Here is a 57671-nt window from a genome sequence, read left to right as displayed (position 1 = left end):
AGATAAACTAATCGGTTTCTCGCAGAAGATATGCTTTCCTTTTGCACAAGCTTCTTTAATGATATCTACATGCGTATCTGTAGGCGAACATATTACTACTACATCTACCTCAGGATCATTAATAATATCCATATGGTCCTTAGTTTTATTTTCTATTCCTGCTTTTTTGATCCAATCTTCCATCTTGTCGCAATATAAGTCTGAAATCCACTTAATCTTTACATCTTTATGTGTTCTTAAATAGTTTATATGTAATTGGCCAATTCTACCTGCTCCAATTACGCCGAATGTTAGTGTCATATCTTTCTTCCTCCTATGCTAATCCAAGTGGTGAGAATAATACGTATGTGCCAATAACTACAAATATGATAATACCACCTACTAAATATCTATATTTCCATGGTGTGATATCTACTTTTGCGTAATTTACACTGAAATCAAACTCATCAGATGGTTTCCATTTATTGAATAACATCACTATAAGTAAATCTACAAAGAAAAGTACACTTAATACATATAAGAAATGTATTTCTGTAATCAAAATTTTTGAAAGCGCATACAATAAAATGTGTAAAATAAACATCACTTTAGCACCAAGCTGTGATGTACGTTTAACAAAAAATCCTACAAGTACAAGTACCAAAAGTGGCATATTATAAATACCATTAAACTCTTGTACAACTGCATATAAACCTTGTGGGAACAATGAAATCATTGGTGCAATTATTACAACAATTACACCTACTAGTACTGTAACCAACCTTCCAATTCTTGATACTTGTTTATTGTTTGCTTCTTTATTGATAATTGATTTATAAAAGTCTAGTGAGAACAATGTTGCTGTACTATTTAAAGATCCAACAAATGAACTTAGAATAGCACCAAAAATAACTGCTCCAAATAAACCATATGCCCATTCCGGTAATACTTCATTAACAAGCATTGGATAAGCATTATCAGGATTTGTAACTTTATCTCCTAACATATTGAATGCCAACACACCTGGAAATACTAAGAATAAAGCACCAAAAATTTTAAATGTACCAACATACATAGCACCTTTTTGTGCTTCTTTTAAACTTTTACCAGCAAGTGCTTTTTGAACAATCATTTGGTTAGTACACCAGAAGAATAAATTGTTGAAGAACATACCAAAGAATAACGTTGGCCATGGTACTATTTTAGAATCAATTGCACCTAGTGAATTAAGCTTTTCTGGCGTGTTCTGAACGACTTTATCAAATCCATGTAAGAAGCTTCCATCTCCGAAAATAATGAGTCCTAATGTTGGTATAGCAAGTCCACCTACAATTAAACCGACACCATAGATAGAATCACTATGTGCACTTAAAGATAACCCGCCTATGAACAAATATATAATTCCTACAAGACCTATGACTGTTGATATTAAAATAACTGCAGTCATATCACTTATATTTAACATTTCACTTACGTTGAAAATTTTATTAAATACAAGTGCACCAGAATATAATACAACTGGTAAGAATGAAACTACATAAGTAAATATGAATAATAAAGATACGAGTCGTTTCGTGAATGTATCAAATCTCATTTCAATAAAATCTGATATTGTATCAACACCATACCTAAAATATCTAGGTAAAAATACAAGTGCTAGTATAACAATGGCTACTGATGATGTTACTTCCCATGCCATAACTTCCATACCCGCAACGAAACTTTGACCATTTTGACCAACTATTTGTTCTGTAGATAAATTGGTCATGATAATTGTAGAAGCAATTGTAAAACCTGTTAAACTTCTACCACCCATAAAGAAACCGTCAGAATTTTGAGTATCAATCTTTCTACTCCGTAAGTAAGCATATACACCTACACATATAACAACTAAAATAAACGAAATTGCTGCAAACATACTCATGATAATTCTCTCCCTTTAGGAGTCCTTAACTCCTATACCATTTTGTTTAAAATTTTATTGATATTGTGCTATATATTCTTTTGCTTTTTTAGCATATATAAATGGATTTGCAATCGCTGGATCTTGTTCAGCTTCAACCACAATCCATCCGCTGTAATCAGATTTATAAATTAAATCTAAGATAGGTTTAAAATCTATTACACCGTCTCCAGGTACTGTGAACATACCTTTTTTCACACCATCCAAGAAGCAACTACATTCTTTATCTACAGCTTCTTTAACATCTTGTCTAACATCTTTAAAGTGAATATGTTTTATCCTATCTTCATGTCTTTCAAATATGTCTATCGGGTTTTCACCAGAAAGGACAAGGTGTCCTGTATCAAATAAGAGAGAAACATTATCTTTGTTTGTTCTTTCCATTAATTCATCTATTTCTTTTGTCGTTTGTACACCTGTACCCATATGATGGTGGTATACGATTTCCATATCTTTTTCGTGTGCTAATTGCCCTAACTTCTCTAAACCATCTACTAATAATTGCCATTCTTGTTCTGTAAATATAGGTTTTTCTTTAAATAATGCTTTAGTTAAATCCCCTTGAATACTATTGCCTTGTTCTGAAACAACAATAACTTTTGCGCCTAATGCATGTAAAAAATCTCTATGTTTTATAAACGCTTCTTCTGTTACTTCATATGGTTCCGAAGTTAAATATAAACTCAACCATGCACTTGCGACAGATAGTCCTCTTGGTTCCAAATATGATTTCAAAACTTCAGGATCTTTCGGGTACTTGTTACCAATTTCTGTACCTTCATACCCAGAGAGTGCCATTTCACTAATACATTGTTCAAATGAATTTTCACGTCCTAGTTCGGGCATATCATCATTTGTCCAAGCTATCGGTGCACATGCGTATCGAATACTTCTAGTCATTTACTTCACCTCATAACGTAATGATTGTTTTCTTCTCATAAGATTCTTGCATTGCAATTGCAACTTCTGTACTTTTTAATCCATCAATACCTGTTATTGATGAAGGAACATTATTATTGATAGATTCTATAAATGCATTAATTTCATTAATAAATGCTAATTTAAAGCGTTCAGGAAAATGACCTGAAGTTGGTCTAACGACACCGTTTTTGTCATAAACTGTAACTAAGTTTTTCTCAGGTGCATTTCCGATTCTTATCATACCTTCAGTTCCTATAATTTCTGTTTCAACATGATATCCATGTTGTGCATTTCTTCCGGCTAATAAGTATGCGATTGTGCCATCTTCTAATTCTGCCAGACATGCACCTGTTTCCAATTCTTCACATTCGGTTAATTCAGGTGCTGCTATGTTATTACCTAGTGAATAAACAGTTTTAAATTCTGAACCTGTAAACCAACGTACAAGATCAATATCATGAATCGACATATCTAAAAATATGCCACCACTTGCACTGTTCTTCGCAAATTGTATAAAGCTATCTAACCCTGCACTAGGATCAATTCCATAACATCTCATTGCTGTAATTTTGCCTAATTCACCATTTTGAACAACGTCTTTAGCAAATTGATAAGAATCATCAAATCTACGCATAAAACCTAACTGAAACACTTTGTCTGAGTGACTATTTATTTTTTCAACAACTTGTTTGATATTATCTAACTCAAGTCCAATAGGTTTTTCTGAAAAGACATGCAAACCTTTATCTAATGCTTGTGAAATTTGAACTGCATGAAATCCACTCGGTGAAACAATTACAACTGCCTCAAGCTCGTCGTTTTCTATCATCTCTGAATAGGATGTATAACAATTTTTTACTCCTAATTCTTCTTTGGCATATGCTAATTCTTGCTCAACAACACTTGCAACAGCGAATAATTCTGCACCCTTTACATGGTTAACAATGTTTTCTGCATGCACTTTTCCTAATCTACCTAGACCAACTTGACCAATTTTTATTTTTGCCATGTTATGAATCTCCTCTTTAATATTGTTTTGCTTTTTTCAAAGCTTGAACCTTTTCTTGATAGGATGTATTTATATTTGGTTTTTCACTATGTTCGGATACACCAACATTCCAGAATGATTCATATCCGTCAGTCATCGTTTTAGGTAAAGTCTTTATTTCTATTAATGTTGATTTTGTTTCTTTTTTAGCATCTTTAATTGCATCTTCTAACGCTTGAAGACTATTAACTTTGTATGAAACTGCACCATATCCTTCTGCAATTTTCTTATAATCTACATTCATGACTTCACCGTTATAATCATTAAATTCAGTACAGAAACTTTCACTACCATTACCCATCTGTAAATTGTTGATACAACCAAATCCACTGTTATCAAATAATACAATGTTGATTTTATAGTTATATTGCAATGCTGTTACTAATTCAGCATGTAACATTAAGAAACTTCCATCACCAACTAATGCATATACTTCTTTTTGGGGATTTGCTATTTTTGTACCAAGTGCAGCTGCAATTTCGTACCCCATAGTAGAATAACCATATTCCATATTGTAAGTATTAAATATATCGGTCTCCCACAATCTTTCTAAGTCTCCTGGTAAAGATCCAGCAGCGGCAACGATTATTGCATCATTATCAATTGTTTCATTAACTTTAATAACCGCATTTGTTTGTGGTAATTCCGTTTGTAATGCTTCAACGTATTGATTAAGTTTTTCTTTACTAAAATGACCTGATATTTCAGCTTCAAAATTATTTTTATTAATATCTACATGAGATAATCTTTCTCTTTCTTCTGACCATTTATTTTTTAAATCCTTTACTTCATCTAATGTATTAAATTGACATTCACTTAATGCTTTATCCAATAAACTAATTGATATTTTTGCGTCTCCAACTACTTGTATCGCATCTAATTTATAAGCATCGACTCTATTAACATTAATGTTTATAAATTTCGCATTTTCAAAGTTAGCTACTGTCTTTGAGCTAGTTGTAAAGTCTGAATACCTTGTACCAATACCAATAATGACATCAGCTTCTTTTGCATATAAATTAGCTGCTAAATTTCCTGTAACGCCTAGACCACCAAGATTTAGTGGGTGAGAGGCTTCTATTGTAGATTTACCTGCTTGAGTTTCTGCAATAGGAATATTCGTTTTTTCTATAAATGATTTTATAGAATCTTGAGCTTCCGAATACTTAGCACCACCACCAACAATTAATAGTGGTTTTTTTGCTGTCTTCAATAGTTCGACTGCTAAATCTATTGATCTGTTCGAAGGTTGTTGCCTATCAACATAATGTACACGCTTTTCAAAAAATGTTTCTGGAAAATCATATGACTCTCCTTGAACATCTTGACTCAATGCTAATGTCACAGGACCCGCTGTTTGAGGATTTGTCATGACCTCAAATGCACGAATTAAGGCTGACATGATTTGCTCAGGTCTTGTTATGCGATCAAAATATCTCGAAATTGGTTTTAACGCATCATTTGTAGTAATACCAATACTTTGAGGATTTTCAATCTGTTGTAATACTGGATCTGGTTGACGAGTCGCAAATGTATCTCCTGGTAGTAATAATACTGGTATATGATTTGCTGCCGCTGTACCTGCAGCCGTTACAAGGTTAGCAGCACCTGGACCGACAGATGTTGTCACTGCAAATACTTTTTTTCGTAAACTTTGTTTGCTAAAGCCAATCGCTGTATGCGCCATACCTTGTTCATTTTTACCTTGTATTATTTTTAATTCATTCTGATAATTTGATAGACCTTCTCCTAAACCAAGCACATTACCATGACCAAAAATATTCATGACACCTTCAACAAATCTTGTCTCTTTTCCATCAATAGAAATATATTGTTTAGTCAAAAATCTAACAATTGCTTCCCCAGTTGTTAACTTCACTGTATTAACCATGTTTAATACCACCTTAAGATTGTTCTTTAATTAAATTTTCTATTTTATCAACTGTAGGCATCGCTTCAGATGAACTATGACTACTTACAACAATCGCTGCTGAAGCTGCACCATATTTCAATGCTTCTTCAACTGACTTACCTTTAACTAATGCATAAATAAATGCAGCTGCATATGAATCGCCAGCACCAAATGTTTTAACGACATTAGCTTTAAATGCTTTACCTTCATAAGTATTGCCTTCTTTATCAAATGCATTTGATCCTTGTACACCATGTTTAATAACAACTAAATGTGGATTCGATTTAAATAATAGGTCACTAATTTCTTTGTCTGATAATGCTTTATATCTTTCGACCATATCAAATTCATCACGTGTACCAATTACGACATCTGCTTGGTCAGCAACTAGCTCATAATAAATAGAAGTTTCTTCTTCATCTGTCCAACTATACGGTCTATAATCTAACTCAAAGATTACTTGTACATTATGTTTTTTTGCCAGTAACAGTGCTTTTAATACTGACTCTCTTGAAGGAGATTTAGCTAATGCCGTTCCAGAAATAAGCAAATATTCTGAATTTTTAACATATGATTCATCTACATGTTCAGGCGCTAAATATAAATCTGCTACTTCTTCTCTATACATTAATATGCTTGATTCACTCGGACTTTTAATTTCTGTAAACGTTAAGCCGATTTTATGTCCATCTTCATCTACATGTATTTGAGACGTATCAACGCCTACTTCTTCAAAGTAATTCGTAATAAATCTTCCATGTTGATCATCTGATACATTAGCAATCATACCCACATCTAATCCTAACTTTGCCGTACCAATCATGATATTTGCTGGTGAGCCACCAACATATTTGCGAAATGATTCTGTTTCTTCCATTGGTCTATTAATTTCTATTGAGTTCAAATCTATTGCAGCACGACCTATTGCTATAATTTGTTTTTTATTAGACATTCACGTACACTCCTATTCTCTATCAATAATCCATTCATGATCTGGTTGATTATAAAATTTCCAAACTTTTTTAGGTCCTGCCATAACATTTAAGTAATAACCATCGTAACCATCAGGTACAGCTACTGGATGATAGCCTTTAGGCACTACAACAACATCACTGTTCTCTACTGTCATCGTTTCATCTAATGAAAGGTCGTCTGTAAACACACGTTGAAAGACGAAACCTTTACTCGGATTCATTTCATGATAGTAAGTTTCTTCAAGTAATGATTCATTTGGTAAGTTATCAACGTCATGTTTATGTGGTGGATAGCTCGACCAATTACCTTGATCTGTATACACTTCAACTACAAGTAATTTTTCACTCGCTGTATGTGTATCAGGTAAAATATTATGAACATGTCGTTTATTTGAATATTTACCTCTATCTTCTACTGAGTTCTCAGATGCTGGGATTAATTGTGTTGCTCTTTCTTCATCTGCTGGCGAATAACAAAGCACAACTCTTGAATCTTTATTCGCTTTAATTGTCACTTCATGATTTTTAGAAATATAGATACTGTCTGTTGGTATTTTTTCAAATACAGATTCTCTTGTTCCTAAATCTTCATAAGAACTTTCTCCATCTGACACATCGATGTTGCCAGTTAAAGCGACAATACATAGTTCAAAATCACCCGTTGATTCTGTGTAAGTACCTTGTGATTTTATGTCTAACACTTTAAATCCGATATAAGCTAAATCAATATCTTCAGGTTTTAAATCGTGTATCACTTGTACATCATCACTTAATGGATGATGTACAGGTTTATTTAATAATCGAGCCATCTCTATTTTTCACTCCTTAAAATTGTGGATTACCATGTCTAGCAGTTACGACCTTACGGTGTGTATAGAAATCAATACTATCTTTACCATTCGCATGTAATGAACCATAGAATGATGATTTCCATCCAGAGAATGGGAAGATTGCCATTGGTGCTGGTACACCTAAATTAATACCTAACATACCTGCATCAATATACTCTCTGAAGTATCTAATGGATGATGCACTATCTGTAAATAAACATGCACCGTTCGCAAATTCAGATTGATTCGCTAATTGAATGCCTTCTTTTAAATCTTTGACTTTAACAAGTGATAACACTGGTGCGAATATTTCATCTTGCCATAATTTCATATCAGTTGTAACATCTTCAAAAATAGACGGTTTTACGAAGAAACCATCTTTGTTGTTGTCTTCTCTACCATCTAATACAAGTTTGGCACCTTCTTCGACACCTTGTTCAACGTAATTTAATGTACGTTCAACATTTTCTTCTCTAATAACTGGACCTAAGAATACATTATCTTCTAGGCCATTTCCGATAACGATATCTTTAGAAGCTTGTACAAGCTTTTCTTTAAATTCGTCATAAACGCCTTCCTGAACAGCTACTACTGCTGCTGCCATACAACGTTCACCTGCTGATCCAAATGCTGCACCAATTACATCTTTAACGGCACTATCAATATTTGCATCATTTAAAATGATTGTATGGTTTTTAGCACCTGTTAAACATTGCGCACGTTTTAAGTTTTCAGTTGCTTTTTTATAAACATATTCACCTACTGGTTTAGAACCAACGAATGATACAGCTTTAATATGTTCATTTTCACAAATACCATTTACAACATCATGTGCACCATGTACAACATTGAATACACCTTTAGGGAAACCTGCTTCTTCAATTAACTCTGCAAGTTTATTAACAAGTAATGGTGTCTTTTCAGAAGGTTTAATCACAAATGTATTACCTAATGAGATTGCCATTGGGAACATCCAACAAGGCACCATCATTGGGAAGTTGAATGGTGTAATACCACCTACAACACCTACTGGATATCTATAACTTGTTCCTTCTATATTTGTTGCGATACTTGAAAGTGAGTCACCCATCATTAACGATGGTGTCCCTGCAGCGAATTCAACATTCTCAATACCTCTTTGTACTTCACCTAAAGCTTCTGTCGTATTCTTACCATTTTCTTTTGTAATAATTTCAGCTAATACTTCTCTATTGTCTGTTAATAATTGTTGAAGTTTGAATAAAAATCGAGCACGTTTAGGTACAGCAACTTCTTTCCATTCTTGAAACGCTTCATGTGCAATTTTTGCTGCTTCATCTAATTCTTCTCTAGTTGAAACAGGTACTTTAGCAATCACTTCTTTAGTAGCTGGATTGTATACATCTATTGTTTCCTTACTTTTTGATTCTTGCCACTGTCCGTTGACGTAATTCTTTAAGATTTCTACCATTGAAATATCCTCCAGTTATAAATTTTAAAGTAACCGCTTTCATAATCATGTAAAAAAATGAGCATATATTGATTAACTATTGGTTACTTGTTGAAATAATATTATAATAACGAGTAAAATATGTCAACTTTTGAGTAACTTATATTTTTTATAGTTGTTATATAAGTAAATTTTGGGTATATTGTAAGAAATGGGGGAATCGTATATGAAATCTAAACGAATTTATGAAATAGAATCTTTCATAAAAAAAAACAAAACGGCTTCAATTGATGAATTGAAAGATATATTTAATGTATCTGTAAATACAATAAGGCGTGATATCAATCTTTTAGTAGATATGAATGTAGTTAAAAAAGTTTATGGTGGGATTGAAGTTATCGAAGATGAATATAAAGCAGTTGATTACCAAAAAAGGAATGTGGAGAATTATCAATCAAAAAAGCATATTGGAAAATTAGCTGCTGCACATATCGAAACTAACGACATTATTTATATTGATACAGGAACAACAACAATACATCTATTAGATTATGTCGACAAAAAATTATCATTTACAATTATTACTAACAGTCTTGATATCATGAATAAAGCTTCACAATTTGAAAATGTAACTTTATTTATAATTGGCGAGAAATACAAACCACGTACTCGATCATTTATAGGTATAGATTCTAATATTTTATTGAATAAATTTAATATCAATAAATGCTTTATGGCAGCTACTGGTGTCAATATTCCAAATGGTCTAACTAACTCAGAGATGGAAGAAAACTTAATCAAACAACTTATAACAAAAAAAGCACGGCAAACATATGTGTTAGCTGATAATAGTAAGATAGGACATTCAACATTACTAACATACTGCAATCTAAGTGACGTAGACAAAATAATTACTAATAAAATACTCCCACAAGAAATACAACAATTCTGCGATGAAAATGATATTAGGGTATTATTTTAGTTAATAAATTTAACATGCGTTGATTCGTGCGCTAACGATCTTGTTTGTGAGTCTTGAGCGTTAGCGCTACTTTTATGCATGACAAAAAGACATGATACTGCTATTTTCTAGCGGTATCACGTCTTTTTAATTAATATATTATGATGTCAGTGCTATTTCATTATAGAATTCGTCTATATTTATGGATTGTCCGTGGTTCAGTCTTGATTCTTCTGCAGCGAATGCCATTAAGTGACTGATTAAGGATTTACTTGCTATGGATTTAGATACATTTTGGTCTGAGCTATTAATGGCATCTATAAAGTCTCTCAAAATACCTTCGTCTCCTCCACCATGTCCACTGCTCACTTCTGGGAATTTAACGATTTTTTCTTCTCTTGTTAAAAAGTCAAAAATGCTTATTTCATTTGTTTCCATATTCCCTCTTATTTCACCTTTAGTTCCCATTATTTGAACAATTCTTGTTTGCTCTCTTGTAAATGCGCTCATACTAAATGTTGCTGTTGCGCCATTTTCAAATTCCATATTCACAACTTGGTGATCGACAACATCATTATCTGATTGGAAGACGCATTTTCCATAATCCGTATGATTTAATCTTTCTATTATCGCTTCGTTAGAATTTTCTTCTGTAAATTTCATCGCCCATCCTCTACCGATACCTAAATAATATCGTCCAGCATGAAATGGACATTCATTTTCTACAGGGCATCCGTCTAAACATCTTAATGGTGCGCCTTTTGGTTTGTTTGCTTCATTAAAGTACATCAATGAACCAAAGGAATTAATTCTTTTACAATCTTGATCCATGATATAACTAATAATATCCATGTCATGACATGATTTAGCTAATATCATTGGACTTGACTGTTCTTTACTTTTCCAATTACCTCTTACAAAGCTATGCGACATATGCATATATTCTACATTTTCATTAAGTTGAATAGACGCAATCTGACCAATATCTCCGTTTTGAACAATAGATTTTATCCTGCTCCAGAAAGGTGTATATCTTAATACATGACAAATCGTTAAGGTTCTATCCATTTCTTTCGCTTTTTCTACCATTTTAATACACTCTTCAGGACTAGGAGACATCGGTTTTTCAAGCAACACATGATATCCTAAATCTAATGCTTTCATAGTCGGTTCAAAATGCGCTTTATCTTGTGTACATATGATTGCTATATCAGCTTCTGGCTTCAAGTCCAATAATGCTTTCCAAGACGCATGTACATATTGTTCATCTAAACTATGATGACTTCTTACACGTTCTCTTCTTTCTTTAACAGGTTCCGCTACCCCAATTAATTTAATTTTATGGGGTAAAGATTTGATCAAATTCGCATAAACTCTTCCCCCTCGGTCACCTGCACCTAACAAAATCGCTTTTTTTATACCCATTGAATCGTCCCCCTTTATCATTCAATAGTTTCATATTACTACTATAAAAGTAAAAAATCACACATTTACCATTATTTTTTGTTCATATTTGTTCAAAAATGTTATTATTATAAATAAAATTAAAGATAAAAAACAGTAGGCGTTCAAATTATAAAATGAATGTCTACTGTTTAACTATTAATTTATTCAATTAATGACCTTGATTTTGTTGCATTTGCATGAGTTCATCTGCTGTAAATTGTACGTCTGTTCCAATAATAATTTGGATGTTTTTATCACTAATCACTTTGTTTCCTAATGCGCCAGATTGTTTGATTTTATCTTGATCAACAACACTTGTATCTTTTAAAGTTAGACGCAGTCTTGTTGCACAGTGATCGATAACTTCTATATTATCATTACCACCAATTGCTTCATATATAAGCTTTGTCTTATTAGATACTTTCGTACCACTATTATTTGTTGAAGTACCCGCTTCATCTTCTTCAAGACTAGGATCTTGCTTTGCCGCTTCTTCCATTAAACCATCTCTACCTGGTGTCTTAAGGTTAAATGTACGAATTGCAAAATCAAATACGACAAAGTATACGACACCCATAATTAAACCAAGTACGAGTAACATTAATGGTTTATTAGCAATTGGAATACTTAAACTTAATAAATAATCTATTAATCCTGCACTAAATGTAAATCCTGCAGTCCAATGGAATGTTGCTGCAATAAATAATGAAATACCTGTTAATAACGCGTGAATACCAAATAACATCGGTGCTGCTATTAAGAATGAGAATTCTAATGGTTCTGTGATTCCTGTTACAAAGGAAGCAATCGCTGCTGTAACCATTAAAGAACCTACTACTTTTCTATTACGCTTTTCAGCATTTTTCCAAATCGCTAATGCTGCAGCTGGTAATCCAAACATCATAATTGGGAATAATCCTGCTTGGTAACGACCAGTTATACCCGCTTCACCTTTACTAGACCAGAAGTTTGCAATATCATTAATACCTGCAATATCAAACCAGAATACTTGGTTTAATGCGTGATGCAATCCAAATGGTAATAATAAACGGTTAAAGAATCCATATAACCCTGCCCCAAGAGGTCCAAGTTTAGAAATCATTTCACCAAATGACACTAAGCCGTTATATACTGGCGGCCAAATAAACATTAGTGCTATAGAAATGACTAACATTGCCGCTGCTGATAATATCGGCACAAGACGTTTACCACTAAAGAAAGCAAACGCTGTTGGTAATTTCGTATCTTTAAATCTATTGTAAATTGCTGCTGTAACTAAACCACAAATAATCCCAATAAATACATTACTAATACCCGTAAATGCGATATCAACTTTATCCTCAGCAATATGCAATACTTTCGCCATTGCTTCTGGCTTTAGTACTTGTGTAACCACTAAAAATGATACAAGTCCACTAAGTGCTGCTGCACCATTTTTATCTTTAGACATACCGAATGCTAACCCTACAGCAAATAGTATTGGTAAATTATTAATAACTGCTAAACCACCATTTGCTAAAAAGTTCGCAACGCTATTTCCTTCCCCGTTAATTGCACCTGAATCAATAAAAGATGCGATACCTAAAAGTAACCCAGCTACCGGTAAAATCGAAATAGGTAGCATTAGAGACTGAGCAAATTTTTGCATATAAGCCTTCATATTTTTCTCCCCTTATATATTTGTTGGAAACGTAATCTCTATTACATATTTACCACAAAAAACATTTGATGTATATAACGAATTAATATTTCAAAAACTTAAAATAATCAATTAATTATTTTAAATTAAAAATAATACACATCCCCTCTATATATTTTTCAACCTATTAAAAATTAAGAGCCTGCAACAATTTTCATGTTTCAGACTCTTTCTTACTTACTTATTCACTTTTTTAACAACTGATGACTTCAATCCTATTTGTCCAAAGCCAGGTATTTTACAATCAATGTCGTGACCATCTTCTGGGTCCACTAATTTGATACCTTTAACTTTAGTACCTTGTTTAATAGAATTAGATGATCCTTTTACTTTTAAATCTTTAATGACCGTTACAGTATCTCCATCATTTAATTCAACACCATTTACATCTTTAATAACTGTGTTTTCTTCCTTTGATGCATCTTCGTCGTTTATAGACCATTCATGATTACACATTGGACAAATATAAAATTGTCCATCCTCGTAAGTATATTCTGAATCACATTTAGGGCAATTTGGTAATGTTGCTTCCATCTTTCAACCTCCGAAACTTTATCATAACCTCTATAATTTATCACATTTTCATAAATACTGGTATTGGATTTTTCATAAATTTAAGGTTTCATGATGATATATGACGTAATCTCTTTCACTTTAGCGTCTTTTTTATGATTTTCAAATTCATACATTTCAGCAAAATGAATTTCTTCACCAGAATTCAATATAATTGTGCCATGTGTAGAACCTTCTTTACCATGCGTAAGCATTGATTTAATTTCAAGGCTAGATACTTTTTGCAAGTGCTCATTAATTTCATCTAAAAATGCTTTTCTACCCTTTAATTCAAAAGAACCTGGTACTTTCCATACTAAATCATCTGTTAGCCATTCATTGAGATACTTTTCATCTCCAACGAGTGAAGCAATGACAATATCTCGGATAATTCTTCTTTTTGGTGCATTATCACATTTTAAATCTCCCAGAACTGTGAATTTCACATTCTTTAAATCATCATCTAATTGACTAAATGCTAACCCTTGTTCTAATAATGCTTCTTTCAAAATACCTAAAGCTTTTGGCCCCATACCATGAAGTTTCGCCAAATTATGTTCATCTAATTGAGCAACCTGTTCTAACGTCGTAACATTGATCTTGTTCAAAGCATTTGTTGCTGGTTTTCCTATTTTCGGCAAATTTGTCATCCGAACACAGCTCCCTTTATGAAATGTCTTTTCGTTTAAATCCTATAAAACCAATCATGATAAGCAGGACAGATATTATGATTAATATACTTATACCCGAATAATCCATATCTTCAACAGGTATTTCAGGAATATGATGAAATGGCGTTATATCTTTTAACCATTCTTTAATATTTAACAATTGTCTTAAGTAAACGACGAAAAACGTATAAGTTAAATACAGATAAACGATAAAATGCCCTTTATTAAACCATCCTAAAAGTACAACGCCAAGTGCTACGAAAGATATAATGGCTGGTATATGCACAATCCCCGCCTTTATAATTGTCCAAAAACTAAAAGGATCATCTAACACAGATGCTTGGGCAATATACAAACCGAATGCAGCTATAAAAATCATAAAGATAGCATTAAATAATGAAACAACTAAATAGCTACTCAACAACTTAATTCTTGAAATAGGTCGAGACATTATAAGTTCTATTCGATGAGTATCTAATTCGTTTTTTACTTTGTATAAACTTAATAGTGCAGGTATTGTTGATACTATAGCCATTATAATCATTAAAGTCGGTAAGAATGCTTCTATATAATGATCACCTTTCCCAGCTACCATTTGCTGTAACATTTCGTTATCTTTAATAAAATCATCTAACTCACCAAATATTGATCCATATGAAGCGCCAAATACAAACATCCCTATTGCCCAGGAAATAAGCCCTACTTTATACAATTTAAGTTGTAAACCTAGTGGAGATAACCATATTTTATGTGCTGTTCTTTTACCTGGTTTAGAAGGCAGTAAGCCAGACTCTATATCCCTTCTAAAATAAAGTATCATCGCTATCATTAAGAAAATAATAGCCGTTATTAAAGTTATGACGATTGGCCACCAATTATTTTCAGAATAAGCAAACGTTCTTGTAATCCACCCTAGAGGTGAAACCATAGAAATATCTTCATTTATGACGTCACCAACAGCTCTCACTAAATAGCTTAAGAGCAATACTGTAATGCTATAGCCAGTAACACTACTACTTGTTTCAGTTAACTGTGAAAATATAGCTGTCATCATACCAAATAGAATACCAATTGATCCTAATGAAACTGCATAAACAATTGAACCTTGCCAATCCACACTATTAATATTCATTAAAGGTAATATAATCATAATCAAAATGGTTATCATGACATTCACAATTATCATCTCAATAAGTGCGCTTATGAGTGGCGATACTTTTCCAACTGGCAATGCTCGAATCATTTCAATACAACCTGCAGATTCATCTCCTCTAGTACTCTTTGAAACAAGTAAAATACTCATTATTGCAACGAGAATACTTGTAAATAGCAACATCTCGTGCGTAAATAACACGCCAACTGATACATGTTCAAATTGTCCTGGTCCTAACATTGCTTCCATTGCAGGATTTTTAGAAGTTTCAACAATTGGTTGCATATCTGATTGGTGTGGATACATACTTTTAAATGTTGGTGGTATGATAACTGTTAAAACTACGATACCTAATATCCAAAACAGCATTTTCCATTTATGTGTATTAAGGTAAAATAACGTTAATTGTCCAACACCTTTAAAGAGATTATTCATATTACTCACCTCTTTCAATATTCACACCATAATGTCTCATAAATAAATCTTCTAAAGTAGGTGGCATACTTTCTAATTTCAACAACTCAAACCGACTTAAATATTTAATAATATTAGAAACTTTCTCTGAATCCACTTGAAAATGATATGTCTCTCCTTCTTTAGAAATATCGTGTACACCATCTTGCTCGTCTAAATCTGTTAGAACTTCTTTAGACTGAACGACGAAATGCATTCTCGTAAGATGTCTCAAATCATCCAACGTTCCCATTTCTACGATTTCACCTTTTCTAATAATGCCGACTCTGTCACATAATTTTTCTACTTCACTTAATATATGACTCGATAATAGAACACTTTTGCCCTCTTTTTTCTTTTCTAATACACATGCTTGGAATACTTGTTCCATTAAAGGATCCAATCCAGATGTCGGTTCATCTAATATAAGAAGTTGTGCATCTGTTGTAAATGCAGCGATAAGTGCAACCTTCTGTCTATTACCTTTAGAATATGAACCACACTTTTTAGTAGGATCTAAATCAAATTTTTTAATTAGTTCATCTCTTTTTTCATCATTTCGAGTCCCACTTAATTTCAAGAATAAATCTATCACTTCTCCACCTGTTAAGTTTGGCCACAAATTAACATCACCTGGAACATAGGCAACTTGTTTATGAATTTGAACCGCATCTTTCCAAGCATCTTTATCAAATGCCTCAATAGTACCGGAATCTGGTTTAAGCATGCCTAAAATTGCTTTAATGGTCGTAGATTTCCCAGAACCATTTGGACCGATAAACCCAAATATTTCTCCTTCTTCAACAGTGAAATTCACACCGTTTAAAGCTTTAAATTTACCAAACGTCTTCGTAACATTATTTACTTTTAACAATGTCATATTAATCACGATCCTTATAGAAGATTTTACGCATTTCCTTTATATACAAATCGAATTCATCATAAAAGCTTTGATAATCATTCTGCTCAATCATTTGATGCGTTATTCGTGTCTTCATAGATTCTGCTAAACCGTCAATCGAATACTTTATAATATTGATAGACATTTCAACATTTAAATTATCTTTAAAAAGATCCTTATCTAAATCTTCAAATAGTGCATTTTGAACTTTACTTTGTAATTGTTTAATATGTTGATCTTGTTCTTCAGATATATAATGATGTTCAGATTCCTCCAGAACAATTTTCGTTAAAAACTTCGACATATGAGGATGAATCGTCATTAAATTAGATTTAATCTTCGCTTGTTTAACTAACCTATTAAAAATATCTTTCTCAGAAGTATCAATTTGTTTAAAATAATATTCCTCAATGAAATCTAATGAATAATCCACAAGAAATTTAAATAATCCTTTTTTATTTTTAAAGTAATAAAAAAGCATCCCTTTACCAATACCAGCATTTTCAACAATACGATTCGTAGAACTTTGTTGATATCCATAATTAGAGAACTCCATCAGCCCTGAATTGATTATTTTTTGACGCTTTTCTTCATCTAAATTATAAAATGCATCATTCATCATATACACCTTCCGAAACATATTAGACCAGTTCGGTCGACTACATCATAACGCTATCGACCATATTGATCAATTATTGTTACTAAATAGAAAAGCCACCAATTCGCAAAATACGAATTGGTGGCTTATTTACTACTTACAGCACTATGTACTGACCCCTTTGTTTGCATATAAAAATAAATCAAATTCAAATTAAAGACCTAAAGCTGTAATCAAATCTACGATTGGTTGTAAAATACTTGTTAACATAAGAAATCTCCTCCTTTGTTTAAGTTATTCTTATTCTATATCAAATAATTATGAGTACAAAAAATAAGTAAAGTTACATTACAAGGTATGTAATGTAACTTTACTCTTATATTTAAGGGAAAAATATTTTTTTAAAAGAATCTTTAGAATCTGCCTCTAATAGTTTTAATACTTTAGAATAATCATTTATTATTTCAGAAAGATTTTGATACACTTTTTCTAAATTAATCGTAGTATTCTTTTTCAATCCTAAACAAAAAATAATTTGTGCTTCTTTATCTTCCCAAGCAATTGGTTTATCCACCGTTATTATATAAATAAAAGTTTGTTTAGCTAAAGGCATTAGTGGATGTGGAATGGCCACCAGATTACCATAAGCTGTAGAAGCATGATATTCTCTTTCTTTTACACTATCGATAAAATTATTGTGAATTAAATTCTTATTTTTAAGTTGTTTACCTAAGTATTCCAACAACTCATCTTTACTGTTTATTTTTTTATTTAATTCAATAATTTCTATTAGTTCTTCTGAGTGTCGAGAATCTTTTAAATCTATATAACGTTGAATTTTGTCTGAGTCTTGCTGTGACATAATAGGGTTAACATAAAGTATTGGTAAACTGACATCATCATTTATTGGTACTGTTGAAATTATTAAATCTGAATGTTCAAGTTGAGCTCTATGAATATTGTATAATTCTATAATTTCAGTAATTTGAATTTGATTACCAAAATTTTGGATTAACTTATATTTAATTAATTGAGAACTCGTTAATCCGGAGTTACAAACTAGTATAACCTTTAACTTTTCTTTTTCATTTTCAATTCTATTGAGAGCCATTTCAAAGTGCAATGCTAAATAACCAACTTCACTTTCTGAAATTTGCACTTTCAAGTCTTTTTCAATCATTTTACTACCCACTAAAGCAATATCAAATGCGAAGGGATAATTTTTTTTGATTTCATTTAACATTGGATTTCTAATATTCATCTTGTATTTATATCTATTTATTGATGTACTCAAATGTAAATATAAATTTTTCTTAAGTGTATTATCCGTAATTAGGTCTAAATAAAAAATAAGTTTTATATGATCTAACATATGTGTAATCATACTATCAATAACATTATTTTTTTGTATCATATTACCTTCATTCATAATTCCAGTAGTAACAAAATGGATATATAAATAATCTTTTTCTTTTATAGGCAATGTCAAATCAAATCTTTTTTCAACAAACAGTATAAGTTCATCAAAAAATTGACTCAATTCATTTGTTAATGGAAGATCATCAATTTGGAATTGCTGTTCAACCATCAGTTGATTTTTGATTCGAACTATCGCAATGTTAATGTGTGTTACAAGATTATCAAGTTTAACTTCAGGTATCTCAATTTGGTATTTTCTAAGTAACTTCACAAGATATGACTTTACACTGGAAATATCATCTTCAGTAAATCCAATGTTTAAGTGCTGATTATTCAATAGAAACTCTGCTATTGCATATCTTATCTGAAATTCTTTGCCAATTAACTTCATTCCATAATTTGGTCTACTGACTACTTCTATTTCATAACGAGCTAAAACTCTCTTCATTTCAATCATGTCATTCTTTAAAGTTCCCACACTGACAAACAAGCTTTCACTCAGAGATTCTAATTTTGTATAATGATTATCAAGAAGTAATTTTTTCATGATAAATCTAATTCTGCTATCTTGATTATTGAAATTTAAGTTTTCATCTTTTAAAAAACGCTCATTTAAAAAATAATTAAACTTACCCTCATCAGTAATATTTAATTGATAGCCTTTCGATTTTTTTATAAAGATTACGAACCCATTTTCTTTACTCGTTTCATTGATAACCTTTATGTTTTCTCGAATAGTTTTTGACGAACATCCTAAAAGTTTGGCTATTGATATACTATTCATATATTCATGCTGATGTTGATACAATATCTTTACTATATTGAGGTGTCTGGTTTCCATCACGCTCTCTCCTAGTAGTTCTGTATATATTTCAGATTAATCTGTAAAACCATTACTTGAAGAAACTTCTTTAAACCATCTTCCACTTTCTTTAATTGTTCTTTCCATTGTTTCAAGGTCAATAGATACAAATCCATATCTATTTTTATATGCATTCATCCAAGACCAATTATCCATAAAAGTCCACATATGATATCCTCTACAATTTGCACCTTCTACTATAGCTTTATTCAACCATATTAAATGTGATTTCACAAAATCTATTCTATAGGTATCATTTATTTTACCATTTTCGATAAATCTCGATTCATTTTCTACACCCATACCATTTTCTGAAATAAAACTTTCTATATTACTGTAATTATCCTTCAAATTAATCATAATATCATAAATCCCTTTAGGATAAATCTCCCAACCACGATATGGATTCATCTTTCTACCTGGCATTTCATAATTTTCAAAGTAATATTCCGGAAAGAATGGAGAATTAGGATTTGGTAAAGTTTCTCTAGCTTTTACACGTCTAGGTTGATAATAATTTACGCCTAATAAATCTACTGTATAATTTTTTATAATTTCAAGGTCATCTTGTATAAAAGTTGGTAATAGATCATGATGTTTTATAATATCTACTAATTGCTCTGGATAGTATCCTTTTGTTACAGGATCTAAAAAACTTCTATTAAAAAATAAATCTGCAATTTCTGCGGCTTTTACATCTGCTTCGTTTTTACTTCTTGGGTAAGATGGTGTTAAATTTAGGATAATCCCAATTTTCCCATCATACCCTGATTCCTTATATTCTTTAATTACTTTAGCATTAGCAAGGATAGTATTATACGCAACCTGAAATCCTCTTTTAGCATCTACAATATTTGGATAATGGAAATTATATAAATATCCTCCTTCAACTGGTACTATTGGTTCATTAAATGTAAACCAATACTTAACTCGATCGGCAAATAACTCAAAGCACTTTCTCGAGTAATCTACATATCGTTCTACAACTTCAAGTGATTCAAAACCACCTTGTTTTTGCTTTTCATATGGCATATCAAAGTGATATAAATTCACAAAAGGTTCAATATTATTTTCAATTAAGCTATCTATAACTTTATTATAAAATTGAACTGCATCTTCATTAATTTTATTACTACTTTGATTTATTAAACGGGTCCAAGATATAGATAATCTAAATGAATTATGTCCTGTTTCCTTCATTAACTTAATATCTTCTTCAAATTTATTATAAAAATCTGACGTTTTATTAGGACCAACATTTTCAAAAAATCGATTTGGTTCTTCATCAAACCATATATCCCAAATAGTTTGATCATTTATTGTTTTTGTACCTTCCGTTTGTGTTGCACTAGCTGCACTTCCCCACCAAAAGTCTTTTGGAAATTTATATTGAGTCATGATTTCATCTCCTTATATAGATCTATCATTTCATTCGCTAAATCCTTTACAGTAATTGCATTCATTAAATGATCTTGAGAATGTATTAATAACAAATTCAATTCACTTTCTGTTCCTTGCGCTTCATTTTGTAACAATTCAGTTTGAAATTTATGAGCCTTATTAATTTCTTGTTCCGCTTCTTTAATAAGATCTATTGCTTCTTCAAAATTTCTTTCTTTTGCACATTGTATAGCCTCCATTGCACATGAACGCCCATTTCCTCCATATAATATAATTTGAAAAGCTATCTCATTAATTGAGGTTGCCATTGTATATTCCTCCGTCCTTATACTATTTTTCTATTTCTTGTTTTAAATAGTTTTTATCTAATAATTTTAAAAATGGCCACCATATAATAAATGTAATAATTAGGTTTACAAGTTGTAATGCTGCACCTTGCCACGCATTACCAGTTGCTAAATATCCACTTATAAATATTGGAGTAGTCCAAGGTACGATAACGCCAGAAGGTTTCGGAACTATACCTGTATACATAGCTGAATAACTTACAATAGTTACAATCACTGGTGATATAATCCAAGGAATTATTACTAAAGGATTCATTATGATAGGTAAACCAAATAGAATCGGTTCATTCACATTAAAAATGGATGCTGGTGTTCCTAATTTAGCAATTTCTTTATTTTGTTTACTTCTACAAATTAAGTAAATTGCAATTACGACTGCTATCGTTCCACCTGTTCCTCCCATACCAACTAAGAATGTATCTATAAATTGCTTTGTAATGATATTAGGTAACTCAATTCCTTTTTGGAATGCCTCAAAATTTTCATTATTTAATGAATACCATATTGGATCAAATACAGTGTTCACAATAATCTGGCCGTGCAATCCGAAGAACCAAAATATCTGAATAAATAAAACCGCAATAATTGTTGCAGGAAGTCCTTTACCTAAGGCAGTTAAAGGTTCTTGAACAATTGTATAGATTAAATCTTGTAATGTATTAAAAGGTGTTAAGGCAATTAAGATTCTTATTACCAAAAATATAGTTAAAGTAAATGCTACTGGTAACAGTGCACTAAATGATTTAGATACTTGGTCAGGTACACCTTTAGGCATTTTTATTGTTATTTCCTTCTTTGTAAAATAGCTATACAACTCTGAAGTAATTATAGAAACAATAATTCCTAAAAACATACCTTTAGCACCTAATATTTCTGTAGGAATAACGCCTTCAGTTTTACCTACAACTTGAGGTGTTAAAATAAGTACTGCACTTAATGCAGTTACAGCACCATATATTCCTTCTAACCCATTTCGCTCAGTTAACTTATATCCTATTCCCAATATTACAAAAAGACCCATTATTGATAATGTCGCTGCTGATGCTGGTCCCACTGCATTTTGCCAAGCTGTATATTGACTTTCAGAAAGTAATTTATCTAAGAATGGAAAATTAGCAATTACAACAAATATAGAACCAAATATAATTAAAGGTAGTGCAATCATAAAGCCATCACGTAAAGAGGCTAAATACTTATTATTATTTAACTTATCTGCAATGGGCAGTAAAACATCTTCTAACTTATCCATAAAAGTGCTTTTCATTTTTATCACCTATTCCCCTAATAATTTTAATGCCTGCTTAAGAACGCCTTCTCCGTCAATTCTGCCATAACTTACAGAATCAATTGTTTCAATTGGTAATTCTAGACCTTTTTCTTCAGCTGCTTTCATAAATTTTTTCTTCATAAATCTCATTTGTGGTCCAATTAATAACACATCATACTCTTCTAAAGAATGAAATGCGTTATCACTAGACATTGCTTTGATATTCACTTTAATCCCATCCGCATCTGCTGCTTCTTCCATCTTATTTACTAATAAACTTGTAGACATTCCCGCTGAACATGCTAATAAAATATTTTTCATCTTGATTTCCCCTTTCGAATATATTTTCATTATATTTTGGTTGCGCTTACATATCGATATAATCATTTTCCTCTACTAGTGGAACAGAAACATTTATTTATATTAATATGCAAAATACAAATAATCGTAGTATAATGCTTTTTATATTGTTTTATAAATCTTATTGTTTACATACGTTTTATTGTGTTTAAGGAGAGCGAATTAAAAATGGAAAATCATGAGTTACAAAGAAGTATGTCTAACCGGCATATTCAGTTAATTGCTATTGGTGGCGCGATTGGTACCGGTCTTTTTCTTGGGGCTGGTAAGAGTATTTCACTAGCGGGTCCATCTATTTTATTAGTTTATATTATTATTGGTTTTTTCTTATTTATTATGATGAGAGCTTTAGGGGAATTATTACTTTCAAATAGTAACTACAATTCTTTCATTGATATTGCTGAACATTATTTAGGTCCTTTATTCGGGTTTTTAACTGGATGGACGTATTGGTTTTGTTGGGTTGCAACGGGAATAGCGGATATTACGGCTGTGGCTAAGTATATTCAGTTTTGGTATCCTGATGTTCCTGCATATGTTTCTGCAATTGCGACTGTTGTTATACTCTTAGGTTTAAATCTTATGACTGTAAAATTATTTGGTGAGGTCGAATTTTGGTTCGCACTTATTAAAATTATCGCCATTATATTATTAATTGTCATTGGTTTATGGATGATATTTAATGGCTTTAAATCTAGCACTGGTATTCAATCTGGATTTCATAATTTATATAGCCATAATGGTTTCTTCCCAAATGGTACTATGGGCTTCTTACTGGCATTCCAAATGGCGGTATTTAGCTTTGTAGGAATTGAACTTGTAGGTGTAACAGCTCGTGAAACGAAAGATCCTGAAAAGAATTTACCTAAAGCGGTTAATTCTATCGGTATTCGTATTTTAATTTTCTATGTATTAAGTTTATTAATCATTATGAGTATTACACCATGGAATAAAATTGATCCTGCTGAAAGTCCTTTTGTTAATTTATTTGTATTAGCTGGTATTCCAGCTGCTGCAGGTATTGTTAACTTTGTTGTGTTAACTTCAGCTGCAAGTGCTGCAAACAGTGGATTATTCAGTAATAGTCGTATGGTTTATGGTTTAGGTCAAACGGGTCATGCGCCTGAAGGGTTAAGCAAGACAAATAAACGTGGTGTACCTTATCCAGCATTGATATTCTCAGGTGTTGTATTATTCTTCGCTGCGATATTAAATTATTTTATACCAGATGACGTATTTACACTCGTTACGACATTAGCTACGATATTCTTTATTTTTATTTGGTCTATCATTTTAATTTGTTATATCAAATTTAGAAGAGAAGACAAATCTTTACACGAAAAATCTAAATTCAAAAATCCATTCGGTGTGATTGGATCATATCTTGCATTAATATTCTTTGTATTTGTATTAGTTATTTTGTTCTTTGCAAATGATACACGTACAGCATTAATGTACTCACCTTTATGGATTATACTATTGCTTGTAGTTTATTATTTGAATCAACGCAAGCAATCTACTTCAAATGAATAAATCTTATAAACAGTAAACATCGTCATATGACGTGTTTACTGTTTTTTATTGAACAAATGTTATATACCATCGAATAATATTTAAATTCTTGTTATATATTGAATGCAATTAATAGTGTAATATTTATCTATATATTCTAAATTTTTAGAAAATACTATTAACTTCTTGATTTAGATATGCTAAAGTTTGACTATTAACTTTAAAAAGGAGGGAATACTAATGGTTAGTGAACCGCTTATTTCAGCAACAATACTATTCGCATTAATCGTTCTCGGGGAAATTATATCTTATCTTACAAAGGCTCGTGTACCAATGTTATTAACGGCAATGGTCAGTTATTTGCTTTTATCATGGGCAGGCGTCTTACCTGAAAAGATATTAGATAATGCCATTTTACCTTCGCTAGGCGCGCTTATTATTGCACCAGTTATCATGCATATGGGTACAATGATGCCGCTTCATATACTTAAATCACAATGGAAAGCAGTTGTTATATCAATATTAGGTATATTGGGTTCTACAACCTTAATACTAGTCTTCGTTACACTCCTATTTGATTTCCGTACTGCCGCTTCAGGTGTTGGACCTATTGCTGGAGGTATCGTCGCGCTGCTAATTACAGTCGAAAAGCTTCAAGATTTAGGATTAGCAAATCTCATTGTTTTACCAGCTATCGTGCAGGCTCTTCAAGGTGTTATCGGTATGCCATTAAGTTCTATTCTTATGAAGCGCTATTCAAAATATTACTTAGCGAATAGACATACAGACAAAAATGTCGCTAATATTTCTAACAAAAATGAACCTAAGAAAGAAACGATATTTAATAAGAATCCGTTACTTCAAAACAATGTTATCAGACTCTTTATTATGTTCTTCTTAGCAAGTATTGCCTTCATGATTGGTGAAGTAACAGGCATTCATTTTACACTAGTCAGTTTATTATTTGGTGTTATCGGTTTAAAAATTGGATTGTTTGAACAAAAAGAACTGGAACGTAATCAATCATTCACAATTATGATGGTTATTATCATTTTAATCGTTATCGGTTCTATGGGCGGCATTAAACCACATGATTTATGGGAATACCTACCTGCTATTTTATCTATTCTTGTTATAGGTACAATTGGTATTTTAATTGGTGGATTTATCGGTGCTAAATTAATTGGTTGGAAACCAACTAAAGCACTGCCAGTTGCTTTAACCGCATTGTATGGTTTCCCAGGTGATTTTATTTTATGTGAAGAAGTCAGTCGATCTGTTACTGATAATGAGGAAGACAGAGAAGATGTATTTAATGAGTTATTGAGCCCAATGATTATTGGTGGGTTTACAACAGTTACAGTTGCATCCGTTATTTTAACATCTATATTAATGAACTTTATTAAGTAATTGAGGAGGACATAGATATGATTATAAAAAACATCAATTTAATAGACGGTACTGGAAAAGACATTCAACGAGGTGTTGATATAAAAGTTGAAAATAATGTCATTTCTGAAATTGGTACTCATTTAAATGGAGATAATATAATAGAAGGAAATGGTCAATATCTATTACCAGGCATGATTGATAGTCATGTTCATGTTATGTTGGAAATGGAACCTTTAGAGAGAAGATTAGCGACACCTTTTTCATATAACTTCTACAAAGCAATTGATCATTTAAAACGAACAGTTGATGCAGGTGTTACAACCGTTCGAGATGCTTTAGGAGCAGATTTAGGTTTAAAAGAAGCTGTGAATGATGGTTTAATACTCGGACCGCGTTTACAGATAAGTGTCAACGCATTAACCATTACAGGTGGTCATGGGGACAGTTATACTAAATCCGGTATACAACTCCCTATTTTGCAAGATGGCTATCCTGGTTTACCGAGTGGTATATGTGATGGTGTGAATGAAGTACGTAAAAAAGCACGCGAAATGTTAAGAGCTGGTGCTGATGTATTAAAAGTACATGCAACGGGTGGTGTAACAAGTGCAACTGACCATCCAGATTATACGCAATTCTCATTAGAAGAATTAAAAGTCATTGTAGAAGAAGCGCAATTTAGAAATAATCGAAAAGTTATGGCGCATGCTCAAGGGTTGCAAGGTGTTAAACAATGTATAGAAGCAGGCATTCACTCAATTGAGCATGGTATATATTTAGATGATGAAGCAGTTCAATTAATGAAAGAAAAAGAAATGTATCTCGTACCTACATTACTCGCACCTCTTTCTGTTATAGAATTCGCTGAAGAATTAGGTATGAGTGAAAATTCTATTAAGAAATCTAAACAAGTTATGCAAGACCATATTGATAGCTTTAAGAAAGCACATCATGCTGGTGTGAAAATAGCAATGGGTACAGATGCAGGTGTATTCAAACATGGAACCAATTTAAGAGAATTAGAGCTTATGGTTGAACATGGCATGACAGAAATGGAAGCCATTGTTTCGTCTACTAAGACAGCTGCTGAATGTTTAGGTTATGACGAATACTTAGGTACAATTGAAGTAGGCAAGAAAGCAGACTTCATTATACTAGATCAAAATCCTTTAGAAGACATCAAAGTATTAAAAGATCCAAATAACATTAAAGTCGTTTCCATAGACGGTCAAATTGTCAAAGACATTAGATAATATCATAGTATTTAAAAATGTATTCTAGAAATAGATACATATGAGAACCCCCTAAAAGTGGTCACTTTTAGGGGGTTCATTTATTATATATTACCGATTGATAAATATTTAGTTTCTAAATAAGGTTCAATACCTTCGATGCCGCCTTCACGGCCATATCCACTTTCTTTAAATCCTCCAAATGGCGCATGCGCTGCTGATGGCGCACCATCATTCCAACCTATCACACCGAAATCAAGCTTCTTATAAATATCAAAGCCTGTACGATAGTCATTCGTAAAGAAATAAGCGGCTAAACCATATTCCGTATCATTGGCAACTTTAATAATTTCATCTAAATCTTCATATGCCATGACTGCAGCAATTGGTCCGAACGTTTCTTCATGCATCACTTTCATTTCAAGATTAGCTTGTCTAATAACGACTGGCTTTAAGAAATTTCCACCTAATTTTAATTGTTCTAATGGTAATGACAATTCTCCACCATAATGAACAGCATCTTCAATTTGGTCAATCACTTTATCTACAGCTTGTTGATTAATGAGCGGCCCCATTTCAACACCTTCTTCTAAGCCATTTCCTACATTTAATGCATTTACTTTTTCAGTTAAACGTTCTGTATAAGCTTGTTCTATATCTTGATGTACATAAATTCTATTTGCACTTATACAAGTTTGTCCTGAATTTCTAAATTTAGTCGCGATTGTTTGATCAACTGCTAGTTCAATATCTGCATCTTTATGAACAATAACTGGTGCTAATCCACCTAATTCCATCGTGACATTTTTAACTGTATTTGCAGAATCTTTTATTAAATGTTTACCGACTGGTGTAGATCCTGTGAATGTTATCTTCTGTATAATTGGACTTTCAGTAAATATTCTACCTGCGTCTTTACCACTTAATACAACATATTGAATGGCATCTTCAGGGATACCCGCTTCATGTGCCAATTCAACCATTCTTATCGTCGTTAATGGTGTTTCTAAAGCTGGTTTACAAACAATTGTACAACCCGCTGCTAATGCTGGCGCCATTTTTCTCGCAATCATTGCTGCTGGGAAATTCCAAGGTGTAATTGCACCAACAACACCTACAGGAAACGGATCAGTGATAATCTTTTTACCTTTTTGATTAGCAGGTATCGTCTTACCATAAATACGTTTTGCTTCTTCTTGATACCATTGAATGTAACTATTTGCATAAGTAACTTCGCCTAATGCTTCTTTATAAGGTTTACCGTTCTCTAGAGTAATTAATTCTGCTAATTCTTCTTTATGTTCATCAATTAATTGATACCATTTTAATAAAAGTGATGAACGTTCATGTGCGTCTTTTTCACGCCATGATTCATATGCAACTTGTGCCTTATCAATTTGTTGAATTGCTTCTTCTTCAGAAGTATAAGGAATCTTCTTAACGACTTCATTCGTTGCTGGATTGTATACTTTTAGCTGTTTCAAATACTTCATCCCCTTTTGATTTTGTTAAATATAAGACTGCTGCTATGCCATACCATACAAATACGATAATCCATTCATGCGGCCAAATAAGTGATGAAGGCATTCCTGGTAAATAAATTGCGATAAACGCAATACTTAAAATAACAGCAATCCAACCGACTACTTTACCACTTTTAATACGATATGGTCTTTCTAAGTTAGGTTCACTTTTTCTTAATTTTAAGAATGCACAAGCAACTAGCAAGTAACCTAATACAACACCGATGCCACCAGCATCAACAATCCATACTAATGCAGGACGACCTAATAAAGGTGCAATAAATGCTAATACACCAAGGAATATAATGCCGTGTGTTGGTGTTTTGTATTTAGGATGAATGTATGCAAACCACTTAGGAATCATATTATTTTTCGCCATCGCATATAAAATACGACTACCACCTATAATAAATGCATTCCAACTTGTGATAATACCAGCAATTCCACCTAATACGAGTAATATACCAAATCCACTTGAGCCAAATAAATTCACCATTGCATCTGCCGTAGCTAATTCACTTGTACTTAATTGACTTGGTGTTAAACCAGTCGCAACACCAAACACAATTAATAAATAGAAGATAACCGATGCTATAATAGAGATAATTAAAATACCACCTATTTTTTTAGAAGGTGCTTTTACTTCTTCAGCTATTTGTGGAATAACATCGAACCCTACAAATAAGAATGGAATCATGATCAGAACAGACATTGTCCCACCTACACCACCATTAAATAATGGTTTAAGATGTGTAAAGTCACCATTGAAACCTGCACCAAAGAATAATAATAAACCTACGCCTACAATAAATATTGTAAAAACAGTCTGCATAACTGCAGCTGGTTTAACGCCAAAGTAGTTTAATGACGTTAATATGACACTACCTAAAGAACCGATAAGTACCCAAGTTAAGTAAACATCCCATCCAGCTAAATTCCATAATAAACCAGAATGTTCAAACGGTATGACATAGTCAATAACAGTTGGTAATGCGACTGCTTCAAATGTAATAACAGATACATAACCAAATAATACTGACCAACCAGATATAAATGCTACGCCTGGACTAAATGCTTTCTTAACGAAGACAAATCCGCCACCTGTTTCAGGAATTGCAGAGGCAAGCTCTGCGTATGTTAATCCAATAAAAATTACTAATAATCCACCAATTACAAATGCGATAATACTACCTAGAAATCCTGCTTGTGAAATCCATTCTCCCGAAAGAACAACCCAGCCCCATCCAAGCATGGCGCCAATCGCGAGAAATAATACGTCTGCTATATTCATTGATTTATTAAATTGAGAATTCATAATTATACCCCATTTTTATTAGTCAAATTTCTTAAAGACTAGATTCTAAGATTGATAATCCTTCGTTTAATTCTTGATCTGTAATGACTAACGGTGCTAAAAATCGAATCACATTTCCGTTAATACCAGCTGATAATAATAATAAACCATTTTCATTTGCTGCTTTAACGATTTGTGACGTTTTAACTTTATCAGGTGATTGCGTTTCTGGATCAACAATTTCCATTGCGACCATTGCGCCTAATCTACGAATATCTCCTATAAATGAATGCTCTAATTTAAATGCTTCTAATCTTGATTGAATTGTTGCACCAAGTTGTTCAGCTTTAGCATTTAAGTTTTCTTCTTCAATAATTTCAATTACTTTTAATGCTGCTTCACATGCAAGTGGATTTCCTGCATATGTTCCACCAATTTCGCCTGGATTTGGGCTGTCGATAATTTCACTACGTCCTACAACGCCACTTAATGGGAATCCGGCTGCTAGAGATTTTGATACAGTCATTAAATCTGGTATAACATCAAAATGCTCAATTGCAAATGTCTTACCAGTACGTGCAAAGCCTGTTTGAATTTCATCTGCAATAAATACGATACCATGTTCTTCACAAATATCTTTTAATGCATGAATAAATTTCTTATCTGGAATGATAAATCCACCTTCACCTTGTACTGGCTCAATCACAACACATGCCACTTCTGAAGGATCCACTGTTGCGATAAAGAAATTCTTCAAATCTTTAATGACTGAATCTATGTATGCCTCATCACTTAATCCTTCAGGTTTATCTGCTAAATAAGGATATGGCGCTTGATATACTTCTGGTGCAAATGGGCCAAACCCCAATTTATAAGGTCTTACTTTACTTGTCATAGACATCGTTAAATTTGTTCTTCCGTGAAAGCCTCTAACAAATGATACAACTTGTTGTCTACCTGTATATTTTCTAGCGATTTTTACAGCGTTTTCTACTGCTTCTGCGCCAGAATTTAGTAATACTGTTTTCTTTTTATGGTCACCTGGTGTAATTTCTGCTAATTTCTCTGCTAATTTAATATAACTTTCATACATAATCACATTGAAACCAGGTAAAATAAATCTTTCAAGCTCGTTTTTTAAATGTTCAGTTATTTTAGGATGTGAATGACCAACGTTTAACGTACCAATTGCTCCTGCAAAGTCAATCCACTCTTTACCGTCTTTATCTGTAACTGTTGCCCCTTTTGCAAAATCAGCAATATGTGTATTACCATTACTGACACCTCTTGCTACATATTCGTTACGTAAAGATTCTAATTGTTCTTGAGTCTTACCCATCAAAATCCCTCCTATTGTTTATTTAGTACATATTAAAAAAAGATTGGTATAATGAAAAGTACCAGTTTTTAATTTTTAATAGTACCAGAGGGGCGAACGATATGACACAAACTTACAAATATAGAGAAATTTATCTCAAATTAAAACAAGATATACTCTCTCAAAAATATAATAGTCACGAAAAATTACCATCCAAAAGACAACTTTCAATTGATCAAAATGTCAGTATTAACACTGTCAAGAATGCTTATGAACAACTTTTTGCTGAGGGTTATATTTATACAAAGGAAAGACAAGGTTACTTTGTTGAAGCATTAAATAAGTTAATCATTCAAGATCAACATATTACGCAACCTTTAAATAATAACCCAACTCAAATTAAATCTTCATATCGTTATTCTTTGTCGCATATGACAACAGACATCTCACAGTTTCCAATAGACTTATGGTCTAAATATGTGAAAGAAGCTTTTCATCTTTTCAAACATGAAATGTCAGAAATTCCTGTATATAAAGGTCCGCTTGAGCTAAGAAAATCAATCGCTCAATTGATTTCATACAAAAGAGGTGTCGTTTGTTATCCTGAACAAATCATTGTCGGCTCAGGTACAGCAAACTTATTAAGCAACTTATTCAAAGCATTTTCAAACAATCAAAAAATTGCTATCGAAAATCCTGGGTATTCACGAATGAGGAAGCTATTTATTGGTATGGGTCAGGATGTCGTTAATATTCCGCTAGACAACAAAGGGTTATCTGTTGAACATGTTAAAGAGGCAAAGCCTGATTTTGTCGTGACAACACCTTCACATCAATTTCCAACAGGTACCATAATGCCGATTTCAAGAAGAATTGAATTACTCAACTGGGTAACGGAACATAATAAATATATTATAGAAGACGATTATGATAGTGAATATAAATATGGTACAGACAATATTCCTTCATTGTATAGTTTAGATAAGAATGAACGTGTCATATATTTAGGTACATTCGCGAAGACATTAATGCCAAGTTTGAGAATAAGCTATATGGTCTTACCCTATCCACTCTTATATAAATTCGATGCGATAACAGATACATCCATTACAGATTTAAGCTTAATAAATGCCTACGCCCTACATTTATTTATTAAATCCGGAAACTATGAGAAATATATTCGTAAAATGCATCATACTTATACTGAAAAGAGAGAGCTTTTTCTAAAAGTATTAAAAAGGGCATTTAAAGAAGACGTCTCGATTTACGACATGGAGGCAGGACTGCATTTTCTAATTAATATTAAAACAGACTTAAGTTACCAAGAGATTGAACAAAAGGCGCATGACCACGATATAGAATTATATACGATTAGGCGTTTCATGGCTGATGAACCTGAAAACACACCATTTAAGACACTTATTATTGGATTTGCGAAAATAAATCGAGAAGATATCGAACCTGCTATTTTAAAATTAAAAGACATTATTTATGAAAGTCATTGATAAATAATACATAAAAAATACTTTCATAACCAACGCTTCTAAACAAGATTGGTCATGAAAGTATGATTGTCTTCTATTATATAAACTATTTCTTATAATTGATTTGATAACTTGTGACACTATTAAATGTGTCGCCTTTTCTTAAAATTGATGGTGCTGCTTCATTTAATAAATTAATATCATTAGGTAGTGATTGCGTTTCTAATGTGAAGCCACCATGTACATTAATAGAGTCTTTGAGATCATTCCAATCTACATCGTTCAATGTAAATATGACAACGTCATTCTGATCAGTCGTCATTTCAAGTTCCAATTCATCATTCGACACTTTGAAAGTGCCATCTTCTAATGTCACTGGATGATCGATACCATTAAATTGATTGATTTGTTGTAATCCACTTTCAAATAATTCTTTAAAAGTTACACTTTCTTTACCAATTTCTACATTAATATTCTCTGTATCGAGAGATTCAACAATTTGATTATCTTTAAGCGGATATAATTGAACGTTATGATGAAGTTGATGATTTTCAATGGATGCATTTGTTTCATTCAAATTAAAATACACATGATTCATCGGATTCAATAAAGTATCTTCAGTACTTATTGCTTCATATGTAACCGTCCATTTCAAATTCGTTAAATCATATTGATGTGTTACGGTCATATCAATATCACCTGGGAAATGATCAACTGAATGTTTCAATTCTGCATGATATACAATACGGACAATATCATCTTCATTAACAATGTCATAATCAAACACTTGAGTATGCAATCCGTTAGAACCACCATGTAAATTATGCACACCATCATTTTGTTCAAGCTGATAGGATTCACCATTTAATACAAACTGACCATTTTCAATTCTGCCACCATGTCTTGCAACAGTAGCACCAAAGAAATAAGGATTTTGCTCATAATATTCTATTAAATCATCACTTTCAGTCGGACCAAGGATAACGGATCTATCATCAATTTTCCAATCGACAATCCGCATACCAAAATTCGTGAATTGAACCTTCGAACGCTCATCATAGATTGTAATCAAATCTATATTCTTCTCTTTATCTAAAGTCTCAATCTCAAATGACATTAGCCTCATCCTATTCTATATAGTCTACATGCAGTTATCTAAAGTTTAGCATATTGTTTCAATCAATACTCATTTACATGATCAAACGAATCAGCATAAAAATCATATTTCATATTATTCGTTGGTAAAATTCTTAATTTAGCTTTTCCTACAATTTGTTTGTCGGTAATGAGTCCAACATCTTGGCGACTATCGTTACTATTCAAACGATTATCACCGAGGACTAAATATTTACCTTTCGGAATTACTTTTTCACCCTCAGAATTTTTTGTATCTGAAACATCAAAGTTTTCCGTTAAATACTCCGTGAATTTATGCTTCTTATTAAAATCTAAATAAGGTTCTGCAACTTTTTCATGATTGATATATAATTGATCATTCTTATAACTGACAGTGTCACCAGGTACACCTATTAATCTCTTAATATAATCTTTTTCTTCATTCGCATGAAAAATAATCACATCACCTCTATCAATCGTACCAAGCGTTTTCGAAATTTTACTAACAATCAAATTGTCTTTATCATTAAACGTAGGATACATAGACTGTCCATGCACCTCATATCTACTAAATAAAAAAGTCGTAATAAGCCACGCCACAACAATAGCAACAACGATAGATACAACCCATTCCATTAAATTCTTAACCACTATAACCCTCCTCAAACTCATATTATTATTTACATGTTATTCAAACCATATCATATATTCAAGCATTCTTCCCTTTATTGCTCATTTAATATTTAAATGATAATATTACATTAATATATTATATACTAAAAAGAGGCATTCTCATGAAAGTATCATGGATATTGTGGTGGATTTTAACAATCATTGAAGTTGGTGCATTTTTAACGTTCTCAATCTTTTTATGGTTTAGAGAAGTCGATGCCACTGGAGCTGTGCAAACAACAGAATTAAAATGGTTCTCTATCGGTATCATGGCAACACTTTTTATCATTCCATTCTTAACACAACTCGTATGGTTAATCGTCAATATCATCACTTCTAAAAAGCTAAAAGCTCAAAATATGTAAATATAAAATAACGATACACTCCGACACTTTTCACTTAAATAAGAGATAAAGTTATAGAGTGTATCGTTTGTTTTTTATTAAAAGAGCCACCCTAATTCATGACCTTTTTTACTACTTTATATGCAGCAATTATAAAGAGAAATATTGAAACTCCCCATAATACTGCAGATAAATTGGTTAAACTTCCTTCTAAATTAGTTGCGATAACTGGAAGTATACCTGCTACTAATATTAATAAAATAATTTGTTTCATAAAGTTTCACCCTTTAGTACACTATTCTTTATTTTGGCCATCCTAAATAAATAGCAAAGATAATAAGAACCGCACCGACAACTATAGATCCTTTATAAATATTATGCTCTTTTCTAAGTTTTATACCAACTACTACAATCACTAAACCTAATATAAATGAAAGTAACATTATATAAAAACCCATGTGACATACCTCTTTCATTGTTAATATTATTTTAAATTCTCAAAAACTTATGATATTCATAATATATTTCTTTATAATATAAATGTAACTTTTTATATATAATTATGGTAATCATATATATTAAAGAGATGAAAATGATATCTGTTTTACCAGTAATTATATGAGATGGTATAATATGAAATGAATAATTTCACATAAATTATAAGAAAGAATATCAATGGAGGGTTAAACATGAAAGTAAAAGAATTACTTCAGAAAAGTTTCAACGATTTACTTGAGTTAGAATTAACGGGTTATAATATAGCAGTTGTACTCGTTGCGGTTGTTGTCTTAAGCGTCCTCATCACACCTTTATTTGGAATTCCTGTTGGCCTTTTAGGTGGCGCGTATTACTTAAAAAACTATAAATAATATTTAAAGCCCGTTTCCTTGAAAACGGGCTTTATTGATCAATTCATTATATACTTGCTTGAATTAAACCTATTCCAATTACGACAACAAGATAAATCACAGTCCATATTACTGCTGTCTTTCCTTTAAATCTACTCGTTGCATATAATACAACTCCAAATAAATACGCTGCTAATAATGTTGATAAATCAAATACACCGAGATAATCATTACTTTGACTAAATACTGCCAAACTTGTAATAGAGTGTTTAACTGAATCTAAACCTACAATTGCTATAATAGCTATAACGATGAGATTAAAGATTGTTGTAATTAATTTTACAAATGTTGCAGCTGCAAATAAACTTGAAGCTTTCACATCAGATTTCATAATTTTTGAGATAATTAGAAAGATTAGAAACGAAAAAGCAATGCCTATAATTGGTGCTAAAATACCACCTATGTATGCAAATACTGTAGTAAATGTAGACATTTGATCAATTTCAGTTTCACTTAATCCAGCTTCTTTTAAATCAGCTGTAAGATCAGTTGTTATTGATGTAATCCATATTGAAGCAACTGATAAAATAATGACCAAAATCATATTTAACAACCACTTAGGTCGTTCTCTATAGTTGTTTAAAGTTGGTGCAAATAATAAATTTGAATGTTTCATCACTATACTCCTTTGCTTTTTGTATAATTTAAGGTTAACATTCATAAAGCATTAATAAAATACTTAATTATATAATTAATATTCTTAAATTTTATAATCGTTATTTAATTTTTGCATAGAATATGATATTCATGTACTTCTTAAAGAACTAAGGAAATTAAATATTCATATGATTACTCAACAGAAATAGACAAAATATACCAAATTATGCTATTATGTAAATGAAAAAGGCAACGTGCGGTCACACGTTGCCTATGAGCCCGTTAAAAAGACGGTGACTGTTTCAAAAGTTAAAGTTTAATAAATTTAACCATCGAACTGATCAAAGTTAGTGATGGTTATTTTTTATGGTTATTATTACTAATTAATACTAATTCAATGATTGATATAACAATCATTAGTATTTCATAATCAGTCATATTACTCCTTTCTAGGAGTCGAAACCATTATCATAGGCATCACCCCTTCATTTAAGAGATTAGCCACCATCTATCTAACTTGCTCTGTTATATTATACCAAATTCCCATTATTTGTAACATTATGTTTGGACTTCAATAGACAAAATATGCCAAATTGTGCTATTATGTAAATGAAAAAGGCAACGTGCTGTCACACGCTGCCAATAAGCCCGTTAAAAAGACGGTGGAAAATTTATTAGTTATTAAATAACTATCGCCTCTCCAAAGTTAGCGATGGTTATTTTTTGTGTTTAATTTTATAATTGCGATTACTAAACCTAATAATAGTACGATAAAATTACCGAAACTAAATATTAAGTTCATCACATCGACAATTGTAAACACTAAGGGCATCTCCTTTCTAAAGATTTTGCTGATACTTTCATAAGCATCACCTCACTTTATACTTAGATTAGCCACCATCTATCTAACTTGCTCTGTTATATTATACCAAATTCCCATTATTTGTAACATTATTTTTAGGTTGTTATAGACAAAATATCTGAATTTATTGTATAATATATGCATAAAAAGGCAACGTGCTGTAACACGTTGCCCATGAGCCCGTTAAAAAGACGGTGGATTTTTGATTATGTTAAAAATAACCATCTAAACCTCCAAAGTTAGAGATGGTTATTTTTTTGTGCTTTTTTATGGATATTTTTAATTTTACGCTCTATCACTCATGTATAATTCTACTATTGTTTGTGAATTACATAAAAAACCATGAATAATTAATTACAAATTTAATATTCTTAAATCTCATAAGTATTATTTTTTATTGTTCCTAACTGTGGTAACATTTCCCATGTGAGAATAAAAATATATAGGAGTGAAATAAGTTGAAGCGTAAATTATTTTGGATAATCGGGATTATTGTTATCGTTTTGTTAGTTGTTGTTGCGCTTATTGTAAAACAAACTACAAATGATACAGACGATAAAAAAGACGGTTATGATACATATAAAGTTAAAAAGGAATCTCCTTTAAGTATTTCTGGTAAGGCTTCACCTACTAAAATTAAAACTTATAACAATAATGATCAGTTAGGTGAATTTGTGAGTACAGTTGTTGAAGATGGTCAATCTGTTAAACAAGGTGATCAATTGATTAACTATAATGTAAATGATCAAAAGCGCCAAGATTTACAAGATAAAGTAAATGCTGCACAAAACAAAGTGGATCAAGACTACCAAAATATTAATCAGCAACCGAACAATAATGATTTACAGAACACTTTATCTAAAGATTTAAATACATTAAATGATGCTAACAAACAGTTATCGCAGTATGATCGTCAAGTAAACGAAAGTATATATGCTTCATTTGATGGTAAAGTCGAAATGGAGAATGATAATGACGCTAACAGTGGTGAAGCGATTTTAAAATTAGTCGCAAGTGAACCTCAAATCAAAACTTCTGTATCAGAATTTGATATTACTAAAATTAAGGTTGGCGATGCAGTTAATGTAACTGTGAACAGTACTGGCGGAGAAGGTAAAGGGAAAGTAACAAAGATTTCTGAATTACCTACAAGTTACGATGATAGTAACCAAAGTGAATCGATGAATACTGCCGATCCAGAAAGTGAAACAACGCAGACTTCTAATCCTGTTTCAAATAATCCAAGCGTTGGAAAAGGTAATTCTAAATACCAAGTAACGATTGGTAAATTAGACATTTCTGTTCGTAGTGGCTTCTCAACAGAAGGAGAGATTCCTTTAGATACAATTAAATTACCTAAGTCTGTATTAACAAAAGGTAACCATGTATTTGTTGTCGATAAAAATCATAAAGTTCATAAACGACATATTAATATTAAACGACAAAATGGTGAAATATATGTTGAGAAAGGACTTAAATCTGGAGATAAACTGATCATTTCACCTAAGAAAACATTAAATAATGGTGAAAAGGTTGAGATAGCATCATGATTAATTTAGTTAATGTGAATCGACACTTTAAAAACGGAGAAGAAACAAACCATATATTGAAAGATATTAATATATCTATTGATACAGGTGAATTTATCGCGATTATGGGCCCTTCAGGTTCTGGGAAAAGTACACTAATTAATATTTTAGGGTTTATTGATAGAGGTTACACAGGTGAATATCTGTTTGATGATGAGAATTATCAACAAGTTTCAGATAATAAGCTTGCCTTTATTAGAAATAAAACAGTCGGTTTTGTCTTTCAAAATTTTAAATTGATACAAAATAATACGATCATGGAGAATGTTAGTATCCCCCTATTATATTCAGGTATGTCTTCAAAAGAACGTAAACAACGTGTTGAATCTGTCTTAAAAGACGTTGGAATAGCAGATAAAAAACATCTTGTACCGAATAAATTATCGGGTGGTCAACAACAACGTGTCGCCATCGCGCGCTCGATTGTCAACAAACCTAAATTCATTATCGCTGATGAACCAACAGGTGCGCTTGATTCTCAAACTTCTAAAGATATTATGGATTTATTTGTGCGACTGAATCGCGAGCAAAATACAACTATGATTATTGTTACGCATGATCGTAAAGTAGCTGAACAAGCTGATCGCGTGATACACATATTAGATGGACGTGTTCAGCGAGAAGAGGTGATAGAATGAAGAACTTACCGAATATCATATCAGTCTCTCTCAAATCTATCATGAAGAATAAACGCCGTAACATCTTTACGATGATTGGTATTATTATTGGTATAGCTGCAGTCATTACCATTATGTCTTTAGGTAATGGTTTTAAAAAGACGGCAGCTGATGAATTTGCTGATACGGGTGCGAGTAAAGGACAAGCTATGATTAGCTTCATGCCTGAAAATATGGAAGGCTCTAAAGAAAATCCATTCGACAAACAAGATATTGAGCTCGTCAAACAAATAGACGGTGTCACAGATGCTAAAATTAAAGAAGATGACAGTCAAAGTTATGGAGCAAAAATGACCAATTCACAAAAGCAATATGACATCAATATCTTTAAAAAAGACCTTGTCGATAATGCATCTGAAGGTAAAGGATTCACACAATCAGATAATGAATTGAAAGAAAAAGTCGTCACAATCGATCAAACAATCGCTAAAAAAGCGTTCAAAGGTGACGCGATTGGCAAGACGTTATTTATAGATGACCAAGGATTTAAAATTGTAGGTATTGTCAATAATCCTATGTATGAAAATACAGTCAATATGCCTAGCGAAACATTCAATCGATATATGGGCGACTTAAGTCAGGAACTTCCACAACTTGAATTAAAAGTAGATAACGATGATAACAAAAAAGAAATCGCTAATAAGGCAGCTAAGCTCTTAAATAAAAGAGGTTCGGGCATGAGCGAAGGTAGTTATCAGTATTCAGATATGGAAGAAGTCATGAAAAGTATTACACAAGTATTCGATGCCATTACGTACTTTGTTGCAGCAGTAGCAGGAATTTCATTATTCATTGCTGGTATAGGTGTGATGAATGTTATGTATATTTCAGTCGCTGAACGTACAGAAGAAATTGCGATAAGACGTGCATTTGGGGCTAAGGGTCGAGACATTGAAATACAATTCTTAATAGAAAGTATCGTGCTATGTCTAATCGGTGGCATTATAGGTTTAATCATAGGTATCTTGATTTCTAAACTTGTAGAAGCCGTTACACCTGATATGGTTCAAAGTGTTGTGAGTCTAGGATCTATTTTACTTGCTGTCGGCGTTTCAACGTTAATTGGTATTGTATTTGGTTGGATACCAGCAAGGTCAGCATCTAAGAAAGAACTAATAGATATAATTAAATAGTTTAAATATAATTTAACCGCCACCTGAGTTGTCGTCCAACTCAGGTGGCGGTATTATTAGTTATACTTCAGTTAATGCATTATTAAAGTCTGCTATCATTTTGTGCCATGCTTCGTCAATACGTTCATCTAAACCGAATAGCCCGCTTCTTCCCAATATATAAATATCTGGATTGGCTTTTTGAATTTTACTAAATGTCTTCTTATTTGAAGAACCATCCATTTCAATTAAATATTTGTATTGATGTTCATCTCTTAACTTTCTTAATTCTACTATTTTATCTAATGTTTCATCGATAAATTTTTCTCCAGCAAACCCTGGGTCAACGGTCATAATTGTGATCTTATCTAAATATTGAATATATGGTTTAATCACTTCGATGGGTGTTTCTGGATTTAATACGATCCCTACTTTTTTACCTTGATCATGAATCTTATGAATCAATCGGTAAGCGACACCATTGACGACTTCTGCATGTATACATATATAATCTGTATCTACTTTTAATAATTCATCCACCCAAAATGAAGGCTCCGTGACCATTAAATGCGCAGAAATGGGTACGTCAGAAATTTTCTTAACTTGTTCAATAAACCAAGGTGAAAGTGTAATATTCGGGACATAATGACCGTCCATAATATCTATATGATAAGATTCTACGTGCTGATTCAAAAATGTAATCTGCTCGCTAAATTTATCTAAGTCCATCGTCATTAATGATGGTGAAAACTTTACATTCTCCATGTGTTAAACCTCCATTAGTATACTTTAATATCTCCTAATTCTATGTCATCTTCTTCAATTTCATCGACCATTTCTTCTGATTCATTTACAGGTTTCTTAAGTAGTACAAGTACTAGAGCTGTAACAATAACATTTGCTACGATAGCGATGACGAAACCTAATGGTTGAGACATTGTTGGAATTGCTAACATGCCACCAAACGGTACTTTCGAGTCAGCGTTCATCACCATTGAAATCGCGCCACCTACTGCACCACCGATTCCTGTTGCAATAACACATCTAATAATGTCATTTAAAACAATCGGTAAGACGCCTTCTACTATTTCAATAATCCCCATTGGAAATGCTGTTTTTAATGTTTCTACTTCTACTTTTTTATAAATATTTTTACGCATTAATCTTCCAATCCAATATGCAAATGCGAATCCAATTGGCGTAGCTGTGTTAACGACAATCAATGCTGTTATAGGTTCATGAATACCTTGTGCTTGTAAAGTTAATACAAATGCAAATACTGTCTTATTAATTGGACCACCATAATCGACACTTGCTAATACACCGATGATAATGCCGTAAATTAATTTAGAAGTACCACTTAGAGATTGTAAATACTCAGTTAAAATATGCGTGAATTGTGTAATTGGCGCTCCGATTACATAGACCATAATGAGCCCACCTACAAGTGAAGCAATAAATGGAATTACAAGCATCGGCATTAAGCCTTTAGCCCAATTTGGCATTTTGATATATTTAATAATTAATACAACAAGATATCCTGCCAAGAACCCACCTATTAATCCTCCGATAAAACCTGATCCAACTGCATTAGCTGTTAAACCAATAACGAGGCCAGGTGCTATACCCGGTTTATCAGCAATTGAATAAGCTATACCTGTTGCAATAACGACTGGTAACATACCCAGTCCAGCACCACCAAGTGTTGCGAGTACATCCCAGAATGAATAGCCAGTCTTCGTCAAATCTGTTGATGAATCTCCACCTAACGCCATCCCAATTGCGATCATGAATCCCGCTCCACATACAACTGGAATTAAATAAGATATTGCCGTAAGTAAATGACCTTTTAAATTCAACTGATTAAAAAATGTTTTCACGTTATCTCCCCCTTTGTTAGTTAGATAAAATTGCTACAACTTCTGTTTTATTTTTAGAATTTAGTAATTGCTCAATCACTTCATCATTACTCAACTTTCTTGCGATTAATGATAAGAGTTTCAAATGTTCTTTAGAATTGTCGCTATCTTCACCAACTGCAAGTAATATAACGACTTTCGCACCTTTATCATCTAAAGATGGCCACTCTACTTCATCTTTTAAGACGCCAATTGCAATACCAACTTTGTTAACGCTACTACTTTTCCCATGTGGAATCGCCACAAAGTTACCAATACCTGTTACGCCTTCTGACTCTCTTTTATAAACCGCTTCTAAAAATGCTTCTGAATTGTCTATATATTGTTCTTTATCAAATAAATGAACGAGTGTTTCTAAAGTTTCTTCTCTATTATTTGTCTCAAGTTCTGTTAAGATTGTGTTCTCATCTAATACATCTATTAAATTCATATGGCATCTCCTTTATTGTTGTGAAATTTGTTCAATTTTTTCTATTAATTTATTTGGAGATTTTATTGCGACATCTGTCGGTATTTCGATGACTTTTTTACCTTCAAATCTTTCTTTAGCGCTTACCTTTACATCTACAGCAAGCAACACGATATCAGCTTGTTTAATATCTTCAGGTGACAATTCATTTTCTACACCAATTGTCCCTTGCGTTTCAATTTTGATACTATGACCTTTCTTTTCAGCTGCCTTTTCTAACTTTTCAGCTGCGATATATGTGTGTGCAATACCTACTGTACAAGCACAAATACTCACGATATTCATCTTTCATTCCTCCAATTATATTAATGATTCTACAAAGTCTTCGTTTGCTAAATTTCTCATAAATGCTTGAATGTCTTGCAATACTGCTGGATTTTCTTGTGGTTTAAGATTTAGCAAAATAATCAATTTCAATGACTGGTCATGCCAATTGATAAAATTTGTCTCATTTTTGATTAAAAATATTTTAGTCTTTAAAATGTTCTCACTTTGAATGTGCGGTAAAATCACTTCTGGAAAAATTTCAATATTCCCATGTTGTTCTCTCTCATGTACTTCTTCAATAAAAACACTTTCAGACTGAATGTATTGATCTTTCTTTAACTGACTACCTATTTCTTCTATGACATCTTGATATATTGCGTTAGTTGTTTTAATTTCATAAAATATCGATTCATTCATTGTTATCACCTAACATTTCTATCATCTTTCGCAATTTAATTTGATCATTCTTATTAAACATTGCGCTGATGACAACGATTGGAATTTGCTTTACTTCAGGTATATGAACAGTTGAAATAATCAAATCGATTTTATGCAAGTCATCTTCTTGTAAATCAAAAGAAGATTTAACATCTACAATCTCAATTTCAGGTACATTTCTGTCTATTTTGGTTTTCAATAATTCAGAAGTCCCTATGCCTGTAGTACAAGTAATCAGTGTCTGTATTTTCTTCGGGTTTCTCTCAAGTTCTTTCGCAAAATACAATGTTAAAAAGCCTATTTCATCGTCATTCATTTTTTTAATATGATATGTTTCAGAAATTTGATCTGAAATTTGTCGAATAACTGTAAATACATGTGGATATTCAATTTTAATTTGTTCTATTAAAGCATTTCTGACATTTAACCCATGTTCAATTCGATTAAGCATCGGTTTAATATGTTTAAGAAGTTGCTGCTCTAAATCAATATTTTTAAATGAATGATTTAATTCCTGACTCGCACCGTCTATCAAAGCATTTGTTATGTCGATGACTTCTTGTGAATATTGCATGTCTTCTTGATTATGCTGAACATTTTGCGTTTCAAATCTTGAAGAAATAAGATATTCAAACAAATAAATTCGTTCATTTTCAGGTAATTGAGTATGAAGATATTGTTCAACATTTCCAATTACCATGTCACTCATTCTATAAAATGATTGATACTCATTTTTTAACTTTATCAATTCAGGTGTCTTTCTATCTTTGTCTTGTTTGATTACACCTCTTTTTCTAAAGCGCATAATTAAAATATATAAATGAGAGAAAATGTTCACATTATAAGGATAAGGAATAATCATATCTTTATAACTCTCAATCTTATTTATTTGTTCTTGGACAAAATGTGCATCTTTATCTTCAGTTTGATCGATAACATTATATGCAGAGAAATTAGACAGTTGCCCATCTCCAATGAGTTCTAACAATGCATTTCGAATATCACTCTCATCACCATTTATAGATAAATGACGATTCTTTCTTTCTAAATTTAAATTAAAACGTTTTAACATCTCTTCTATTTTTCTCTCATCTGTATTTAGTACACTTTCAGAAATATAATAACGTTCGATAATATTAAAGATAGATATCGACTTAGGGGAGATTAACAATAAATCTTTAGTCATCATATTTCGTCTTTCAATAGGAGAAAACAAATCATTTTGATGAAGTTGCCCCGTTTCATGCTGTTCAATATATTCTTTATCATCAATACGATAGCCCTTACCTTTTTGAGATATAATAAGAGGCTCTTTATAATAATCATTTATACGTTTAACAAGTCGATAAATCGTTTTAGTAGAAACATCTAGATGTTTAGCCAATCGATTCGAATCGACAAACGAATGCGCATTTAATAAGTAATGAATTAACTTCTCTTGATTATCACCTTCCATGACTTTTACAACCTCCCTGTAGCTTTATCATAAAACAAATATATGTAAGCGTTTTACTTTTGTTTGTCCATTACAATAGACATTAAAATATCATTCATTATAAACTATCGCGTTACTAAAGTAATGAATTAACCTCTTTTACACTTCTACATTTGTAAAAAGTCTGCATACCAATTAAAATTGCGCACAAAAAAACTCACTTTAGCAAAATTGCTAAAATGAGTTTGAAATTAAAGTTCTATAAGTGTTTTATTCGTTTGAAACTTCCCTTGCTCAAAAAATTCTGGGACACCTTCGAATTTAATATGCTTAGTAAAATAGCTTTCTTGTATTTCACCTTGTCGAATTTGCTCAATTACGAAATCGAAATCATTTAATGTCGCATTTCTACTTCCCATAAGTGTTATTTCTTTAGCATGAAATTCTGGGTCTACAAATTCAATAGTGTCTTTAACTAAACCGACGTAGACTATTTTACCGCCATGATTAACGTAATTAAATGCTTGTTCCATAGACTTCTTATTCCCAGTTGCATCAAATACAATTGTTGGATATTCATTATCATTTACTGAAAGTATGTCGTCAATAATGGAAGGACTAACTACTATCGTTTCATCACACTCAGACCATTCTTTACAAAATTCTAATCTTTCAGCACTAAGATCAACTACAATAACCTTTGCACCTTTTAATTTAGAGAAACGAGCAACGCCTAAACCGATTGGACCAGCTCCAACAACTAATACTGTTTCACCTGATTGAACATCTGCTCTATTAACACCATGTGCACCAATGCTTAAAGGTTCAATCATAGCAGACATATGAATCGGTAAATCGTTAACTTCAATCACATTTTGAGCTGGAACTGATAAATATTCTGTCATACCCCCATCTCTATGTACACCGATTACTTCTATGTTCTGGCAACAATTCGTCTTATTATTACGACAAGCTAAACATTTTCCACAATGGACATAAGGTATGATCGTAACTTTATCGTCTATCGAAATATCTTCAACATTTTTTCCAATCTCTTTAACGATCCCTGACAATTCATGTCCTAATATTCTAGGATATTCAAAAAATGGCTGATTGCCACCATAGGCATGAATATCTGTTCCACATATTCCAATATGTTTTACATTAATTAATATATGGTCATCTTCTATGAAGATTTGTTCTTTAGTTTCTTGAATAATCATTTTCCCAGGTTCTTCACAAACAATTGATTTCATATTATACACTTTCTTTCATTTTTATTTTGAATTAAAGTTCAATAGTTCCAAATGTTTACCAATATGATTTTTAAGTAATTCAGCATATTCATCTTCATATTTTTCTAAAACGGCATATATATCATCTTTAAAAATATAGTGACCATTATCATTTTTAACTGTCAGCAATAATCCATATGAGACATGTAGAAGTTGTCTCGCATTATCATCTTCTAAATAAGATTTATATTGTGTTTCAGTTAATTGCTCAATTGGCTTTATATCTTCAATATTAGGTGTGATGTGATAATATTTTTGCGTTTCTGCAAAATGATCCAAAGCATATTGATGTATATTTCGATATAGTTTTGGTTCATGTATGGCTATTAAGCGCACAGCTTCTAACCAATTTGTACCTGCTGTTTTTAGATGGAAACGTTTATGCGTCTTTTCACTTATTAAAGGAAATACTGAGAATTTATCACTACCTGAGTGAATGCTTAATTTATATTTAAAATAATCTGCAATATTAGCATGTACTTCAAGCTCTTGTTCAAACTGAGCAATATCACCAATATAATCTATACCTTTTTGAAATTCTCCACAAAATCTTGGTGCTAAACTCGTCACTTGCACATCTTGATCATATAATTCCTTTGATACAAAAAAGTGATCAAAAGGTGTTGTAATAGTCATTGTTTCATCAATAGAAATTTCAAAATCAATATCTCTATCTAAACGCTCGATGTAAGTTTTGTATATATAAACCATGTATTCGATTGCTTTATGATAAACGACAACAACTTTCATAAGTTCATGTTTATCAAACACCAAATCATTATGTTCGATTTGATAAGACTTACCTAAGTACTTATCTTCATAGTATTGCTTTATCTCTTGATTAAACGGTTGATAGGCAGCTTCTACTTCATCATGATTGTCTAAATCAACATCATTTCTAATATAATCAGAACAATCTAAAGTTAACATCGAAATACCGAGTTCTAATTCATGTTTGATATCGCTTTCTTCTTTAAGATGATCACCATCTGCACCGTAACCATCTGTATAACCTTCTTGTATAACACTGTAAGCTGCTGAGTCGATAACATCTTCCATTTTTCGATTTGTTAAATCTAATTCTCGAATACTTTGTTGTGCAAAAACAGGTCTCATTTTAGAAGTTCTTACTGCTTCAACATGGCCAGGTGTCGCCAGACCTAATCTATCACCTAAACCTATCGTTGTTTCATTCCGACCAAATGCTCGCGGTTTTGTAAATTCAAAATATTGATTTAACGCTAATCTATTTTCATGAGTTAATGGGCACAATTTTGCATCATTACCATATTCTTCACCATTAAGATCTTGAAATAAATGATCATTACCAACTGCTAATAAATACTTTTCGTTTTCAGCTTTAATCATGATAATACTTGTATTTTTTTCTTTAAATAGAGATTTTTTATATACTTTTATGATTTCTGATTCTGGTAATTCATCTTTTTTCATAGAAGAAATAATCTGATGTAATCCTTCCATTATTTCACCCATCCTTTACTCGATTTTATACGCTTTCAGGTTTTACAATTGGTTTAACAAAGAATATAACGGCGATAGAAGCTATCACTGCTAATCCACCTGCAAGTAGAAAGGCAGCTGTGTATGTTCCTGTTGTTTGAATAATATAACCTGTAATAGTTGGACCAATTATACCCGCTGTATTGGCTAATAAATGCATAAAACCACCAACAGATCCAACATTATTACTATCTACAACGTCTTGTACAATCGCCCAATAAATTGCGCCTGTTAAATATAAGAATAAAACAGATAAGGCAACTAACGTTACAGCACCCGCAGTTGTTGTGACTATTCCCGAAATACCGATACACACAGCTGAAAGGAATAAACAAACAACTAGGACAACTTTTCTAGAGAAAAGCACACCTTTTTGAACAGTATGTTTATAAACAAAGTCTGATACTATACCACTCATTGCTAACCCTAAAAATCCTAAAACCCAAGGTATGACAGTAATTAAACTCATGTTTTCTATACTTAAGTTTCGAGCATCAACTAAATAACTTGGGAACCATGTTAAGAAGAAGAATAAGATATAGTTATAAGCAAAGAAAGCAAATGCTGTAAAGAGCACAGTTGGATTCTTTAAATAATATCCTAATTTAAATGTAGTAACTGGTGCTATATCTGCTTTTTCATCAATTTTAGTTTCTTCAATATAATCTGGTTTTTCTTTCGCAAAGAACCACCAAGATATAGCCCAAATTAAACCAATGACCATAATAGCTACGAAAGATACTCTCCAACCTAAATGTAAAGCGATATATCCAACTATCGGACCTGAAATAGCACCACCAAGAGGTGTTCCACTGTTTGCTAGTCCTACAGCTGTTGCACGTTTTGAAGGTGGATACCAGTTATTGACCATCTTATTAATCGTTGCACTTAATGGACCCTCACCCATTCCAAACAATATTCGGACAATAAATAAACTTACAAATCCAACTACTAAAACAATCGCACCACTAAATAGTGACCAAACAATCATTGCAACAAACAATGTGATTTTTGCACCAAATTTATCAGAAGCTACACCACCGACAAAGTTGAAAATTGCATAACCAATTGAAAAACTACTAAAAATAATACCCATTTGACCTGGTGTTAATTTTAAATCCTCTTGTATAAATGGTGCTGCTACTGAAAGTGCAGAACGATCTAAATAATTGATAACACCCGCTAAAAATAGAAATATTAAAATAATCTTGCCATTTCTACCTATTTTTCCCATGCTTCAATCCCCTTTATATGTTTATTAAACGCCTGAGTATGCCATAAAACCGCCATCAACTGGTACAGTAATGCCATTTACAAATGATGAATATTCTTTATCTAATAACCATAAAATCGTACCGATAAGTGCTTCTGGTTTTCCAAATTCTCCAAGTGGGGTTTGGCTTAATATTTTTTCTGAACGTGCCGTCAGACTTCCGTCTTCATTTAATAATAAGTCTCTATTTTGTTCTGTTAAGAAAAATCCTGGTGCTATCGCATTGACTCTAATATCTTCCTCTGCAAAATAAACAGCCAACCACTGCGTAAAATTATTAATGGCAGCTTTTGCTGCACTATATGCTGGGACTTTAGTCATTGGTGCATAACTGCTCATAGAAGAAAAATTAATAATACTGGCATGCTCTGACTTCAGTAATTCTTTACCGAATACTTTAGCAGCAACAAATGAACCAATAAAATTATTATTAAATACATGTTCAAATCCACTTTGTTCTAAATCGAAAAAGTTTTTTTTATCTTCAGCATTATATGATTCTGAATCTGTAATAGCGTCAGGGTTATTACCACCTGCACCATTAATTAAATAGTCAATTTTTCCAAATGCTTCTAAAATTTCATCTTTAGCTTTTGTAAGCGATTCTTCATTTGTCACATCAACTGAATAGTTACGAGCAATACCACCTTCAGCTTCTATTTCTTTAACAACTTCTGCACCTTTATCATAAGTACGATTTAAAATGGCGATTTGCATGCCTTGTTTGCCTAATTCTTTCGCAATTGTTCTACAAAGAACTCCGCTGCCACCTGTAATTACAACAACTTTATCTTTTAAACTTTCATGTTTACTAAACATTTTTACCAGACTCCTTTTCAAGTTGATATGCATCCCATAATCCATTTAAGTACATAATACCTAATGCTCTATCATATAATCCGTATCCTGGACGACATTCTTCATTCCATAAATGTCTGCCATGATCTGGTCGAATATACCCTTTATAATCTGCATCTGATAAATGTTTCATAATTTGTGCAATATCAATATTACCGTCTTCTGTAAAATGAGAAGTTTCAACAAAACTGCCATTTTCATAGATATGAACATTTCTAATATGCATAAATGGTGCGTGCTCATGGTATTTCAAAGCAATTTCTGCCATATCATTATCTTTACTAGCACCCATAGAGCCCGTACATAACGTAATCGCATTATTTGGACTATTATTGATTTCAAACATTCTTTCGTAGCTATCTGCGCCAGTTATAATTCTTGGTAAGTTGAAAATAGAATATGGTGGATCATCTGGGTGAATTGCCATTTTAATACCGCAACGTTCTGCAGTTGGAATGATTGCGTTTATAAAGTATGCAAAGTTTTCCCATAATTTTTCTTCACCTATATCTTTATATGCTTCAAATAGTTCTGAAATTTGATCTAATTTTTCTGGTTCCCAACCTGGCATTGTTAAATTTTTACTCGCACTTGAAACAGTTTCTATTAATTCTTTCGGATCTAGATTTTTAACTTTTTCATAATCAAAGTATAGTGCTGTAGAACCATCTTCTAATGGATGGAACATATCTGTTCTAGTCCAATCAAATATTGGCATGAAGTTATAACAAATAACTTCCACACCATATTCAGCTAAATTCTCAATTGTCTGTTTATAGTTTTCAATTAATTCATCGCGTTCACTGTTACCTAATTTAATTGATTCATGAACATTTACACTTTCAACAACTTTTGCATTAAATCCATGTGATTCAATATATTCAACTTCATCTTTAATCTCTTCTTTTTCCCAAACAGCACCAACTGGCTTTTCATGAAGTGCCCATACAATCCCAGTTGTATTAGGTATTTGTTTAATATCTTCTAATGTAATTGTGTCATTGTTTCTTCCGTACCAACGAAATGTCATTTCCATTTTATCCATCTCCTAATTGAAATTAATAATAGCCTTCTTAACTTGTTCTGGATGTTCATCTATATATTGAAATGCTTCTTTTGCTTCATTTAATTCAAATTGATGTGTGACTAAATCAAAATCATCAAACTTACCTTTTTCAATATTCTCTATTACCTCTGCAAATTTATAAGTTTGTAATCTTGAACCAACGATTGTCAGTTCATTTTTTGTAATAGGCATTTGTGAAATGTTAGCTGGTCTTTCATCAAATCCTAATACGACCACTCTTCCTGCTGCAGATGTTACTTGAACACTTGTTTCAAATGTTTGAGGCATACAAACTGCATCTATCGACACATTGACGCCTTCTCCATTCGTGATGGATCTAACTTCTTCAAGTAAATCTTTCTCAGCCACATTAATAGTAATATCTGCACCTTGTAGTTTTGCATAATCCAATCTTGATTGATCTAAATCTGAAATGATTACTTTCACATCTTTCAACTTTGCGTATCGTAATATGCATAATCCAATAGGACCTGCACCCTGTATAAGTAGAGTATCTCCATCTTGAAGATTCCCTCTACTAGTTGCTTGAGCACCAATTGTAAGTGGTTCAATCAGTACACTCATTTCAAAAGGAATATCTTTATTGACTTTATGAAGTTGCTTCTCATTAATTGCGAAGTACTCTCTCATACCACCATCTTCATGAACACCAAAGACGACTAAATCCTCACATACATTTGGTCTGTCTTGCTTACATGCATAACATTCTCCACAAGGTCTAATAGGTTCAACGACAACGTGATCGCCTACTTGTAATTCAGACTCTCTATAAACCTCGTCTACAACGCCTACTACTTCATGTCCAACCACTCTAGGAATAGTTGCTAATGGGTTAGTTCCATGTAAAATATGTCTATCTGAACCGCATATGCCAACCTTTTTAGTTTTTACTAAAATATTTTGTTGTTCGTTTATCTTAGGTTTATCTAACGTTTCTACAACAAGTTCATTTTTTCCGATTACTCTAGCTGCTTTCATGTATACACACTCTTTTCTATCTATTTATAAGTTCTTTACCACTCAAGAAACTTTCTACTTGTTCTAAATATGGCAATCCTTCGTTATCGCCTATTACTTCTGTAACCATTCCACCAACTGCATTTGCGAATCTTACGCGTTCTTTTGCTGTATATTCTTTACTTAAAGCGAACAAGTATCCACTTGAAAAGCCATCTCCAGCGCCTACTGTATCGATTGGACTTACTGGAAAAACTTTTGTTTCAAATTGTTCTTCATTGCTTACAAATTGTGTTGGTAAATGTCCACGTTTGATAATAATTTCTTGCAAGTCTTGTTCTTTTAATAAATCTTCAATATTTTCAAATGGTGTGGCTATTTTAAGAATTTCTAGTTCTTCATCGCTTGTTAACAGAATATCTGTATAAGGTAATAATGCGCCTAGACTTTCACTTGCTGTCTCTTTAGTCCAAGTTTTTAGTCTAATATTAGGATCTAAAGTTACAGTTGTATTTGCTTTTTGCGCTTTTTTCATCATCGCTTGAATCAGTTTAATTTTATGATGTAATAATGCGACAAACACACCACTGACGTGGAAATAATCAATTTCATCAAAGTTAATATGTGCGACATCTTCTTCTGATAAGTCTTTAATGGGTGCATTGTCTCGATAATAAAATGAAGCACCGCTTCCATCTGCATTTATTTGTTTAAAATAAACGGACGTGTTTTTCCCTGATACTTGTTCGATATGATCTGTATCAATACCTTCTCCACGTAAATTATTGATAATATGTTGACCAAATTCATCTTTACCAACTTTTGAATAAAAAGTTGTTTCTAACCCTAATCTACTCGCACCAATTGCTACATTTAATTCCGCGCCTCCAATTGTTCTTTGGAATGTATGATTAAATTTCAAAGGTCCTTTATTACTAGGATTCATGGCTATCATGGAATCACCAATTGTGAAAAGCCTCATTTCTACCACTCACTTTCATCGATTTCTAACAGCTTCTACATACTTTTGAGTTTTTTCTGAAATAACTTCATAATTATTTCCTGTAAATTCTTTCGTTAAGTCGCCACCAATACCTACAGCGAATGAACCTTTTTCAATCCAATCTGATACGTTATCTAAATTCACGCCTCCAGAAGGCATGAGTTCTACGTTAGGTACTGGACCTTTAATATCTTTAATAAATCCGGCACCTAATTGTCCTCCTGGGAACAGTTTAATTAAATCCGAACCATAGCGTAATGCTTCTATAATTTCTGTTGCACTACTACAACCTGGTAAATATGGAATGGAATATATATTACATAATTTAGATATATTGGTGTCTAAATGTGGACTTACAATATATTGAGCGCCTTTATTAATCGCAATTTGTGCTGTAGCAGCATCTAACACTGTACCTGCACCAAGTACGATATCATCTCCATATTGTTTATGTACTTGATTAATCACTTCTTCAGCATTCGGTACAGTAAACGTAATTTCTATATTTTTAAATCCACCTTTAATAATTTCATCAACAATTTTCTTTGTTTCATCCTCGTCATTTCCTCTAACAACTGCAACGAGGTAATTTTCATGTAGCTGGTTTAAAATTTTATATTTTTTCAAAATAGCCCTCCGTTCCACATTGTGATACAATGTATTATATAGTAATATTTAGTATTATTATAACGTTTGTGAAAACGTTGTCAATTATTTATTTTCATCTATGTTACTTAATTCATAGATTAATTTATGCTATATTTTTATCAAAGAGGTGATGATTATGGCTTCTAACGTTCAATCCATTGACCGCGCATTAAGCATTTTAGAAATCATATCTGAAAAAGAACAAATATCATTAAAAGACTTAGTAGATGAAATTCAATTATCTAAAGCAACTGTACATAGACTTGTTAATTCATTGATTAGCAACGGCTATGTACAACAAAACGCATTGACCAATCAATATGAAATAACTTTTAAAATGTTCCAACTTGGGAATAAACGTGTACAAAATATTGATTTTTTAAATGTAGCTAAAAGTATGATTAGTCAGCTGATGACAACAGTTGGGGAAACATGTCATTTAGTAGTGGAAGACAATAACGAAGTGGTATATATAGATAAATTTATACCAAGCAATAACAATCGATCGATGGCATCTAAAATCGGGAAACGAGCACCTATGTATTGCACAGCAGTAGGTAAATCTATACTTTCGACGTATGAGAATGAAAGAATCCAAGAAATATGGAATCAATCGAATATTGTTAAACTAACCGAAAATACAATCACAGACTATGATCAATTCATCGATGAAATTGCAGTCATCCGAGAACAAGGTTATTCAGTAGATAATGAAGAAAACGAAAAAGGCATATATTGCGTAAGTACCTACTTCGTAAACTATCGAAACGAAGTCCAAGGCGCTATCAGCCTATCATTCCCTACAACAGAATTAGATAAGAAAGAGTTCTTTGTAGAAGAATTAAAAACATGTGCTAACAAAATTTCTAGATTACTTGGGTATCATTAAGAGATTGGGCCATAATATAGGGGGGGACGCACGATATCTCTTAGTCTTCGTGCGTTACACCCTGTTTTTGCACCTTATCGCACGAAATCTCTTAGTCTTCGTGCGTTATGGTTTTACGTTAAGTCAGTATTCAAATTTGAATGTATTAAAATACTCAAAAACAAGCCTATCACTTTAAAACTGACATAATCAGTTAAGTGATAGGCTTGTTTTTCTGTGCAAAAAATATAGTTTATGTTATATTATAATTAAATAATTATTGCAAATGCAATAAAAAAGGAGGAAGCTATGGTAGATATATTAAGAAATATAGGTATTATTTCAAGGGCTCTCGATTCGATAAGCAACATAGAATTTAAAGAATTAAATTTAAATAAAGGCCAATTCGTATACTTAGTTAGAATTTGTGAAAACCCTGGAATCATTCAAGAGCAATTGGTGGAGATGTTAAAGATCGACCGCGCTACTGCCTCTAGAGCAATAAAAAATTTAGAAAAACATGATTTTATTATCAAAAAAAATGAAGAATACAACAAGAAAAATAAATTACTATTCCCTACCGAAAAAGGATTAGAAATATATCCATTTATTATTAGAGAAAATGAATACTCTAATTCCGTTGCACTTAAAGGATTTGATAAAGCAGAAATTGCTAAGTTTGCAAAAGACTTGGAAAAAGTAAAAAATAACATCTCTGATGACTGGTTAAATGTCAAAAAAGGTAATAAAAGAGAATATTGAACTAAGGGGTGCTAATATGATAAGAAAATGTTCAAAAAAAGATATAAATGAATTAAAAGATATTTCATACGTTACATTTGATGAAACCTTTAGAAGAGATAATAAAAAAGGAAATATAGACCAATATTTAGCAAATACTTTTACATTAGAAAAATTACAACTAGAATTAGAAAATGAAAATTCATTCTTTTATTTTATTTACTACCAAGAATCTTTAGCAGGCTATTTAAAGGTCAATATAAAAGATGCACAAACAGAACTTTTTGAAGGCAATAATCTAGAAATAGAGCGTATTTATATATTAAATGATTTTCAAAAAAATGGACTTGGTAAACAACTTTATAATAAAGCATTGGAAGTTGCTCAAGCATTATCATGTAACCATATTTGGTTAGGTGTATGGGAGCAAAATCAAAATGCTATTGCATTCTATAAAAGTTTAGGTTTTAAAAAAATTGATGAACATGCCTTTTATATGGGTGATGAAAGACAAATTGATCATATTATGATGAATGATTTATAAGGGGGCGTTTACATGTATGTACCAAAATATTATCAAATGAAGGATTATACAAAAATCAAAGATTTTATGATGCATAATAATTTTGTAACCATCATTACTTATGACGAATTAAAACCACTTGCTACACATTTACCTGTTAATATTGAAGAAAAAGATAATACCTTATATGTATCAGGTCATTTTGCAAAGGCTAATAAACAATGGAAAACAATCGTATCAAATGAACATATCCTTATCATATTCCACGGTCCTCATGCCTATATTTCCTCTACATGGTATGAGAAAGAAGATGTTCCAACTTGGGATTACCAAAGTATACATGCGTATGGCAAAGGACATTTGTTAAGTGAGTCAGAGTTAATAGATGATTTGACGATCCTATTAAATAAATATGAAAGTCATCGACAAAATGGTGCTACTTGGAATAATTTATCAGATCAAACAAAAAAACAAGTTAAAGGTATTGTAGGTTTTAAAATGGAAATTGAAGAAATTGATGCTGCTTATAAACTAAGCCAAAATCGTAGTGATATTGATAAAAAGAATATTGTTTCGGAGCTTAATAAAAGTGTAAATCCTGTAGACACAGTTTTGGCTAAGGAAATTGAAGATAATAAATAAATGTTGTTACATAGATCTCCTCACTTTTAATATTAGTGAGGGGATTTATGTATTTATCTAAACTCATAGTTCTTAATTTCATTTACAATCGTATTATATTTATTTGTCTTGTATCTTGATTTATTAGACACAATAAAGAAATTTCGATTTAAATCTAGGTCGTTTGTGACGATATAATCTTCATCAAATGATTTTATAGAGAAATTGGATAGTATTGTAAACCCCATGTTTTGTTTAACGAGTTCTAAAATTAATTGGTTATCATTAATGACTACTTTACGAGATGTTAAATTCAGTTGTTGTAATAGCATATCTTGATAATATCTTATTCCTGATCCTGTTTCTCTAACGTAACATCTTAATTGATTTAAATTTTGGTTTGTTTGTTTATTTTTCACGAGTAATAATTTATCTCTTGTTAAGACTTCACTATTGATTTTGTCGTCCAGTACTGGCTTTTCGATAATGCCTAGATCAAGTGAGTAATCTTTCAATTTACTTAATATATCAGCTGAGTTATAGACATAAATATGAATATTCAGTTTCGGATATTTCGTTTGTAGATAGATTGTTAAATCTAATAACATCGATTGGCCGAATGTGTGACTCGTCCCTATGATAAACTTCCCCTTCACATCTTCTTTATGCTGATTAATTTTTGTTTGCAGTTGCTCATCTAAAATTGCTAACTGGCATGCGTAGTTATATAACTCTCTTCCCTCTTCTGTCAAAATAATATGCTTTCTCGTATTTTCAAAAATTTTGATTTGATATTTTTCTTCTAGTGTCTTGATATCTCTACTTATGGATGGCTGTGATTTATATAACTTTTCTGCAGCATTTGTAAACCCTTCTTCTTCTACAATAACTTTCAAAATTTGTAATTTATCTTCCAATTCAACCACCTCATATCATTTTTGTTATATTATATATTTAAAAATAGCATTTC

Annotated in this window: 58 protein-coding genes (1 of these 58 only partly in view); 14 read left to right on the top strand and 44 right to left on the bottom strand. The window is 32.0% G+C overall.

What is annotated here, in order from left to right:
• The 8 genes in view from iolG to LQ694_RS07345 are tightly spaced (at most 54 nt apart) and all read right to left on the bottom strand, a layout consistent with a single transcriptional unit that may run on beyond the window.
• On the bottom strand, positions 1 to 300 hold the 5' end (the start) of the coding sequence (iolG, locus tag LQ694_RS07380) for an inositol 2-dehydrogenase (protein ID WP_058610994.1). Its footprint begins 720 nt before the window's first position; only the first 300 of its 1020 coding nucleotides appear in the window; its start codon is at positions 298 to 300; the stop codon falls past the left edge of the window.
• Positions 301 to 313: 13 nt separating this feature from the next.
• The gene (locus LQ694_RS07375) at positions 314 to 1903 is read right to left on the bottom strand and encodes a solute:sodium symporter family transporter (protein WP_096791011.1); all 1590 of its coding nucleotides are present in this window, start codon (positions 1901 to 1903) and stop codon (positions 314 to 316) included.
• Between the two features lie 54 nt (positions 1904 to 1957).
• Positions 1958 to 2842, bottom strand: a complete 885-nt coding sequence (gene iolE / locus LQ694_RS07370; RefSeq protein WP_096791010.1) for a myo-inosose-2 dehydratase — start codon at positions 2840 to 2842, stop codon at positions 1958 to 1960.
• A 10-nt stretch (positions 2843 to 2852) separates the two neighbouring features.
• Positions 2853 to 3872, bottom strand: a complete 1020-nt coding sequence (locus tag LQ694_RS07365) for a Gfo/Idh/MocA family protein (RefSeq protein ID WP_058610991.1) — start codon at positions 3870 to 3872, stop codon at positions 2853 to 2855.
• A gap of 16 nt (positions 3873 to 3888) precedes the next feature.
• Positions 3889 to 5802 carry a 3D-(3,5/4)-trihydroxycyclohexane-1,2-dione acylhydrolase (decyclizing) gene (gene iolD / locus LQ694_RS07360; RefSeq protein ID WP_070372936.1) on the bottom strand — a complete coding sequence of 638 codons (1914 nt, stop codon included), beginning with the start codon at positions 5800 to 5802 and terminating at the stop codon, positions 3889 to 3891.
• Positions 5803 to 5815: 13 nt separating this feature from the next.
• On the bottom strand, positions 5816 to 6775 hold the full coding sequence (iolC, locus tag LQ694_RS07355) for a 5-dehydro-2-deoxygluconokinase (RefSeq protein ID WP_058610989.1): 960 nt from the start codon (positions 6773 to 6775) through the stop codon (positions 5816 to 5818).
• Positions 6776 to 6787: 12 nt separating this feature from the next.
• A complete protein-coding gene (iolB, locus tag LQ694_RS07350) occupies positions 6788 to 7606 on the bottom strand; it encodes a 5-deoxy-glucuronate isomerase (protein ID WP_058610988.1) in 819 nt (272 codons plus the stop codon).
• Positions 7607 to 7622: 16 nt separating this feature from the next.
• Positions 7623 to 9077: a CoA-acylating methylmalonate-semialdehyde dehydrogenase gene (locus tag LQ694_RS07345; protein ID WP_096791009.1), complete on the bottom strand. Its 1455-nt coding sequence runs from the start codon at positions 9075 to 9077 to the stop codon at positions 7623 to 7625.
• A 205-nt stretch (positions 9078 to 9282) separates the two neighbouring features.
• On the opposite strand from LQ694_RS07345, the gene LQ694_RS07340 reads away from it, so the two are divergent.
• The gene (locus LQ694_RS07340; protein WP_218696941.1) at positions 9283 to 10038 is read left to right on the top strand and encodes a DeoR/GlpR family DNA-binding transcription regulator; all 756 of its coding nucleotides are present in this window, start codon (positions 9283 to 9285) and stop codon (positions 10036 to 10038) included.
• A gap of 138 nt (positions 10039 to 10176) precedes the next feature.
• Here the strand turns inward: LQ694_RS07340 and LQ694_RS07335 are convergent, their stop codons facing one another.
• The 12 genes from LQ694_RS07335 to LQ694_RS07280 all read right to left on the bottom strand — a co-directional run bounded on the left by LQ694_RS07335 (position 10177) and on the right by LQ694_RS07280 (position 23107).
• Positions 10177 to 11442 carry a Gfo/Idh/MocA family protein gene (locus LQ694_RS07335; RefSeq protein ID WP_096791008.1) on the bottom strand — a complete coding sequence of 422 codons (1266 nt, stop codon included), beginning with the start codon at positions 11440 to 11442 and terminating at the stop codon, positions 10177 to 10179.
• Between the two features lie 190 nt (positions 11443 to 11632).
• Complete coding sequence (gene nagE, locus LQ694_RS07330) at positions 11633 to 13123, bottom strand: N-acetylglucosamine-specific PTS transporter subunit IIBC (protein ID WP_218696942.1); 1491 nt, start codon at positions 13121 to 13123, stop codon at positions 11633 to 11635.
• A gap of 216 nt (positions 13124 to 13339) precedes the next feature.
• Positions 13340 to 13696, bottom strand: coding sequence for a zinc ribbon domain-containing protein YjdM (locus LQ694_RS07325; RefSeq protein WP_048541593.1), 357 nt, complete (start codon positions 13694 to 13696; stop codon positions 13340 to 13342).
• Positions 13697 to 13776: 80 nt separating this feature from the next.
• On the bottom strand, positions 13777 to 14364 hold the full coding sequence (locus tag LQ694_RS07320) for a helix-hairpin-helix domain-containing protein (protein WP_070369093.1): 588 nt from the start codon (positions 14362 to 14364) through the stop codon (positions 13777 to 13779).
• Between the two features lie 16 nt (positions 14365 to 14380).
• Positions 14381 to 15973: an ABC transporter permease gene (locus LQ694_RS07315; RefSeq protein WP_196967985.1), complete on the bottom strand. Its 1593-nt coding sequence runs from the start codon at positions 15971 to 15973 to the stop codon at positions 14381 to 14383.
• A 1-nt stretch (position 15974) separates the two neighbouring features.
• On the bottom strand, positions 15975 to 16871 hold the full coding sequence (locus LQ694_RS07310) for an ABC transporter ATP-binding protein (protein ID WP_058610981.1): 897 nt from the start codon (positions 16869 to 16871) through the stop codon (positions 15975 to 15977).
• Between the two features lies 1 nt (position 16872).
• Positions 16873 to 17511, bottom strand: coding sequence for a TetR/AcrR family transcriptional regulator (locus LQ694_RS07305; RefSeq protein WP_049319534.1), 639 nt, complete (start codon positions 17509 to 17511; stop codon positions 16873 to 16875).
• A 361-nt stretch (positions 17512 to 17872) separates the two neighbouring features.
• Positions 17873 to 19750, bottom strand: a complete 1878-nt coding sequence (locus LQ694_RS07300) for a BglG family transcription antiterminator (RefSeq protein WP_218696943.1) — start codon at positions 19748 to 19750, stop codon at positions 17873 to 17875.
• A gap of 36 nt (positions 19751 to 19786) precedes the next feature.
• Positions 19787 to 21169 (bottom strand): glycoside hydrolase family 1 protein, encoded by a 1383-nt coding sequence (locus tag LQ694_RS07295; protein WP_096791006.1) that lies wholly within the window; start codon positions 21167 to 21169, stop codon positions 19787 to 19789.
• Positions 21166 to 21480, bottom strand: a complete 315-nt coding sequence (locus LQ694_RS07290) for a PTS sugar transporter subunit IIA (RefSeq protein ID WP_065380880.1) — start codon at positions 21478 to 21480, stop codon at positions 21166 to 21168. Before LQ694_RS07290 ends, LQ694_RS07295 begins: the two co-directional genes overlap by 4 nt.
• A gap of 22 nt (positions 21481 to 21502) precedes the next feature.
• Positions 21503 to 22783 carry a PTS cellobiose transporter subunit IIC gene (gene celB / locus LQ694_RS07285; protein WP_058610977.1) on the bottom strand — a complete coding sequence of 427 codons (1281 nt, stop codon included), beginning with the start codon at positions 22781 to 22783 and terminating at the stop codon, positions 21503 to 21505.
• Between the two features lie 9 nt (positions 22784 to 22792).
• Positions 22793 to 23107, bottom strand: a complete 315-nt coding sequence (locus LQ694_RS07280; RefSeq protein WP_048541575.1) for a PTS sugar transporter subunit IIB — start codon at positions 23105 to 23107, stop codon at positions 22793 to 22795.
• A gap of 207 nt (positions 23108 to 23314) precedes the next feature.
• Between LQ694_RS07280 and LQ694_RS07275 the strand changes: the two genes are divergently transcribed.
• The 3 genes from LQ694_RS07275 to LQ694_RS07265 all read left to right on the top strand — a co-directional run bounded on the left by LQ694_RS07275 (position 23315) and on the right by LQ694_RS07265 (position 27303).
• Positions 23315 to 24679: an amino acid permease gene (locus tag LQ694_RS07275; protein WP_070372930.1), complete on the top strand. Its 1365-nt coding sequence runs from the start codon at positions 23315 to 23317 to the stop codon at positions 24677 to 24679.
• Positions 24680 to 24898: 219 nt separating this feature from the next.
• Positions 24899 to 26068 carry a hypothetical protein gene (locus LQ694_RS07270; protein ID WP_058610974.1) on the top strand — a complete coding sequence of 390 codons (1170 nt, stop codon included), beginning with the start codon at positions 24899 to 24901 and terminating at the stop codon, positions 26066 to 26068.
• Between the two features lie 17 nt (positions 26069 to 26085).
• Entirely contained in the window at positions 26086 to 27303 is a 1218-nt protein-coding gene (locus LQ694_RS07265; protein WP_070369097.1) for a metal-dependent hydrolase family protein, read from the top strand.
• Positions 27304 to 27386: 83 nt separating this feature from the next.
• Here LQ694_RS07265 and LQ694_RS07260 read toward each other — a convergent pair whose 3' ends face one another.
• From LQ694_RS07260 to gabT, 3 genes are read right to left on the bottom strand one after another with little or no spacing between them, the layout of a single operon-like run.
• A complete protein-coding gene (locus tag LQ694_RS07260; RefSeq protein ID WP_196967984.1) occupies positions 27387 to 28766 on the bottom strand; it encodes an NAD-dependent succinate-semialdehyde dehydrogenase in 1380 nt (459 codons plus the stop codon).
• Positions 28729 to 30120 (bottom strand): APC family permease, encoded by a 1392-nt coding sequence (locus tag LQ694_RS07255; protein ID WP_058610971.1) that lies wholly within the window; start codon positions 30118 to 30120, stop codon positions 28729 to 28731. The genes LQ694_RS07260 and LQ694_RS07255 overlap by 38 nt, the downstream gene beginning before the upstream one ends.
• 31 nt (positions 30121 to 30151) lie before the next feature.
• Positions 30152 to 31438, bottom strand: a complete 1287-nt coding sequence (gene gabT / locus LQ694_RS07250; RefSeq protein ID WP_135015414.1) for a 4-aminobutyrate--2-oxoglutarate transaminase — start codon at positions 31436 to 31438, stop codon at positions 30152 to 30154.
• A gap of 101 nt (positions 31439 to 31539) precedes the next feature.
• Between gabT and gabR the strand changes: the two genes are divergently transcribed.
• Positions 31540 to 32922 carry a MocR-like transcriptional regulator GabR gene (gene gabR, locus LQ694_RS07245; protein ID WP_058610969.1) on the top strand — a complete coding sequence of 461 codons (1383 nt, stop codon included), beginning with the start codon at positions 31540 to 31542 and terminating at the stop codon, positions 32920 to 32922.
• Positions 32923 to 33007: 85 nt separating this feature from the next.
• Here the strand turns inward: gabR and LQ694_RS07240 are convergent, their stop codons facing one another.
• Positions 33008 to 34018 carry an aldose epimerase family protein gene (locus LQ694_RS07240; protein WP_218696944.1) on the bottom strand — a complete coding sequence of 337 codons (1011 nt, stop codon included), beginning with the start codon at positions 34016 to 34018 and terminating at the stop codon, positions 33008 to 33010.
• Between the two features lie 62 nt (positions 34019 to 34080).
• The gene (gene lepB / locus LQ694_RS07235; RefSeq protein WP_218696945.1) at positions 34081 to 34668 is read right to left on the bottom strand and encodes a signal peptidase I; all 588 of its coding nucleotides are present in this window, start codon (positions 34666 to 34668) and stop codon (positions 34081 to 34083) included.
• Positions 34669 to 34811: 143 nt separating this feature from the next.
• On the opposite strand from lepB, the gene LQ694_RS07230 reads away from it, so the two are divergent.
• Positions 34812 to 35054 (top strand): DUF3923 family protein, encoded by a 243-nt coding sequence (locus LQ694_RS07230; protein ID WP_058610966.1) that lies wholly within the window; start codon positions 34812 to 34814, stop codon positions 35052 to 35054.
• 91 nt (positions 35055 to 35145) lie between these two features.
• On the opposite strand, the gene LQ694_RS07225 is transcribed toward LQ694_RS07230, so the two are convergent.
• Together LQ694_RS07225 and LQ694_RS07220 are read right to left on the bottom strand one after the other, a co-directional pair.
• Positions 35146 to 35307 (bottom strand): hypothetical protein, encoded by a 162-nt coding sequence (locus tag LQ694_RS07225; RefSeq protein WP_196967981.1) that lies wholly within the window; start codon positions 35305 to 35307, stop codon positions 35146 to 35148.
• A gap of 28 nt (positions 35308 to 35335) precedes the next feature.
• Positions 35336 to 35491, bottom strand: coding sequence for a hypothetical protein (locus LQ694_RS07220; RefSeq protein ID WP_196967980.1), 156 nt, complete (start codon positions 35489 to 35491; stop codon positions 35336 to 35338).
• Between the two features lie 231 nt (positions 35492 to 35722).
• On the opposite strand from LQ694_RS07220, the gene LQ694_RS07215 reads away from it, so the two are divergent.
• Positions 35723 to 35902, top strand: a complete 180-nt coding sequence (locus LQ694_RS07215; RefSeq protein ID WP_048541552.1) for a VraH family peptide resistance protein — start codon at positions 35723 to 35725, stop codon at positions 35900 to 35902.
• 46 nt (positions 35903 to 35948) lie between these two features.
• Here the strand turns inward: LQ694_RS07215 and LQ694_RS07210 are convergent, their stop codons facing one another.
• Together LQ694_RS07210 and LQ694_RS07205 are read right to left on the bottom strand one after the other, a co-directional pair.
• Positions 35949 to 36557, bottom strand: a complete 609-nt coding sequence (locus LQ694_RS07210) for a YIP1 family protein (RefSeq protein WP_196967979.1) — start codon at positions 36555 to 36557, stop codon at positions 35949 to 35951.
• Positions 36558 to 37244: 687 nt separating this feature from the next.
• Positions 37245 to 37361, bottom strand: coding sequence for a putative holin-like toxin (locus LQ694_RS07205; protein WP_065380873.1), 117 nt, complete (start codon positions 37359 to 37361; stop codon positions 37245 to 37247).
• 497 nt (positions 37362 to 37858) lie between these two features.
• On the opposite strand from LQ694_RS07205, the gene LQ694_RS07200 reads away from it, so the two are divergent.
• From LQ694_RS07200 to LQ694_RS07190, 3 genes are read left to right on the top strand one after another with little or no spacing between them, the layout of a single operon-like run.
• Positions 37859 to 38950: an efflux RND transporter periplasmic adaptor subunit gene (locus tag LQ694_RS07200; RefSeq protein ID WP_218696949.1), complete on the top strand. Its 1092-nt coding sequence runs from the start codon at positions 37859 to 37861 to the stop codon at positions 38948 to 38950.
• A complete protein-coding gene (locus LQ694_RS07195; protein ID WP_049319519.1) occupies positions 38947 to 39627 on the top strand; it encodes an ABC transporter ATP-binding protein in 681 nt (226 codons plus the stop codon). The genes LQ694_RS07200 and LQ694_RS07195 overlap by 4 nt, the downstream gene beginning before the upstream one ends.
• Complete coding sequence (locus LQ694_RS07190) at positions 39624 to 40799, top strand: ABC transporter permease (RefSeq protein ID WP_058610963.1); 1176 nt, start codon at positions 39624 to 39626, stop codon at positions 40797 to 40799. The genes LQ694_RS07195 and LQ694_RS07190 overlap by 4 nt, the downstream gene beginning before the upstream one ends.
• A gap of 60 nt (positions 40800 to 40859) precedes the next feature.
• Here the strand turns inward: LQ694_RS07190 and alsE are convergent, their stop codons facing one another.
• From alsE to LQ694_RS07120, 14 genes are all read right to left on the bottom strand, one after another.
• The gene (alsE, locus tag LQ694_RS07185; RefSeq protein WP_049319517.1) at positions 40860 to 41543 is read right to left on the bottom strand and encodes a D-allulose 6-phosphate 3-epimerase; all 684 of its coding nucleotides are present in this window, start codon (positions 41541 to 41543) and stop codon (positions 40860 to 40862) included.
• 14 nt (positions 41544 to 41557) lie between these two features.
• Complete coding sequence (locus tag LQ694_RS07180) at positions 41558 to 42658, bottom strand: PTS fructose transporter subunit IIC (protein ID WP_049319516.1); 1101 nt, start codon at positions 42656 to 42658, stop codon at positions 41558 to 41560.
• 16 nt (positions 42659 to 42674) lie between these two features.
• Complete coding sequence (locus LQ694_RS07175) at positions 42675 to 43127, bottom strand: PTS sugar transporter subunit IIA (protein ID WP_058610962.1); 453 nt, start codon at positions 43125 to 43127, stop codon at positions 42675 to 42677.
• A gap of 12 nt (positions 43128 to 43139) precedes the next feature.
• Positions 43140 to 43451: a PTS fructose transporter subunit IIB gene (locus LQ694_RS07170; RefSeq protein WP_058610961.1), complete on the bottom strand. Its 312-nt coding sequence runs from the start codon at positions 43449 to 43451 to the stop codon at positions 43140 to 43142.
• A 15-nt stretch (positions 43452 to 43466) separates the two neighbouring features.
• Positions 43467 to 43850 carry a PTS sugar transporter subunit IIA gene (locus LQ694_RS07165; RefSeq protein WP_058610960.1) on the bottom strand — a complete coding sequence of 128 codons (384 nt, stop codon included), beginning with the start codon at positions 43848 to 43850 and terminating at the stop codon, positions 43467 to 43469.
• Positions 43843 to 45327: a BglG family transcription antiterminator gene (locus LQ694_RS07160; RefSeq protein WP_096790997.1), complete on the bottom strand. Its 1485-nt coding sequence runs from the start codon at positions 45325 to 45327 to the stop codon at positions 43843 to 43845. The genes LQ694_RS07165 and LQ694_RS07160 overlap by 8 nt, the downstream gene beginning before the upstream one ends.
• Before the next feature lie 230 nt (positions 45328 to 45557).
• Entirely contained in the window at positions 45558 to 46562 is a 1005-nt protein-coding gene (locus tag LQ694_RS07155) for a zinc-binding alcohol dehydrogenase family protein (protein ID WP_196967978.1), read from the bottom strand.
• Positions 46563 to 46583: 21 nt separating this feature from the next.
• Positions 46584 to 48083 (bottom strand): tagaturonate epimerase family protein, encoded by a 1500-nt coding sequence (locus LQ694_RS07150; RefSeq protein ID WP_196968146.1) that lies wholly within the window; start codon positions 48081 to 48083, stop codon positions 46584 to 46586.
• Between the two features lie 25 nt (positions 48084 to 48108).
• The gene (locus tag LQ694_RS07145; RefSeq protein WP_049319510.1) at positions 48109 to 49356 is read right to left on the bottom strand and encodes an MFS transporter; all 1248 of its coding nucleotides are present in this window, start codon (positions 49354 to 49356) and stop codon (positions 48109 to 48111) included.
• A 24-nt stretch (positions 49357 to 49380) separates the two neighbouring features.
• A complete protein-coding gene (locus tag LQ694_RS07140) occupies positions 49381 to 50214 on the bottom strand; it encodes an SDR family oxidoreductase (protein ID WP_049319509.1) in 834 nt (277 codons plus the stop codon).
• Positions 50207 to 51289 (bottom strand): mannonate dehydratase, encoded by a 1083-nt coding sequence (uxuA, locus tag LQ694_RS07135; RefSeq protein ID WP_058610955.1) that lies wholly within the window; start codon positions 51287 to 51289, stop codon positions 50207 to 50209. Before uxuA ends, LQ694_RS07140 begins: the two co-directional genes overlap by 8 nt.
• A gap of 12 nt (positions 51290 to 51301) precedes the next feature.
• Positions 51302 to 52318 carry a zinc-binding alcohol dehydrogenase family protein gene (locus LQ694_RS07130; protein WP_070372922.1) on the bottom strand — a complete coding sequence of 339 codons (1017 nt, stop codon included), beginning with the start codon at positions 52316 to 52318 and terminating at the stop codon, positions 51302 to 51304.
• A 16-nt stretch (positions 52319 to 52334) separates the two neighbouring features.
• Positions 52335 to 53279, bottom strand: coding sequence for a sugar kinase (locus LQ694_RS07125; protein WP_058610953.1), 945 nt, complete (start codon positions 53277 to 53279; stop codon positions 52335 to 52337).
• Between the two features lie 15 nt (positions 53280 to 53294).
• Positions 53295 to 53927: a bifunctional 2-keto-4-hydroxyglutarate aldolase/2-keto-3-deoxy-6-phosphogluconate aldolase gene (locus LQ694_RS07120; protein ID WP_196967975.1), complete on the bottom strand. Its 633-nt coding sequence runs from the start codon at positions 53925 to 53927 to the stop codon at positions 53295 to 53297.
• Positions 53928 to 54084: 157 nt separating this feature from the next.
• Between LQ694_RS07120 and LQ694_RS07115 the strand changes: the two genes are divergently transcribed.
• The 4 genes from LQ694_RS07115 to LQ694_RS07100 all read left to right on the top strand — a co-directional run bounded on the left by LQ694_RS07115 (position 54085) and on the right by LQ694_RS07100 (position 56722).
• Positions 54085 to 54837: an IclR family transcriptional regulator gene (locus LQ694_RS07115; RefSeq protein ID WP_058590826.1), complete on the top strand. Its 753-nt coding sequence runs from the start codon at positions 54085 to 54087 to the stop codon at positions 54835 to 54837.
• 288 nt (positions 54838 to 55125) lie between these two features.
• Positions 55126 to 55578, top strand: coding sequence for a MarR family winged helix-turn-helix transcriptional regulator (locus LQ694_RS07110; RefSeq protein WP_218696951.1), 453 nt, complete (start codon positions 55126 to 55128; stop codon positions 55576 to 55578).
• 16 nt (positions 55579 to 55594) lie between these two features.
• Positions 55595 to 56101 carry a GNAT family N-acetyltransferase gene (locus tag LQ694_RS07105; protein ID WP_167811657.1) on the top strand — a complete coding sequence of 169 codons (507 nt, stop codon included), beginning with the start codon at positions 55595 to 55597 and terminating at the stop codon, positions 56099 to 56101.
• Between the two features lie 12 nt (positions 56102 to 56113).
• Positions 56114 to 56722 (top strand): FMN-binding negative transcriptional regulator, encoded by a 609-nt coding sequence (locus tag LQ694_RS07100; protein WP_058610949.1) that lies wholly within the window; start codon positions 56114 to 56116, stop codon positions 56720 to 56722.
• A gap of 53 nt (positions 56723 to 56775) precedes the next feature.
• Here the strand turns inward: LQ694_RS07100 and LQ694_RS07095 are convergent, their stop codons facing one another.
• Positions 56776 to 57627: a LysR family transcriptional regulator gene (locus tag LQ694_RS07095; RefSeq protein ID WP_232179861.1), complete on the bottom strand. Its 852-nt coding sequence runs from the start codon at positions 57625 to 57627 to the stop codon at positions 56776 to 56778.
• Positions 57628 to 57671 lie beyond the last annotated feature (44 nt).

Origin of the sequence: Mammaliicoccus sp. P-M58 (assembly GCF_022386165.1) — a bacterium.
Classification (GTDB): Bacteria; Bacillota; Bacilli; order Staphylococcales; family Staphylococcaceae; genus Mammaliicoccus; species Mammaliicoccus sciuri.
Note: the sequence above shows the minus strand (reverse complement) of the source record. Positions and strands in the feature narration are given on the sequence as shown.

Coding starts and splice junctions, on each gene's coding strand:
- LQ694_RS07375 (WP_096791011.1), bottom strand. CDS start 1,903: ATGAGTATGTTTGCAGCAATTTCGTTTATTTTAGTTGTTATATGTGTA.
- iolE (WP_096791010.1), bottom strand. CDS start 2,842: ATGACTAGAAGTATTCGATACGCATGTGCACCGATAGCTTGGACAAAT.
- LQ694_RS07365 (WP_058610991.1), bottom strand. CDS start 3,872: ATGGCAAAAATAAAAATTGGTCAAGTTGGTCTAGGTAGATTAGGAAAA.
- iolD (WP_070372936.1), bottom strand. CDS start 5,802: ATGGTTAATACAGTGAAGTTAACAACTGGGGAAGCAATTGTTAGATTT.
- iolC (WP_058610989.1), bottom strand. CDS start 6,775: ATGTCTAATAAAAAACAAATTATAGCAATAGGTCGTGCTGCAATAGAT.
- iolB (WP_058610988.1), bottom strand. CDS start 7,606: ATGGCTCGATTATTAAATAAACCTGTACATCATCCATTAAGTGATGAT.
- LQ694_RS07345 (WP_096791009.1), bottom strand. CDS start 9,077: ATGGTAGAAATCTTAAAGAATTACGTCAACGGACAGTGGCAAGAATCA.
- LQ694_RS07340 (WP_218696941.1), top strand. CDS start 9,283: ATGAAATCTAAACGAATTTATGAAATAGAATCTTTCATAAAAAAAAAC.
- LQ694_RS07335 (WP_096791008.1), bottom strand. CDS start 11,442: ATGGGTATAAAAAAAGCGATTTTGTTAGGTGCAGGTGACCGAGGGGGA.
- nagE (WP_218696942.1), bottom strand. CDS start 13,123: ATGAAGGCTTATATGCAAAAATTTGCTCAGTCTCTAATGCTACCTATT.
- LQ694_RS07325 (WP_048541593.1), bottom strand. CDS start 13,696: ATGGAAGCAACATTACCAAATTGCCCTAAATGTGATTCAGAATATACT.
- LQ694_RS07320 (WP_070369093.1), bottom strand. CDS start 14,364: ATGACAAATTTGCCGAAAATAGGAAAACCAGCAACAAATGCTTTGAAC.
- LQ694_RS07315 (WP_196967985.1), bottom strand. CDS start 15,973: ATGAATAATCTCTTTAAAGGTGTTGGACAATTAACGTTATTTTACCTT.
- LQ694_RS07310 (WP_058610981.1), bottom strand. CDS start 16,871: ATGACATTGTTAAAAGTAAATAATGTTACGAAGACGTTTGGTAAATTT.
- LQ694_RS07305 (WP_049319534.1), bottom strand. CDS start 17,511: ATGAATGATGCATTTTATAATTTAGATGAAGAAAAGCGTCAAAAAATA.
- LQ694_RS07300 (WP_218696943.1), bottom strand. CDS start 19,750: ATGGAAACCAGACACCTCAATATAGTAAAGATATTGTATCAACATCAG.
- LQ694_RS07295 (WP_096791006.1), bottom strand. CDS start 21,169: ATGACTCAATATAAATTTCCAAAAGACTTTTGGTGGGGAAGTGCAGCT.
- LQ694_RS07290 (WP_065380880.1), bottom strand. CDS start 21,480: ATGGCAACCTCAATTAATGAGATAGCTTTTCAAATTATATTATATGGA.
- celB (WP_058610977.1), bottom strand. CDS start 22,783: ATGAAAAGCACTTTTATGGATAAGTTAGAAGATGTTTTACTGCCCATT.
- LQ694_RS07280 (WP_048541575.1), bottom strand. CDS start 23,107: ATGAAAAATATTTTATTAGCATGTTCAGCGGGAATGTCTACAAGTTTA.
- LQ694_RS07275 (WP_070372930.1), top strand. CDS start 23,315: ATGGAAAATCATGAGTTACAAAGAAGTATGTCTAACCGGCATATTCAG.
- LQ694_RS07270 (WP_058610974.1), top strand. CDS start 24,899: ATGGTTAGTGAACCGCTTATTTCAGCAACAATACTATTCGCATTAATC.
- LQ694_RS07265 (WP_070369097.1), top strand. CDS start 26,086: ATGATTATAAAAAACATCAATTTAATAGACGGTACTGGAAAAGACATT.
- LQ694_RS07255 (WP_058610971.1), bottom strand. CDS start 30,120: ATGAATTCTCAATTTAATAAATCAATGAATATAGCAGACGTATTATTT.
- gabT (WP_135015414.1), bottom strand. CDS start 31,438: ATGGGTAAGACTCAAGAACAATTAGAATCTTTACGTAACGAATATGTA.
- gabR (WP_058610969.1), top strand. CDS start 31,540: ATGACACAAACTTACAAATATAGAGAAATTTATCTCAAATTAAAACAA.
- LQ694_RS07240 (WP_218696944.1), bottom strand. CDS start 34,018: ATGTCATTTGAGATTGAGACTTTAGATAAAGAGAAGAATATAGATTTG.
- LQ694_RS07230 (WP_058610966.1), top strand. CDS start 34,812: ATGAAAGTATCATGGATATTGTGGTGGATTTTAACAATCATTGAAGTT.
- LQ694_RS07225 (WP_196967981.1), bottom strand. CDS start 35,307: ATGAAACAAATTATTTTATTAATATTAGTAGCAGGTATACTTCCAGTT.
- LQ694_RS07220 (WP_196967980.1), bottom strand. CDS start 35,491: ATGGGTTTTTATATAATGTTACTTTCATTTATATTAGGTTTAGTGATT.
- LQ694_RS07215 (WP_048541552.1), top strand. CDS start 35,723: ATGAAAGTAAAAGAATTACTTCAGAAAAGTTTCAACGATTTACTTGAG.
- LQ694_RS07210 (WP_196967979.1), bottom strand. CDS start 36,557: ATGAAACATTCAAATTTATTATTTGCACCAACTTTAAACAACTATAGA.
- LQ694_RS07195 (WP_049319519.1), top strand. CDS start 38,947: ATGATTAATTTAGTTAATGTGAATCGACACTTTAAAAACGGAGAAGAA.
- LQ694_RS07190 (WP_058610963.1), top strand. CDS start 39,624: ATGAAGAACTTACCGAATATCATATCAGTCTCTCTCAAATCTATCATG.
- alsE (WP_049319517.1), bottom strand. CDS start 41,543: ATGGAGAATGTAAAGTTTTCACCATCATTAATGACGATGGACTTAGAT.
- LQ694_RS07175 (WP_058610962.1), bottom strand. CDS start 43,127: ATGAATTTAATAGATGTATTAGATGAGAACACAATCTTAACAGAACTT.
- LQ694_RS07170 (WP_058610961.1), bottom strand. CDS start 43,451: ATGAATATCGTGAGTATTTGTGCTTGTACAGTAGGTATTGCACACACA.
- LQ694_RS07165 (WP_058610960.1), bottom strand. CDS start 43,850: ATGAATGAATCGATATTTTATGAAATTAAAACAACTAACGCAATATAT.
- LQ694_RS07160 (WP_096790997.1), bottom strand. CDS start 45,327: ATGGAAGGTGATAATCAAGAGAAGTTAATTCATTACTTATTAAATGCG.
- LQ694_RS07155 (WP_196967978.1), bottom strand. CDS start 46,562: ATGAAATCAATTGTTTGTGAAGAACCTGGGAAAATGATTATTCAAGAA.
- LQ694_RS07150 (WP_196968146.1), bottom strand. CDS start 48,083: ATGGAAGGATTACATCAGATTATTTCTTCTATGAAAAAAGATGAATTA.
- LQ694_RS07145 (WP_049319510.1), bottom strand. CDS start 49,356: ATGGGAAAAATAGGTAGAAATGGCAAGATTATTTTAATATTTCTATTT.
- LQ694_RS07140 (WP_049319509.1), bottom strand. CDS start 50,214: ATGTTTAGTAAACATGAAAGTTTAAAAGATAAAGTTGTTGTAATTACA.
- uxuA (WP_058610955.1), bottom strand. CDS start 51,289: ATGGAAATGACATTTCGTTGGTACGGAAGAAACAATGACACAATTACA.
- LQ694_RS07130 (WP_070372922.1), bottom strand. CDS start 52,318: ATGAAAGCAGCTAGAGTAATCGGAAAAAATGAACTTGTTGTAGAAACG.
- LQ694_RS07125 (WP_058610953.1), bottom strand. CDS start 53,279: ATGAGGCTTTTCACAATTGGTGATTCCATGATAGCCATGAATCCTAGT.
- LQ694_RS07115 (WP_058590826.1), top strand. CDS start 54,085: ATGGCTTCTAACGTTCAATCCATTGACCGCGCATTAAGCATTTTAGAA.
- LQ694_RS07110 (WP_218696951.1), top strand. CDS start 55,126: ATGGTAGATATATTAAGAAATATAGGTATTATTTCAAGGGCTCTCGAT.
- LQ694_RS07105 (WP_167811657.1), top strand. CDS start 55,595: ATGATAAGAAAATGTTCAAAAAAAGATATAAATGAATTAAAAGATATT.
- LQ694_RS07100 (WP_058610949.1), top strand. CDS start 56,114: ATGTATGTACCAAAATATTATCAAATGAAGGATTATACAAAAATCAAA.